General features: G+C 60.6%; 38 protein-coding genes and 1 pseudogene. 17 read left to right on the forward strand and 22 right to left on the reverse strand.

Annotation, left to right across the window (positions count from 1 at the left end):
- On the reverse strand, nt 1–191 hold a 191-nt coding region (locus QZ522_RS04070), incomplete at its 3' end, for a helix-turn-helix domain-containing protein (RefSeq protein WP_294607830.1).
- Between the two features lie 120 nt (nt 192–311).
- Here QZ522_RS04070 and QZ522_RS04075 point away from each other — a divergent pair.
- From QZ522_RS04075 to QZ522_RS04095, 5 genes are all read left to right on the forward strand, one after another.
- Nucleotides 312–1,217 carry a shikimate dehydrogenase gene (locus QZ522_RS04075; protein WP_294607832.1) on the forward strand — a complete coding sequence of 302 codons (906 nt, stop codon included), beginning with the start codon at nt 312–314 and terminating at the stop codon, nt 1,215–1,217.
- Nucleotides 1,218–1,273: 56 nt separating this feature from the next.
- The gene (gene dctP, locus QZ522_RS04080) at nt 1,274–2,266 is read left to right on the forward strand and encodes a TRAP transporter substrate-binding protein DctP (protein ID WP_294607833.1); all 993 of its coding nucleotides are present in this window, start codon (nt 1,274–1,276) and stop codon (nt 2,264–2,266) included.
- A 61-nt stretch (nt 2,267–2,327) separates the two neighbouring features.
- The gene (locus QZ522_RS04085; RefSeq protein ID WP_294607835.1) at nt 2,328–2,852 is read left to right on the forward strand and encodes a TRAP transporter small permease subunit; all 525 of its coding nucleotides are present in this window, start codon (nt 2,328–2,330) and stop codon (nt 2,850–2,852) included.
- On the forward strand, nt 2,849–4,144 hold the full coding sequence (locus tag QZ522_RS04090) for a TRAP transporter large permease (RefSeq protein ID WP_294607838.1): 1,296 nt from the start codon (nt 2,849–2,851) through the stop codon (nt 4,142–4,144). Before QZ522_RS04085 ends, QZ522_RS04090 begins: the two co-directional genes overlap by 4 nt.
- Nucleotides 4,145–4,159: 15 nt before the next feature.
- Nucleotides 4,160–4,600 carry a type II 3-dehydroquinate dehydratase gene (locus QZ522_RS04095; RefSeq protein ID WP_294607840.1) on the forward strand — a complete coding sequence of 147 codons (441 nt, stop codon included), beginning with the start codon at nt 4,160–4,162 and terminating at the stop codon, nt 4,598–4,600.
- A gap of 126 nt (nt 4,601–4,726) precedes the next feature.
- Here the strand turns inward: QZ522_RS04095 and QZ522_RS04100 are convergent, their stop codons facing one another.
- Complete coding sequence (locus tag QZ522_RS04100; protein WP_294607841.1) at nt 4,727–5,629, reverse strand: LysR family transcriptional regulator; 903 nt, start codon at nt 5,627–5,629, stop codon at nt 4,727–4,729.
- A 156-nt stretch (nt 5,630–5,785) separates the two neighbouring features.
- Here QZ522_RS04100 and xdhA point away from each other — a divergent pair, with 156 nt between their 5' ends.
- The 5 genes from xdhA (at nt 5,786) to guaD (ending at nt 13,473) form a co-directional block, all read left to right on the forward strand.
- Entirely contained in the window at nt 5,786–7,249 is a 1,464-nt protein-coding gene (gene xdhA / locus QZ522_RS04105) for a xanthine dehydrogenase small subunit (protein ID WP_294607843.1), read from the forward strand.
- A gap of 16 nt (nt 7,250–7,265) precedes the next feature.
- Nucleotides 7,266–9,584, forward strand: coding sequence for a xanthine dehydrogenase molybdopterin binding subunit (gene xdhB, locus QZ522_RS04110; RefSeq protein ID WP_294607846.1), 2,319 nt, complete (start codon nt 7,266–7,268; stop codon nt 9,582–9,584).
- A 3-nt stretch (nt 9,585–9,587) separates the two neighbouring features.
- The gene (gene xdhC / locus QZ522_RS04115) at nt 9,588–10,469 is read left to right on the forward strand and encodes a xanthine dehydrogenase accessory protein XdhC (protein ID WP_294607848.1); all 882 of its coding nucleotides are present in this window, start codon (nt 9,588–9,590) and stop codon (nt 10,467–10,469) included.
- 41 nt (nt 10,470–10,510) lie between these two features.
- Complete coding sequence (locus tag QZ522_RS04120; protein WP_294607850.1) at nt 10,511–12,112, forward strand: xanthine/uracil/vitamin C permease; 1,602 nt, start codon at nt 10,511–10,513, stop codon at nt 12,110–12,112.
- Nucleotides 12,113–12,174: 62 nt separating this feature from the next.
- The gene (gene guaD / locus QZ522_RS04125) at nt 12,175–13,473 is read left to right on the forward strand and encodes a guanine deaminase (protein WP_294607853.1); all 1,299 of its coding nucleotides are present in this window, start codon (nt 12,175–12,177) and stop codon (nt 13,471–13,473) included.
- A 37-nt stretch (nt 13,474–13,510) separates the two neighbouring features.
- Here guaD and QZ522_RS04130 read toward each other — a convergent pair whose 3' ends face one another.
- The 9 genes from QZ522_RS04130 to QZ522_RS04170 all read right to left on the reverse strand — a co-directional run bounded on the left by QZ522_RS04130 (nt 13,511) and on the right by QZ522_RS04170 (nt 23,509).
- Nucleotides 13,511–14,671, reverse strand: a complete 1,161-nt coding sequence (locus tag QZ522_RS04130; protein ID WP_294607855.1) for an MFS transporter — start codon at nt 14,669–14,671, stop codon at nt 13,511–13,513.
- 55 nt (nt 14,672–14,726) lie between these two features.
- Nucleotides 14,727–15,779 (reverse strand): permease, encoded by a 1,053-nt coding sequence (locus QZ522_RS04135; RefSeq protein ID WP_294607858.1) that lies wholly within the window; start codon nt 15,777–15,779, stop codon nt 14,727–14,729.
- Nucleotides 15,780–15,834: 55 nt separating this feature from the next.
- Nucleotides 15,835–16,152, reverse strand: a complete 318-nt coding sequence (locus QZ522_RS04140; protein WP_294607860.1) for a metalloregulator ArsR/SmtB family transcription factor — start codon at nt 16,150–16,152, stop codon at nt 15,835–15,837.
- A 532-nt stretch (nt 16,153–16,684) separates the two neighbouring features.
- Nucleotides 16,685–17,596: an MBL fold metallo-hydrolase gene (locus QZ522_RS04145; protein ID WP_294607862.1), complete on the reverse strand. Its 912-nt coding sequence runs from the start codon at nt 17,594–17,596 to the stop codon at nt 16,685–16,687.
- On the reverse strand, nt 17,593–17,829 hold the full coding sequence (locus QZ522_RS04150; protein ID WP_294607865.1) for a thioredoxin family protein: 237 nt from the start codon (nt 17,827–17,829) through the stop codon (nt 17,593–17,595). The genes QZ522_RS04145 and QZ522_RS04150 overlap by 4 nt, the downstream gene beginning before the upstream one ends.
- Nucleotides 17,830–17,870: 41 nt before the next feature.
- A complete protein-coding gene (locus tag QZ522_RS04155) occupies nt 17,871–18,929 on the reverse strand; it encodes a permease (RefSeq protein ID WP_294607867.1) in 1,059 nt (352 codons plus the stop codon).
- The gene (locus tag QZ522_RS04160) at nt 18,926–19,213 is read right to left on the reverse strand and encodes a metalloregulator ArsR/SmtB family transcription factor (protein ID WP_294607870.1); all 288 of its coding nucleotides are present in this window, start codon (nt 19,211–19,213) and stop codon (nt 18,926–18,928) included. Before QZ522_RS04160 ends, QZ522_RS04155 begins: the two co-directional genes overlap by 4 nt.
- A gap of 67 nt (nt 19,214–19,280) precedes the next feature.
- On the reverse strand, nt 19,281–22,397 hold the full coding sequence (locus tag QZ522_RS04165) for an efflux RND transporter permease subunit (RefSeq protein ID WP_294607873.1): 3,117 nt from the start codon (nt 22,395–22,397) through the stop codon (nt 19,281–19,283).
- On the reverse strand, nt 22,394–23,509 hold the full coding sequence (locus QZ522_RS04170; protein WP_294607876.1) for an efflux RND transporter periplasmic adaptor subunit: 1,116 nt from the start codon (nt 23,507–23,509) through the stop codon (nt 22,394–22,396). Before QZ522_RS04170 ends, QZ522_RS04165 begins: the two co-directional genes overlap by 4 nt.
- A 264-nt stretch (nt 23,510–23,773) precedes the next feature.
- Here QZ522_RS04170 and QZ522_RS04175 point away from each other — a divergent pair, with 264 nt between their 5' ends.
- Entirely contained in the window at nt 23,774–24,403 is a 630-nt protein-coding gene (locus tag QZ522_RS04175; RefSeq protein WP_294607878.1) for a TetR/AcrR family transcriptional regulator, read from the forward strand.
- 158 nt (nt 24,404–24,561) lie between these two features.
- On the opposite strand, the gene dctP (QZ522_RS04180) is transcribed toward QZ522_RS04175, so the two are convergent.
- A complete protein-coding gene (gene dctP / locus QZ522_RS04180; protein WP_294607880.1) occupies nt 24,562–25,662 on the reverse strand; it encodes a TRAP transporter substrate-binding protein DctP in 1,101 nt (366 codons plus the stop codon).
- Between the two features lie 227 nt (nt 25,663–25,889).
- A complete protein-coding gene (locus QZ522_RS04185; RefSeq protein WP_294607883.1) occupies nt 25,890–27,386 on the reverse strand; it encodes an aldehyde dehydrogenase family protein in 1,497 nt (498 codons plus the stop codon).
- A gap of 197 nt (nt 27,387–27,583) precedes the next feature.
- Here QZ522_RS04185 and QZ522_RS04190 point away from each other — a divergent pair, with 197 nt between their 5' ends.
- Nucleotides 27,584–28,678: an isocitrate/isopropylmalate dehydrogenase family protein gene (locus tag QZ522_RS04190; protein ID WP_294607886.1), complete on the forward strand. Its 1,095-nt coding sequence runs from the start codon at nt 27,584–27,586 to the stop codon at nt 28,676–28,678.
- Nucleotides 28,675–29,505, forward strand: a complete 831-nt coding sequence (locus QZ522_RS04195; RefSeq protein ID WP_294607888.1) for a Rossmann-like and DUF2520 domain-containing protein — start codon at nt 28,675–28,677, stop codon at nt 29,503–29,505. Before QZ522_RS04190 ends, QZ522_RS04195 begins: the two co-directional genes overlap by 4 nt.
- Here QZ522_RS04195 and QZ522_RS04200 read toward each other — a convergent pair.
- Nucleotides 29,502–30,377, reverse strand: coding sequence for an NAD(P)-dependent oxidoreductase (locus tag QZ522_RS04200; protein ID WP_294607891.1), 876 nt, complete (start codon nt 30,375–30,377; stop codon nt 29,502–29,504). The two genes, QZ522_RS04195 and QZ522_RS04200, sit on opposite strands and share 4 nt — an antisense overlap.
- A 322-nt stretch (nt 30,378–30,699) precedes the next feature.
- Between QZ522_RS04200 and QZ522_RS04205 the strand changes: the two genes are divergently transcribed.
- The 3 genes from QZ522_RS04205 to QZ522_RS04215 all read left to right on the forward strand — a co-directional run bounded on the left by QZ522_RS04205 (nt 30,700) and on the right by QZ522_RS04215 (nt 34,198).
- Nucleotides 30,700–31,755 (forward strand): LysR family transcriptional regulator, encoded by a 1,056-nt coding sequence (locus tag QZ522_RS04205; protein WP_294607923.1) that lies wholly within the window; start codon nt 30,700–30,702, stop codon nt 31,753–31,755.
- A gap of 194 nt (nt 31,756–31,949) precedes the next feature.
- A complete protein-coding gene (locus QZ522_RS04210) occupies nt 31,950–32,492 on the forward strand; it encodes a TRAP transporter small permease subunit (RefSeq protein WP_294607894.1) in 543 nt (180 codons plus the stop codon).
- Nucleotides 32,489–34,198 carry a TRAP transporter large permease subunit gene (locus QZ522_RS04215; protein ID WP_294607896.1) on the forward strand — a complete coding sequence of 570 codons (1,710 nt, stop codon included), beginning with the start codon at nt 32,489–32,491 and terminating at the stop codon, nt 34,196–34,198. The genes QZ522_RS04210 and QZ522_RS04215 overlap by 4 nt, the downstream gene beginning before the upstream one ends.
- A gap of 59 nt (nt 34,199–34,257) precedes the next feature.
- Here QZ522_RS04215 and QZ522_RS04220 read toward each other — a convergent pair whose 3' ends face one another.
- The 8 genes and pseudogenes from QZ522_RS04220 to QZ522_RS04255 form a co-directional block, all read right to left on the reverse strand.
- Nucleotides 34,258–35,403, reverse strand: a complete 1,146-nt coding sequence (locus tag QZ522_RS04220) for an HPP family protein (protein WP_294607899.1) — start codon at nt 35,401–35,403, stop codon at nt 34,258–34,260.
- Between the two features lie 209 nt (nt 35,404–35,612).
- A complete protein-coding gene (locus tag QZ522_RS04225; RefSeq protein WP_294607902.1) occupies nt 35,613–37,001 on the reverse strand; it encodes a M20 family metallopeptidase in 1,389 nt (462 codons plus the stop codon).
- Nucleotides 36,998–38,584, reverse strand: a pseudogene (locus tag QZ522_RS04230) (gamma-glutamyltransferase). The gene QZ522_RS04225 and the pseudogene QZ522_RS04230 overlap by 4 nt, the downstream one beginning before the upstream one ends.
- Nucleotides 38,585–38,586: 2 nt before the next feature.
- Nucleotides 38,587–39,609: an ABC transporter ATP-binding protein gene (locus QZ522_RS04235; RefSeq protein WP_294607905.1), complete on the reverse strand. Its 1,023-nt coding sequence runs from the start codon at nt 39,607–39,609 to the stop codon at nt 38,587–38,589.
- Nucleotides 39,606–40,601: an ABC transporter ATP-binding protein gene (locus QZ522_RS04240; RefSeq protein WP_294607909.1), complete on the reverse strand. Its 996-nt coding sequence runs from the start codon at nt 40,599–40,601 to the stop codon at nt 39,606–39,608. Before QZ522_RS04240 ends, QZ522_RS04235 begins: the two co-directional genes overlap by 4 nt.
- Nucleotides 40,602–40,604: 3 nt before the next feature.
- Entirely contained in the window at nt 40,605–41,507 is a 903-nt protein-coding gene (locus QZ522_RS04245; protein WP_294607912.1) for an ABC transporter permease, read from the reverse strand.
- A 1-nt stretch (nt 41,508) separates the two neighbouring features.
- Nucleotides 41,509–42,426, reverse strand: a complete 918-nt coding sequence (locus tag QZ522_RS04250; protein WP_294607914.1) for an ABC transporter permease — start codon at nt 42,424–42,426, stop codon at nt 41,509–41,511.
- Between the two features lie 128 nt (nt 42,427–42,554).
- Nucleotides 42,555–44,072, reverse strand: a complete 1,518-nt coding sequence (locus tag QZ522_RS04255; RefSeq protein WP_294607917.1) for an ABC transporter substrate-binding protein — start codon at nt 44,070–44,072, stop codon at nt 42,555–42,557.
- 181 nt (nt 44,073–44,253) lie between these two features.
- On the opposite strand from QZ522_RS04255, the gene QZ522_RS04260 reads away from it, so the two are divergent.
- Entirely contained in the window at nt 44,254–45,048 is a 795-nt protein-coding gene (locus tag QZ522_RS04260) for an IclR family transcriptional regulator (RefSeq protein ID WP_294607920.1), read from the forward strand.
- Nucleotides 45,049–45,268: the final 220 nt, after the last annotated feature.

Raw genomic sequence — 45,268 nt, forward strand, 5'->3', positions numbered from 1 at the left:
CCGAGCTTGTCGCCGAAATAGTAATAGATCATGCGCTTGGATGTGCGGGTGCGGGCCGCGATTCTGTCTACCCTTGCGCCTGATAGTCCGTGTTCGGCGAATTCTGTCACGGCCACCGCAAGGATGTCCCGCTGCACTGCTTCAGGATCCTGTTTCCAGCTGCGTTTTTCCTCTTGGTTTTTTGTCGTCATGCGGCCTCCTTGGTTTCTTATAACACGGGATAATTAACCGGCCAGAACAATTGCCTTGACCAAATATACCAACTGGTTCATTTTGAACGGATCACGCGGAAGGGGGAGGTCTGCTGGCATATGGGTACCGTGCGCAGGCAGGATGGTCAGGCGACGACCCCGCGCAGGGGGCTGTTACGCTTGGGCCTTGTCGGGCGTGGCATCGCCCTGTCGCGCACGCCGGCAATGCATGAGTCCGAAGCATCGGCGCAGGGCTTGACCTGTCGCTACGACTTGTTGGACACGGATATGGAAGTATCTGCAACGCTGCACGACATCCTCGATCAGACAGAGGCGGAGGGTTTCGCCGGTCTCAATGTTACCTACCCCTACAAGCAGCAGGTCATGCCGTTGCTGCATGAGCTTTCGGACGCCGCCCGTCAGGTTGGCGCGGTCAACACGGTCGTCTTTCGCGACGGCAGGCGGTTTGGTCACAACACGGATTTTCGCGGATTTGCCGATAGCTTTGGTGCGGGCTTGCCCGATGCCGATCTTGGCGCCGTCCTTTTGATCGGCGCGGGCGGGGCGGGTGCCGCCGTCGGGCATGCATTGCGAGGCCTTGGCGCGGGGCGTATCCTGGTGCATGACACGCATATTGCTGCCGCCGAAGAACTGGCTGCAAGTCTCCGGGTCTCCGGCGGGCATGCCGAGGCGGTAGAGGATGTCTTGGCGGCGTCTGCCAAGGTTGCCGGACTGGTCAACGCCACTCCGGTTGGCATGGCCAAGCTGCCTGGGCTGCCGATCCCCGCCGCAGCGCTGGAAACGCGCCATTGGGTGGCCGATATCATCTATTTTCCCCTCGAAACCGAACTGTTGCGCCGCGCGCGCGCCATCGGCTGTCCTACGCTTGGCGGCGAGGGGATGGCCGTGTTGCAGGCGGTTCGCGCGTTTGAGTTGTTCACCGGCCGGCCTGCCAATGCCGGGCGGATGTGCGCCACCTTCCGCAGTTTCGACCCGGAGGAGGCGAAGGCACGCGGGGAAGCATAATATAAAATTTTCAAGATCCACTTTGAAGAACAGGTCAACCAAAAGGGAGGAAACCAATGACACACTTAACCCGCCGCACCGCAATTGCGGCTGCAATCGCCGCGACGACCGCACTCGCGTTACCGGGTGCATCGCTGGCACAAGACAAGCCGGTGCTGCGTTTCAGCTCGGTCGTTTCGGAAAACGATATTCGCGCCGAGGCCTTTGCCGAAATCGCCGCGGCCGTGTCGGATACGTTCGACTTTCAGGTTTTCAACGGTGCAACGTTGGTCAAGCAAGGGACCGAGATGACCTCGATCCAGCGCGGCAACCTTGAAATGGGGCTGATCGCGCCGCAGGCCATCGCGGAGCAGATCCCCGAATGGTCCATCGTGACCTCGGCCTATTTGTTCAGCGATGCCGCCCATCTGAAAGCCACGTTCGACAGCGAAGTCGGGGATCAGCTTAAACAGATGGCGGCAGATGCCGGCATTCACGTTCTCGCACCGGTCTATTTCGGTACCCGTCAGGTCAACCTTGCACCCGATAAGGAAATCATGACGCCGGAGGATCTTAGTGGTGTGACCTTGCGCATGCCGGGCGGAGAAGCCTGGCAGTTCCTTGGCGAAGCCATCGGGGCCAACCCGACCCCGCTGGCCTATGCAGAGGTATACACCGCATTGCAGACCGGGGCCATCGACGGTCAGGACAACCCGCTGCCGAACGACTACAACATGAAGTTCTACGAGGTGACGAGCCAGATCGTCCTGACCGGGCACCTGATCGGCTTTGACGTGATCGGGATAGGCAAGGAGCTGTGGGACAGTTTCTCGCCCGAACAGCAGCAAACGCTGCAATCGGCCGTCGATACGGCAATCGCAAAGAGCACGCAGCGCCACCTTGACCGTGAAGCGGAGCTTGTACAGTTCTTCAAGGATCAGGGCTTGAAGGTTTATGAGCCCGACCGGATCGCTTTCCGTGACCATGCCCAGAAGAAATATCTCGAATCGGACTTTGCCAAAAGCTGGCCTGAGGGCATGATCGAAGCAATCAACGCGCTGGCGAAGTAACTCGCCGATCAAACTGCCTCGGCGGGCCCTTCGGGGCTCGTCGACCCACCGGAAAGTAACGATGACCCCTGCATCCCGATTTGCCTCCAGGGCCCGGGCTTTGGCCGAAGCGGTTCCTGCCATACTCCTGGCGATGATGTTCGTATCCTTTATCATTCAGGTGTTCATGCGCTATGTCGTCGGAAGCCCTGTCGGGTGGACTGTCGAGGTCTGCGTCATGGCGTGGCTCTGGATTCTCTTGTGGGGACAATCCGTATCGGCCCGCGAAGAGGACGAGATTCGTTTTGACATTCTCTACGGCGCTGTCTCGCCGCAATGGCGCCGTCGGTTTCGGTTGACCTTTTCGGTGCTCCTGGTGGGCATCTATGCATGGTCTCTGCCCGCTCTGTGGGATTTCGTCACTTTCATGAAGATCCAGAAGACGACATACCTCGATATCCGCTTCAACTGGGTCTATTCCATTGCGATCCTGTTTTCGGTCGCCTCCATTCTGCGCTATCTCCGTATCTTCTGGGCATCAGCGCGTGGAAGCGGTGAACCGAAAGACGGGACGGATACCGTGACGCGCGCGGACTTCAACGCATGAGCTGGGAATTCTACCTCACAGTCGCGGCCATCATCCTGACCGCCCTGATCGGCCTGCCGATCGGGCATGCCATGCTGGCCTCTTCCGTGTTCTACCTGCTGTTGCAGGGACAGGACATGTCCATCGCCTTCGAGCAGATGCTGACCGGGCTCTACGGCTCTTACGTGCTGCTGGCGATTCCGCTTTTCATTTTTGCGGCCGACCTGATGAATGTCGGATCGCTCTCCGACCGCCTGCTGGATTTCTGCAAGGCACTGGTCGGCCGGTTCCGCGGCGGGCTAGGGCATGTCAACGTGGTCTCGTCGCTGATCTTTTCCGGCATGTCGGGCTCGGCTATCGCAGATGCGGTGGGGATGGGGCGGATCATCATCAACCTGATGACCAAGGACGGCAAGTATCCCGGCGCCTACGCCGGGGCGATTACCGCCGCTTCGGCGATCATCGGGCCGATCATACCTCCGTCGATTCCGATGGTCCTTTTCGCGCTGGTGTCGGACACCTCGATCGGCTTCCTGTTTCTCGCGGGGGTCGCACCGGGCCTGATCCTCGGCGTGCTTCTTATGGCGACGAATGCCTGGCAGGCCCGGGTGCACAATTATCCGGTCGAAGAGCCTGTGCCATTGCGCGAACTACCGCAGATCACCTTGAGGGCCATTCCCGCGCTCCTGATGCCGGTCATCCTGTTGGTGGGCATCTATGGCGGTATCACAACCCCGACCGAGGCGGCGGCGCTTGCCGCGCTTTATGCCTTTGTCGTCTCTACGGTCTTTTACCGTTCGGTCAGTCTGCGGGAGGCATATGACACTGTTCGCTTGTCCGCCAAGGCGACCGCGTCGGTGGGTTTCCTTATCGCCGGTGCGCTCGCGTTCAATTATGTCGTGACCATTGAACAGGTTCCGAATGTCATTCGTGCGGCCTTGTCGGGCGTGGAACTGTCGCGGATCGGTTTCCTGTTGTTGGTGAACGCGATGCTTCTGGTACTGGGATGCCTGCTTGAAGCGAATGCCATCCTTCTGGTGATCGTACCGATCTTCCTGCCCACCGCGGTCGCTTTGGGGGTGGACCCCGTGCATTTCGGAGTAATCGTAGTCGTCAACACGATGATTGGCCTGGCGACACCGCCCTATGGCTTGCTCCTTTTTGTTGTTACTTCGATTACGCGCGCGCCGATCCGGGACACGATCCGCCACCTGCTACCGTTCCTCGCGCTGATGATCGCGGGGCTTCTCATCATAACCCTCTTGCCTGACATCGTCCTGTGGTTGCCCCGCCTCTACGGGTACACGGGTTGATACCGGAGAATTCAAATGACCAATACCATCCTTGTCATCAACGGACCGAACCTTGATATGCTGGGCACCCGGCAACCAGAGGTTTACGGCTATGACACTCTGGCCGATGTAGAGGCGCTATGCCGCAGGATTGGCAAGGAAGAGGGCGTCGAAATCGACTTTCGCCAAAGTGACAGCGAGGCGGAAATCATGGGCTGGATCAAACAGGCCCGCGGCACCGCTGCCGGCCTGCTGATCAATCCGGCCGGGTTCACATCGACATCAATTGCGATCCTCGACAGCTTGCTGATCTATGAGGGCCCGATCATCGAGGTGCATATCTCGCCGCTGTTCCGGCGAGACGAGTTTCGCCACCTTTCCTATGTCTCCAAGGCCGCGACGGCCAAGATCGAGGGGTTTGGAATTCGCGGTTATGACTTTGCCATTCGCAAACTGGCCGAGTTGGCGCGGGGCTAGACCTTAGCCGTACCGTCCGGTTGCCAGCAAAGGCGCGCGAAACGTTCAAAGATCGAGGCCGTAGAGCGCGGGTTGGGGAGCCATGCAGTGGACTCCAAAGGGGGTTTATCTTGAGACGCCCTGAATTCAGACAAAGAAGCGTTTGCTGTTGCGCACTATGTGGTCGACGAACAATCGCACCTTTGGGTCCTGGAGCTTTTTGTGCGGATATAGACAGCCGAAGATCGTAGGCATCGGAGGGCTGTGCGGGAGCACTTCAACAAGGCTCCCCGTTTCCAGATGTTTGCGTACATCAAATCGCGGTTTATTCACAATGCCCCGCCCGGCCAGCGCCCAATCCGTCAGGACATCGCCGTCGTCGGCGTCATACCTGCCCCGAACCTCCAGTTTCCTGGGGCCCATATCGGTCTGAACGGTCCAGAAATATTCAGGAGATCCCGGAAATCGCAACAACAGGCAATTGTGCCTGGCGTCCAGCAAGTCATCCGGCGTAGTTGGCGTACCACAGCGCGACAGGTACTCGGGGGAGGCACAGAGGACCCGCTCGCAATCCGCGATTTTCCGTAGCTTCATAGTGGAGTCACCGGGGTCTCCGACAAAAAAGGCGATGTCCAGCCCGTCGGCCATGATGTCAACCTTGCGGTCCGACAGGCGCATCCGAATCTCGGTATCCGGATAGGTTTCGGAATATTCCGGCACCAAAGGCGCCACGATTCGGCGTCCAACCCCAAGAGGGGCCGTGATACGCAGGACGCCGCGCGGTGCCTCGGAAAAACTCGCGACTCGGGCTTCGGCATTGTCCAGTGCCTGCAATACGGCTCTTGCCTCATCGTAGAATACCGTGCCGACCTCGGTCGGGGTCATGGAGCGTGTCGTTCGGTTGAAAAGACGCACGCCTAGATGTTTCTCTAGCTCTTTCAAGCGTTTGCTTGCGACTGCGGGCGTCAGTCTCAGGTCGCGGCCACCCGAAGTAATGCTGCCAAGCTCCATCACGCGGACAAAGATACGCAAGCTTTCGATGTTGGGCATTTGTCGCCCCCCTTTGCCCGAAGTATGCAAAACGACCGATTCATTTTCAACGTTTTGTTGAAAGAATTTTCTGTTTGCAGCGATTTTTCGACGGAATACTTGTGTCTATGGTCGTTTCCAACATCACAGGCCGGACCTGGCGATTGGGAGGCAACCATGACCTATCGACGTGACATTCGTTTTGTTCTCAACGGCACCAACGTGTCGGTGCCCACCGTTGCGGCCAGTCAGACACTTTTGGATTTTCTGCGGCTTGAACGCCGCCTGACCGGTACGAAGGAAGGCTGCGCAGAGGGCGATTGCGGGGCGTGCACCGTTCTGGTTGGGCGTCTTGGCGAGGCGGGGCTTGTGTATGAGCCGGTCAATGCCTGCATCCGGTTTCTGGCTTCGGTCAACGGCTGCCACGTGGTCACGGTTGAACATCTCTCCGGCCCGAACGGGCGGCTGCATCCGGTACAGGAGGCGATGGTTGACTATAATGGCAGCCAATGCGGTTTCTGCACACCCGGCTTTGTCATGTCGCTCTATGCGCTTTGGATGCAGACACCCGAACCCACCGTGGGCGAGGTTGAAACGGCGTTGCAGGGGAACCTGTGCCGTTGCACCGGCTACGAACCAATCGTCAAGGCGGCGGTTGCCGTGTCCCGTTATGGCACGCCTGCGTCGGATTACCTGAACACGGAGCGTGAAACGATGGCAACGCGCCTGAAGGCGCTTCAGGACAATCAGCGCATCGTGTCCGGCCCTGATGACAACCTGAGCATCGTCCCCGCCGACCTGGATGATCTGGCAGAGTGCCTGCTGACCTACCCGAACGCGACCATCGTGGCGGGGGCAACCGATGTGGGTCTTTGGGTGACGAAATTTCTGCGCAACATCGGACCGGCGATCTTCACCGGTCATTTGAACGAGATGAAAACAGTTGAACGACAGGGCTCTCTCCTCAAGATCGGGGCCGGCGCGAGCTATTCCGATTGCCAATCCCTCCTGTCAAAGCACCTGCCGCACCTGATCCCGTACTGGGGCCGCATAGCGGGGTGGCAGGTGCGGAATATGGGCACCGTGGGTGGCAATATCGCCAACGGGTCCCCCATCGGGGACACACCCCCGGCGCTTATCGCGCTTGGGGCCGAGATCACACTCCGGCACGGAAACGCGCGACGCAGCCTGCCATTGCAGGCGTTTTTCATCGACTACGGCAAGCAGGATCTCGCGCCGGGCGAGTTTGTCGAGAGCATTCAGGTGCCCTTGCCCGGCCCTGATGATCTGGACGCCGCCTACAAGATCTCAAAACGGCGGGACGAGGATATCTCTTCGGTGGCCGTTGGTATCCATATGACGGTGACGGATGATGTGATCCGCAAGGCCCGCATTGCCTTTGGCGGCATGGCGGCGACACCAAGGCGCGCTATGGCGGCCGAAGCGGCGCTCAACGGCCAGCGTTGGACAAAAGAGAATTTTGAGGCCGCCGCAGAGGCATTGGCAAGCGATTTCTTACCGCTCACGGATTGGCGCGCGTCGTCCGAGTACCGGATGCTCGCCGCCCAGAACCTGTTGCGCCGCTTTTACCTGGAGCAGGACGCGCAGACAGACTTTCCCGCCCAACTCGCCATCGCTTAAGACAAGGAGCCGAGAGATGAAGGACGCCGTTTCCATCACCGGGGCTGCCCATATGGACCGCATCCACGACAGTGCCGCCAAGCACGTCACCGGCACGGCCGACTATACCGACGATATCGCCATGCCCGAAGGCACGTTGCATGCCTATCTGGGTGTTTCCGATGTCGCCCATGCGAAACTTTTGGGTATCGACTATACCGATGTTCTGGCAACGCCCGGCGTCGTTGGCGTTCTCACCGCGGATGACGTGCCGGGCGTCAACGACATCAGCCCGACCGGTCTGAACGATGAACCGGTTTTCCCGACCGAGTCGATCCAGTTTCATGGTCAGCCGCTCTTTGCAGTGATCGCCGAGACCCGCGACATTGCGCGGCGCGCCGCCGAACTGGCGAGGATCGACTATGAGATCCAGCCCCACGCGCTTGATCCCATCGCTGCCCAAGAGGCCGGGTACGGCTATGTGACCGCGCCGCTAAAGCTGGAGCGGGGCGATGTTGACCCGGTACTGGACGCCGCCACCAATCGGATCAAGGGGCGAATGGCGGTGGGCGGGCAGGATCACATGTACCTTGAAGGGCATATCGCCTTTGCCATTCCGGGTGAGGACGATGATGTCATCGTGCACTGTTCCACCCAGCATCCGTCTGAGGCGCAGCACATGGTTGCCCATGTCCTGGGCGTGCCCTCGAATGCGGTTGTCGTGAACGTGCGCCGTATGGGCGGCGGCTTTGGTGGCAAGGAAAGCCAGATGAACCTCTTTTGCGCCGTCGCCGCGATGGCCGCGAAGAAGTGGAACCGCGCCGTGAAAATCCGCCCCGACCGCGATCAGGATATGACCGCAACGGGCAAACGCCATGATTTCGTGATTGAGTATGACGTCGCCTTTGACGACGCTGGCCGCATTCAGGCGGTGGATAGCAGCTTTGCCGCTCGATGCGGGTTTTCCGCGGACCTCTCCGGCCCGGTCACGGACCGCGCGCTGTTTCACGCCGATAATGCGTATTTCTACCCGAATGTGCGGCTCAACAGCCATCCAATGAAGACCAACACTGTTTCGAACACCGCGTTCCGTGGCTTTGGGGGGCCGCAGGGGGTGATCGCCGCCGAGCGCATGATTGAAGAGATTGCCTATGCCACCGGTCAGGACCCGTTGGACATCCGCAAGGCGAACTTCTATGGCGAAGAAGGTCGAAACCTGACGCCCTATCACCAGGAAGTCGAGGACAACATTCTGGATCGGCTGGTCGGGGAACTGGAAGAAACGTCTGAATACCGTCAGCGCCGCAAGGATATCATCGCTTTCAATGAAACGTCGCCGGTTCTGAAAAAGGGCATCGCGCTGACGCCTGTCAAATTCGGCATCTCCTTCACCGCGACCTGGTACAATCAGGCCGGTGCGCTTGTTCACGTCTATAACGACGGCTCAATCCACCTGAACCACGGCGGCACCGAAATGGGGCAGGGGCTCAATACCAAGGTGGCGCAGGTCGTTGCCGAGGCGTTGCAGGTTGATTTTGAGCGCATCAAGATCACCAAGACCACCACCGAGAAAGTGCCTAACACCTCGGCAACCGCAGCGTCGAGCGGCACCGACCTGAACGGCATGGCGGCGCTGAATGCTGTAGAGCAGATCAAGGCGCGGCTGATCGAATTTGCGGCGACGACCTGGGATGTGGCCCCGGAAGAGGTCAGCTTTCGCGCCAATCAGGTACATATTGGCAAAGAGGCGTTTTCTTTTGACGCGTTTATCAAACAGGCTTACCTCGCACGCGTGCAGCTTTCCGCAGCAGGTTTCTACAAGACGCCGAAAATCCACTGGAACCGCGCCAAGGGTCAGGGCCGTCCGTTCTATTATTATGCCTACGGCGCGGCGTGCTCTGAAGTGACCATCGACACGTTGACCGGCGAGTACCGCCTGGAGCGTACTGACATCCTGCATGACGTGGGCCGGTCGCTGAACCCGATCCTCGACAAAGGTCAGGTCGAAGGTGCCTTCATTCAGGGCATGGGCTGGCTCACCACCGAGGAATTGTGGTGGGACGATGCCGGACGTCTGCGTACTCACGCGCCGTCGACCTACAAGATCCCGCTCGCGTCCGACCGGCCGCGCGTGTTCAACGTGAACCTTGCCGACTGGTCCGAGAACCGCGAACTGAGCATCAAACGCTCCAAGGCAGTAGGCGAACCGCCCTTCATGCTGGGCATCTCGGTGCTGGAGGCGCTGTCGATGGCTGTGGCCTCTATCGCCGACTATCGCAAATGCCCGCGCCTTGATGCGCCGGCCACTCCCGAGCGTATTCTGATGGCCGTTGCCCGGCTGCGGGCCGAGGGGTGAATCATGTCGCTCAGCACCGCCTCTCTGAATGACTTTTTCGTAGCGCATCCTTCGGTCGTCCGCATTGTGCTGACCCGCGTGCGCGGCTCCTCCCCTCGCAACGAAGGGACCGAGATGTTTGTAACGTCCCGGTCGCTCTGGGGAACTCTCGGTGGCGGCCAACTTGAATATCTTGCGATTGATACCGCACGGAAAATGTTGCGTGACGGGGCATTGCAGCGCGACGTGGACGTACCGCTTGGCCCCGAGATAGGCCAATGCTGTGGCGGGCGTGTTGAAATGCGTCTGAAGCGCATGCGCGGCTCTGACAAGCGCGCCGCAGTGAACCGGGCCCTGAAGGCCGACGCGGCATTGCCCCATGTCTATGTCATGGGGGCCGGTCATGTGGGGCGGGCTCTTGCCAAACTGTTTCAGCATCTGCCGGTGAAGTGCATCCTGATTGACACGCGACCCGAGGAAATCGCCCTGAACACCGCTGCTGTCGAGACCCGCGTTAGTGTTCTGCCCGAAGCGGATATCTGGAATGCCCCCGCAGGCAGTGCCTTTATCGTGCTGACCCATGACCACGCGCTTGATTTCCTGCTGACCTCGGCCGCGCTGGAGCGGGAGGACGCCGTTTACGTCGGCATGATCGGATCGGCCACGAAGCGCGCGAAATTCAGGAACTGGACGCATAAACACTGTGATGGCCAGACCATCGAACATTTGAATTGCCCCATCGGGGCAAGCGGTAGCCGCGACAAGCGGCCCAGCGTCATTGCGGCCTTTGTGGCTGCTGAGGTGATCGCTGAACTGACCTCTGAAACTGCCGCATTCGCCCCTGCCGGGGCATCTGAAATGCCCCGCGCGGGCATATATCCGGGTCGGGAAGGGAAGCTGGTCTGATCGGCCAGAGGAGATCCGATCCATCACAGGAGGAGACCGTCATGGACGGGAGGACATACGACTACAAGCTGTTTACGCGCAGCGATTTCAACGCCTTTTGGGCACTTTTTACCGACAACCTCGTGAACCTGCTAATCCTGTCAGGGGTCTGCCAGTTCGTGTTCCAGATGCCAACCGACATCGTCTTTGACCGGATCGTGCCCGGCGCAGCCATCGCAATTCTAGCCGGTGTTGCAGTCTATACCTATCTGGCGAAATGGGCGGCCAACAAGCAGGGCAAGGACGTGACCGCCCTGCCTTACGGCATCTCGACACCTGTGATGTTTGTCTATCTCTTCGGCGTGATCGGGCCTATCTACTGGGCGACAAACGATCCGCTGCTGGCTTGGCAAGTGGGCATAGGTGCGGGCTTTGTCGGCGGCATCGTCGCGGCACTTGGGGCCATCGTTGGTCCGTTTCTCAAGGGTATCACACCGCGCGCGGGCATGTTGGGCACGCTTTGCGGCATTGCTCTTGTGTTCATCGGGTCGGTGCCTTTGGCCGAGATTTTTGAACATCCGCTGATCGGATTCACATCGCTGTTGTTCATCCTTTGGGGTCTGATTGGACGTTTCCGCCTGCCGGGCAATGTGCCTGCGGGCCTTGTCGCGATTGCTGCCGGAACAGTGATTGCCATTTTTCTGGGGGAATCCAGGATTGACGTAAGCGGCATCGGATTCTACCCGCCCGTTCCATATGTCGGTGATCTGATTGCCGGTATTCACTATCTCATCGCCAACCCGGAGCTTTTCCTGGTGCTGATCCCGGTGCAGATATACAATTTCATCGAAACGATGAACAATGTGGAGTCCGCCGAAGCGGCGGGCGACCATTACCCGGTGGGCCTGTGCCAGGTCACGGATGGCGCGGGCACGATGCTGGGCGCGCTTTTTGGCTCGCCTTTTCCGACCACCGTCTATATCGGCCATCCTGCCTATAAGCGCCTTGATGCGCATGCAGGATACATCGTCGGTGTTGCGGCCGTCATCGCCGTCGCAGCGTTCTTCGGCTTCCTGTCGTTTCTGGCTGGGCTAATCCCAATTGCCGCCGCAGCGCCCGTACTGGTGTTCGTGTCCGTCAGTCTGATTACCAACACTGCATGGGCGGTAAAGCCGATGCATATGGCTGCCGTTTCCTTTGCCATCCTGCCGCATATCTCGGCTTTCCTGATGGTGAAATGGGGGTCGTTGATGAACGCATTGCGCAATTTGGATGTCGAAGGCCTTCCCCCCTTGGGTGACGACGGCCTGACCGCAGCCCTGTTGATGGAAGGCGCGCATTACGAAGGTCATCTGGCCCTTAGCCAGGGTGCGATCATCACCGGTCTGATCTGGGGGGCCATCGTGGCAGACGTGATCGACGGGCGTTTCAAGATGGCGGGGGGGTTTGCCGTTGCAGCGGCTGTCATGTCCTCAGTCGGGATCATCCACTCCTACACTTTGCAAATGCCGCAGTTTGACGGAATCACCGTCGGTTATCTGATCGTCGGCGCGTTCCTGTACCTCTATCCGATGTTCGCACTGAAAGAGGACCTGGAGCATCGTATCATCGTTCCGGATGAGCCGGACTTGATCGACGACGACACGCCCGCGCAACAGGCCTGACCCAATCAAGGGGCGGCCTGCGGGCCGCCTCTGTTCACTCACCCGCAGAAATTGAGACAACCATGACCGACAGATTGCTACGCGGCCGCCTTTTGACCTTTCATCGCGAACCGCAGAGCGGCGACGATAGTGATGCCTATACCTATCTCGAAGACGCGGGCCTCTTGATCCGGAACGGGATCATCGAGGATACGGGACCGTTTGAGACAATCCGGGCGAAGGCCCGCGACGTTGTCGTCAAGGATCACCGGCCGCATCTGATGCTGGCGGGCTTTATCGACACCCATATCCATTTTCCGCAGGTGCAGGTGATCGCCTCCTGGGGCTCGCAGCTTCTGGATTGGCTGAACAACTACACCTTTCCCGAAGAAACCCGCTTTGCCTCGCAAGAGCACAGCCAACGCATGGCGGAAGCGTTCTTCGATCAACTGATTGCCCATGGCACGACCAGTGCGGTGGCGTTCTGTTCGGTTCACAAGACCTCTGCGGATGCGTTCTTTTCGGAAGCGACCCGCCGCAACATGCGCATGCTGGGCGGCAAGGTCCTGATGGACCGAAACGCGCCGAGTGACCTGCGTGACACCGTGCAATCGGGGTATGACGACACCAAGGCACTGATCGTTGACTGGCACGGCAAAGGTCGGAATGGTTATGTGATCTCTCCGCGCTTTGCCATCACCTCGACGCCAGAGCAGATGGAGATGGCAAAGACCCTCGCCGCAGAGCATCCGGGATGTCATATCCAGACGCATTTATCTGAAAACAAGGACGAAATCGCTTTTACCAAAGAGCTTTACGCGCAAGCGCGCGACTACCTTGATGTATACCAAAGCTACGGTCTGCTTGGCGACAAGACGTTACTTGGACACGCCATCCACCTGGAACCGCGCGAAATCGACGCGCTGGTGGAAACCGGGGCGCATCCCGTGTTTTGCCCAACGTCCAACCTCTTTCTGGGAAGCGGGCTTTTCGATCATGGCGGGCTGAGTGCGCGCGGTATCATGAACGGGATTGCAACGGATGTGGGGGCCGGCACCAGCTATTGCATGCTGCAGACGCTGAACGAGGGTTACAAGGTCCTTCAGCTTCAGGGGCAGTCGCTGCATCCGCTGCAAGCCTTCCACTGGGCCACACGGGGCAACGCATGTGTCCTGGGCCTTGAACACAAGATCGGCACGCTTGCGCCGGGGACCGAGGCGGATATCATCATCCTCAATTCCGCTGCCACCGACGCCATGGCCTTGCGCATGGAACGCGCCGAAAGCCTGTCGGAAGAGTTGTTCATTCTGCAGATCATGGGCGACGACCGCGCGATTGACGAGGTCTATGTGAATGGCGTCGCGCAGAAGGCAAAGGCATGACGGCGTCACCCGTGCGCCTGAATGGAAACTTCGCAGTCTAGTTGCGCCTGAGGATCAAGAGCGCGAGCGTTGCTGCGAGTCCAAATCCCGTTGTCAGCCAGATCGCTGACACCCCCCATGCCGTCAGCGCCGCGCCAAAGACGAGCGGTGCCGCTGCCTGCAGGATGCGGGCCGGGGCGTTGAGCCAGCCGATGCGCCGCCCGTAGCCGGCAGTGCCGAACATCGCCAGCGGCAGCGTTCCCCTGGCGATGGTAAGGATACCGTTCCCCGCCCCGTGGAGGAAGGCGAATGCGTAGGATGCGGGCGCCCCGACGGTCACCAGTGCCACGGCGGCGACGGGATGCGCCGCCACGGCCACGCGTGTCGAGACAAGCGGGTGGAACCGGCGCAGCACACCGAACTCAAGCACCCGTGCCGCGACCTGCGCCGGGCCGATGAGTGCACCGGCTGCGATCGCCACGGCTGTGCTGGCCCCGGCAGCCTGCAGCAGACCGGGCAGATGCGCGGCCATCGCTGTCGAGTTGAACGAGGTGACCGCGAAGACGAAGGCGAGCAACCCGAGGGTCAGGCGTGATGGTGGCGGCCCGTCTTTCAGTGGTGCGCTTGGCGTGGCTGCGGTCTCAGTGCCGGTCGGCAACCATGCGTTCAGCGGCAGGGCGACGAAAAGGTGGATCAGCGCCCAGCCGAGGCAGGCCTCTCGCCAGCCCCAAGTCGCCAGCATCAGCCCGGACAATGGCCAGCCCACGGTGCTGGCAAAGCCGGCGATCAGGGTGATGCCGGTGATGGGACCGCGGGCGTCTTTGCCGTAGATACCGGCAAGCGTGGCAAACCCGGCCTCATAGAGCCCGATCCCCATGCCGAGCCCGATCACCGCCCAGCCCGCGAACATCACCACCGGCGACAGGGCCACTGCCAGCAGAGCCAGCCCCGCCGCAAATACGAAGTTGGACGCTATCAGCACGCCCCGGCCGCCAAAGTCGTCGATCCGCACCCCGGCCCATGGTCCGACCATGGCCGAAACCACCATAGCCATGGAAAATGCACCGAAGACCCAGACCGGCGACAGGCCGAGGTCTGCGGCCATCGGCACCGCCAGAACCGCCGGGATGTAGTAGCTGGAAGCCCAGCTGACGGTGAGGGAAGATCCGAGGGCGGCGACGATCAGGCCGCGCCGCGCGGAAGTTAGTCTTGGGATCATGGTGGCGCTTCGATCAGGAAAAGAAAGGCGAGACAAAATACCTCGCCGTTGTCGTTCAAGCCACTCCGGTCCAGAGCTGGAACAGCACGCCCGACGCAAAGGCGCCGGTCAGGGACAGGCCGATGTAGAGTGCAAAGACCTGTGGCCGCGCCAATGCCCAGACCGCCATCGCCGCCGGGATCGAGGTAACGCCACCGGCGACGAGGAAGGCCATGCCGGCGCCGGGCGCCATGCCCTGTTCGATCAGCCCGCCGACCAGTGGCAGCGCCGCATAACCATTCAGGTAGGCGGGAACCCCGACCACCGTTGCCGTCACGATAGGTAGAAGCCCCTCACCGCCGAGAGCGGCGGTCACGGTTTCCGCCGGGATCCAAGCCAGCATCAGGCTCTCGAGGATGAAGGCGAGCGTCAGCCATTTGGCGAGGAACAGCGTGGTGCTCAGCGCGGTCTTTCCGAACTTGGCCCGGCGGCCCGCATCGGCCCAGAATCGCCAGACGACGGGCTTTGGCGCACGGACCCTGGTGCCGCCGCAACCCCCGTCGCCGATCCCCTCGCGCAGCGGATCGGCAAAAGCGCCACCTTTCATCATCAGGTGCACCACCGTGCCGCCGAACACGCCTAGCCCGATGGCCGCAACGGTCTTGGCAACTGCGAATTCGAGGTCGAGCACACCCGCCGTCAGCACGAACATCGACGGGTCCATGATCGGTGACGCCAGCCAGAACGCCATCACCGCCGAAAGCGGCACGCCCATCGCCAGAAGCGCGGCGATCAGCGGGATCACTCCACAGGAGCAGAAGGGCGAGATACCCCCCGCCAAGGCGCCCAGCCCGATCATCAGGAGCGGCGCGCCGGTGAAGGCGCGGGCGATGAGGTTGTCGGCACCCGTCGCCCCGGCCCAGGCGGCGATGGCGATGGACAGGATCAGAAACGGCGCCGTGCCAATGAGTGCGCTACCCGCGAAGAGCACGCTCTCTGCGGCCTGGGACGTATCGAACACCGCCAGCGCCGCAAGGATCAGCGCCGAGGCAAGCCAGACACGCTGATCCTGCCACAGATGACGCAGCACGGACCGGAGGCCCGGCGTCGGGAGGGTTGTATCAGTCATCACCAAATCTCCGGAATTGCAGTTGTTTTAGGGCAAGAAAAAGGGCGCACGCGTATCATGCAGCGTCCTCCGACGGGCGCACCGCGACACCGGTGCAGCACTCGGAGGTCAGGAAACCGACGAGCCTGTGCATCGCCGGAAAATCGACCCGGTTGAACACTTCGCGGCCCTGCCTGTCCTGAAGCACAAGCCCGGCATCGACCAGTGTCGACAGATGATGAGCGAGCGTCGACGGCGCGAGGCCCAGATGCTCACCGATATCGCTGACCCGCAGCCCGTCGTCCCCGGCCTTCACCAGCAGACGAAAGATCGACAGACGAGCGTCATGTCCAAGGGCGGCAAGGGCGCGAGCGTTGGGGCTGGTCGTGGTCATGATGTCAAAATAACTATAATTCTAGTTTTGTAAATGATTCATTTCGGCGGATGTAGACTCACAGCCGAATTAATATTTCGCGGATATGATGCCTCTATCACCAAGTTACGCTCGTTCAGGGTCGTCATGGTAATCCAAGCTTCAGAACGGGAGGAGAGCAAGGCTTCAATATTCGTCGCAGAGGCTTCGTCTGCAAATGCAGTTTCTGTGACCAAAACCGACACCACGAACGCAACAGAAAACGAAATCCGCAATCTCGGCACCAATGAACGCCCTTTAAGGCGACACCTCATGGCTGAGTGTGGTGATGGCTGTTCCCACGGTCAACCCGTTACCAGATGTCCCCCGCGAACAAGGATCACTTTCTGGCATCGCCGGTGCCACTGTCCCCTTTATTCCAATTCTGTATCATTACTCAGGGCACAGTGATCGTGGGCGTGATCATGCGGCATGGATCAGCCCTTCCGCCGGATCGCCTCGGCCAGCGTGTTGGCGATGGTGCCGTATTTGCGCAGGTTGCGATACTCCGGCATCATTCCCATTCCATCTGCTGGAAGGCGGTCTGCGCGTTGCGGCCGGCAAGACTGTCGAACTGCTTGAGATAGGAAAAGGCCGTCTGGTCGACCTGCGGCGCAGTCAGGATGTCGCCCCCCTCATCCAGCAGCGCCCCGATCTGCGCACGCAGGTTCATCAGATAGTCGTAAGTGTCGGCGCGGGCGTGCTCCATCGTCGTGGCCCCGCCATGGCCCGGCACGACATGCGCGGCACCGGTTGCCTCTACCGCGAGATAGGCGTCGGGCCAGTGGGTGATCGAACTCTGGTTGCCGACGCCAAGGATGCGCTCGACATAGACGATGTCGCCGGTGAATACCGTGTCGCGCGCTGGTACCCAGACGAAGCTGTCGCCGGGCGTGTGAGCGGGGGCCGGATGCACGATCTCGAAGCGCACCCCGCCGACCTCAAGCATATGGGCATCGGAGAAGGTCACGTCGGCAAAGCTGGGTTCGGTTCCCTCCAGGGCCATACCGATCAGCTGCGCCAATCCTGTCAGCTGCATCGAGGCGCGAGCCTGCTGGTCCTCGACCGCCGCATCGGGTGCGATCACCGTGGCGCCCTGGGCCTGCCAATAACCATTGCCGAGCCAGCGGTGATCCTGACCGCCCGTGTCGATGACATAGACCACCGGCTGATCGGTGACGGTGCGGATCGTGTCGTGTAGGGCCTTGGCACCCTGCCACGATCCGCCCGGATCCATCAGCACCGCCCCCTCAGGCGTTACGACCAGCCCGAAGGTCGCGTTGTTGGCGAGGTTTTCCGGACTGCGCTGTTCCAACGGGCCGACGATGGCCCAGACATCGTCCGTGACAGGCTGGACTTTGAGGACATCTGCGGCGGCGAGGGTGGGCGCAACAAGGATTGCGGCGGCAACGAAGGCGCGGATCATGCCTGGAGCCAGCCGTCGAGTTTCACCGCATCCGGCAGGCCGCCGGCATGGACAAGCTTGCCGTCCACCGAGATACCCGGCGTCGATATGACGCCCGCCATGGCGATGGATTTGGCGTCAGTGACCTTGACGACTTCGACCTCGACGCCCAACCGGGACGCCGAAACCTTTACCATGGTTTCGGTCGCGTCACAGCGTTTGCAGCCGGGGCCGTAGATCTTGACGGTTTTCATGGGCGTGTCCTTTCTAGGATTGTGTCGAACCGGAGGGTCGTTCAAAGCAAGAAGTTGAAGAGAAAGCCGGTGGCGAGAATGCCCGCCGATACGACCGCGATGAAGATCGCGATCAGGCGGAGTTTCAACACCTGCTTTAGAATGATCATTTCGGGCAAGCTCAGGGCGATCACCGACATCATGAACGCCAGCGTTGTGCCCAGAGCAGCGCCCTTGCCCAAGAGCACTTCGACGATCGGGATGACGCCCGCCGCGTTGGTGTAGACCGGCACGCCCACGATGATCGCCGCCGGGACCGACCACCAAGCCTCGCCGCCCATGATCCGCAGCATCATCGCCTCGGGGATATAGCCGTGGATCGCGGCGCCGATGCCGATGCCGACGAGCACCCAGATCCAGACCTTGCCAACGATCTCACGCACCTGTTCGACGCCGATCCTCAGCCGGTCGACTAGCGTCAGGCGGTCTTGCGGCAGGTCGCTTATGGGGCCCGCGTTCAACTCGCGCACCCAGTCCTGAAGATAGCGCTCCAGCCCCATCCGGCCGAGGATGAACCCAGCGAGGGTGGCAATCGTGAAGCCGAACACGAGATAGATCGTGGCGACCCGCCACCCCACGAGACCGTAAAGCAGGCCGAGGCCCACCGGCCCCACCATCGGACCCGCAATCAGGAATGAGAAGGTGACGCCGAGCGGAATGCCCGCCGAGACGAAGCCGATGAAAAGCGGCACCGACGAACAGGAACAGAACGGAGTAAGCGCCCCCAGGAGCGAGGCCAGCGGATAACCCCAGATTTCGCGCTTGCCCGCGAGGATCGCGCGGGTCTTTTCCGGGCTGAACCAGCTCCGCAAGACGCCGGTGACAAAGACGATGCCCGTCAGCAGTAACAGCACCTTCGGAACGTCATAGACGAAGAAGGCAATGGCCTCGCCGGTGTGGCTGTCGCGCGCCACGGGAAACAGCGCCGTCACCCATTCCGAGATCGGAATCAGCCGACCATAGAGCAGGTACAGGACCGCGCCGACGACGGGCACGCCAAGATACCAGAGCCAGTCGGGCGCGCCACGACGCGGTACGGGATCATGTGTTTCGACGGTCATGCGACCTTCCTTTCGAGATTGAATTCTGCGGTCAGCACAGCGTGGACAACATCCGCGAATTCTTGTGCAAGGTCGGGGTTCCGGCGATAGCGCACCCATTGCGCGTCGCGCCGGTCGAGCACGAGGCCAGCCTTGCGCAGCACCTTCATGTGCCGCGACATCCGGCTCTGGCTTGTGTCGAGCCTCGCCATCAATTCGCAGACGCAATGCTCACCGCCATCCCAGAGAAGGGCGAGGGCGGCGCGGCGGGTCGGGTCACAAAGGGCGGTCAGTACTTCCTGCATGGATAAGTGAGTATGCGTTCGAGCGCATATGCGCCTTGATCCATATCAACCGACCCTGCGCAGCGTTCTATTCCGCGGCCAACCGCTTACCCTCTATCTGCTCGTCATCAGGCGCTTCGGATTTCCGGCCTGCATCCGCAAAGGGCGTGATCCGAAACCATGCGGCATATAGCGCCGGGAGGAACAGCAGGATCAAGACGGTTCCGGTCGCTGTGCCTCCTATCAGAGTATATGCCATCGAGCCCCAGAAAACGGAGTGGGTGAGCGGGATGAAGGCCAGTACTGCTGCGAGCGCGGTAAGGATGACGGGCCTTGTGCGCTGTACCGTGGCCTCGATGACGGCGTTGTAGTCGTCGAGTCCGGCCGCACGGTTTTCCTTGATTTGCTCGGTCAAGATCAGAGTGTTGCGCATCAGGATGCCCGCAAGCCCGATCAGGCCCAGGATGGCGTTGAAACCAAAGGGCTGGTTGAAGACAAGAAGCATCGGCACCGCACCGACAAGACCAAGGGGCGCCGTCAGCAACACCATGACCATCGTAGAGAAGGAGCGAACCTGAAGCATGATGATGATCAGCGTGGCCGCTATCATGGTCGGAAAGACCTTTACCAGTGCGGCATTGGCCTCGGCGGATTCCTCGATCGACCCTCCCATCTCGATGCGGTAGCCAAGCGGGAGGGAAGTGATCAGCGGCTGAAGGGCCTTCATGACGTCCTTGGACACCTCGGGCGGCTGAGCCGCCTCGTTAATTTCCGAACGGACCGTAACGACAGGTATGCGATCGCGGCGCTTTAGGATGGGCTCTTCCAGTTGGATTTCTGCATCCCCGATCTGCTCAAGCGGTATCTGCCGACCGTTGCGCGTGACCAGCGAAAAATCTGTCAGCCGCTCCGGGTTCAGCCTTTCGCCGCCGGCGCTGCGCGCGACGACCGGCACATTGCGGATATCCTCGCGCACCTCGGTGACGGGTATGCCGGAGAGGAGGAACTGGAGCTGCTGGCCCACCTCGGCTGGCGAAAGACCGATGAGGTTCAGCCGGTTCTGATCCGGGACGAAGCGAAGCACCGGCGTGCGATTTCCCCAGTCACGGTTCGCTTCGCGCACATCGGGGACGGTCCGCATGATGTCGAGCGCTTTTTGCGAAATGGCATAAAGCTGCGCCGGATCGGGGCCCATGATCCGGAACTCGACCGGGAAGGCCGAAGGGGGACCGAAGACGAACTGGGTGGCGCGCACGTAAGCCTCGGGCGCCAGTCCCTCCGCTACGGCCGCGCGGAGCCGGAGTTGCAGGGCGTCGCGCGCCTCGGCATCGGGCGTCAGCACCACGATCTTGGCAAAGGCGGGGTCGGGCAGTTCCGGCGCCAGCGCCAGGTAGAAGCGCGGCGCGCCCTGACCAATATAGCTGGTGACGATACCGGCTTCGGGCTGTTTTTCGAGCCAGCGCTCGATCTTCTCGACGGCCTCACTGGTCGTTTCGATGCTGCTGCCTTCCGGCAGGCGGATCTCTACCAGGACCTCCGGACGATCCGAGGTCGGGAAGAACTGTTGCTTGACGCCGCCCATGCCGACGGCGGACACAGCGAACGCGATGCCGATGATGGCACAGGTCAGGAATTTGTGGCGCACGGCGAAGCCGATAAGCCGCCGCAGGCGCCGGTAGTTCGGCGTAGCGTAGATCGCGTCATGGCCGCCCTCGACGGGTTTGATGGCAGGCAGCATCTTCACCCCGAGATAGGGGGTGAAGATTACGGCCACGACCCAGGAAACGATCAGGGCGAAGCCGACCACCCAGAAGATGTTGCCCGCATATTCGCCAGCCGTCGAGGACGCAAAGCCGACCGGCAGGAAACCGGCAATCGTCACCAGCGTGCCCGACAGCATCGGGGCTGCCGTGTGGCTCCAGGCGTAGGCTGCGGCCTTGATGCGGTCCATTCCCTCTTCCATCTTCACCACCATCACTTCGATGGCGATGATGGCGTCGTCGACAAGCAGGCCGAGCGCCAAAATGAGGGCCCCGAGCGTGATACGGTCAAAGAACTGCCCGGTCTCGAGCATGATGATGAACACTGCGGCCAGCGTCAGCGGGACCGCCGCCGCCACCACGATGCCGACGCGCCAGCCCATGCTGATGAGGCTCACCAGCAGAACGACGCCAAGCGCCATCGCGAATTTCAGCATGAATTCGTCAATGGCCGATCTGATGTTGACGGCCTGATCTGTCACCTTGTCGAGTGTCATCCCGAGTGGCAGTGCCTGGGCTATGGCTGCCGTGCGGGTCTCCAGCGCAGCGCCGAGGGAGAGCCCGTTCCAGCCGTCCTTCATCACCGCCGCAAGCATGATTGCAGGGTCGCCCTGATGTCGGATGAGATAGGTCGGTGGATCCTCGTAACCGCGATGAACATCCGCGATGTCGGAAAGCGTTAGCGTCCGCCCGCCTGTGGCTATGGGCGTGTCGGCGATCATCCGGACGCTGTCATAGGCACCGTCGATCCGGATAAAGACCTGCGGACCCCGCGTATTGATGGAGCCCGCAGGGGTGAGGCTGTTCTGTCGCTGCAAGGCGGCGATGACATCCGGGACCGAGACGCCGAGGGTCGCCAGCTTGGTGTGGGAAAACTCGACGAAGATCTGCTCGGGACGTTCCCCGAGAATGTTGACCTTCTTGACACCGGGCACGTGCAGGAGGTCCTGCCGGATCACCTCTGCCTGTCTGGCCAGCTCGCGCATCGGCAGGCCCTTGGCCTTGAGCGCATAGAGGGCAAAGCTCACATCCGCATATTCGTCATTGATGAACGGACCCAGGACGCCGGGTGGCAGGCGGGCGGCTTCGTCCCCGAGCTTCTTGCGCGCCTGATAGAATTGCTCCTGCACCGCCGGTGGCGGCGTGCTGTCCAGCAATGATAGCGTCATCAGCATCAGGCCCGGACGTGTGGTTGTGTCCACTCGGTCGTAACAGTCCAGTTCCTGAAGCCGCTTCTCGAGCGGCTCTGCCACAAGGTCCTGCATCTCGCGTGCCGTGGCGCCCGGCCACACCGCCGTGACCGTCAGGTTCTTGATGGTGAAGCTTGGGTCTTCCGCCCGTCCGAGCTTGAGAAACGCAAAGGTCCCGGCGGCCACGATCACGCAGATGAAGAACAGGGTGACGGCCCGTTCGCGAACGGCGATTGCCGAAAGGTTAAGGCTCATCGGACGCTCCCATTGCCGGGGCTGACCCTGATGCGCGCACCTTCTTCCAGCAGATGGGCCCCGAGTGACACGACGGGTTCGCCCGGATTGAGACCCGAGACCACAGCGGTTTCGCTGCTCAGCCTGACCAGTGTGACCGGCCAGAAATGAACGGTGGAAGTGGCAGTATCGACAAGCCAGACGCCGGTTTTTGTGCCGTCATCAAGAACGGCGCCGATCGGCACCTGTACTTCCGGATCACTCAGGCCGGTTGTCAGCCGCAAGGTCACGGTCGCGCCAAGCGGCGCCGAGGCGGCCGCGCCATCAAGCACATAGCGCGCTTCATAGGTGCGGGTCTGAGGGTCGGCGGCATCTGAAAGCTGTCGGAGATTTGCTTCGTAGATATTGTCGCCGTCGCCATAGATACTGGCCCTTGCGGGGCTGCCAATGCTCGGGCGCACAGTCTCGGGAAGCGTCACCACGGCTTCACGCGGGCCGGCCCGCGCGATCCGCACCACCGGCTGGCCAGCAGAAACGACTTGCCCCGGCTCTCCAAGGGTTTCGACCACAGTTCCATCCGTATCGGCGATCAGGACGGCATAGGTCGTTTCATTCTTCGCGAGCCGGGCGTCGGCTTCGGCCATGGCAAGCTGCGCGCGCGCCGTATCCAGGGCCGCCTTGACCTGTTCGTGACGCTGCTCGGAAATCCACCCGTTATCGAGCAATTTGGCATGTCTGCGTTCATCCGGTTCCAGCTGGCTGACCGTTGCGCGCGCGGCCTCGACCGCCTTCTGCTTTGCCGCAAGCGCAAGATGAAGATCGGTATCGTCGATCCGCAGCAACGGCTGACCCGATTTGACGTCCTGGCCCGCATCTACAAGCCGTTCCGTGATCATTCCGGGAACGCGGAAGCCGAGATTGCTTTCCACCCTCGCGGCGATGAAGCCTGTGAAGCCACGCTCACGGGACTCCACCGGATTCGCAACTGCCAGCTTGACGACCGGAGCTTGCTGCCTTGGGTCACTTACATCCGGGGCCGTGTCCTTTCCCTCAACGGAAAGCATTGCGAGTGCCGCCGCCCCAGCCGCGGCAGTCAGGAAACAGCCTAACAGCAACATGCGTTTGATCTTCATGCCCGACCTCTTCGGAGTTGATTGCTTGCGAACAGGGTCGCCGTACAGACCGACAGCCCGAGGCGTGCCGCGCCGCTGCTGAGGTGAACGGCACTGATCTCATCCGGCAACCGACGGGGCCTTCGGAAACGGTGTGATCTTTTCGCGAGTGGAGAGGTGTAAGACATCATCCTACCCTAAAGTTAGCGTTGCTTACATATGTAAGAGTCGCTAACTTAGTCAACGGAAAAATTTGAGAACTCTTGCTGGGTCAACAGGAAACACTTGGAAAGTAACCCAAAATCATATCATCATGGCGATCTGCGCGAGGGGCTTCTGGAGGCGATCCGCAGTTTGATCGAGCGCGATGGTCCCGACAAATTTCGCATTGCCGAGGCGTGTCGAATCGCCGGTGTGTCAACCGCCGCGCCCTATAAGCACTTTTCCGACCGGGACGAGATGCTAAGGGGCGTCGCGCTGCGCGGTATGATGCGGCTGCGCGACGCGATGCGGGTGGCGGTCGAAGCTTATCCTCCTCGCGATCCGCGGCGCGTTGCCGGGTTGGGAAAGGCCTATGTGGATTTTGCCCGCAGCGAGCCCGGCATTTTCCGCCTGATGTTTGGCCTTGCCGAAAGCCATCACTCAGACGACGCGCTCCGGCGCGTAAGCGACGCGAGCGAGGCACTCGTCGAGCGGGTCGTAGCCGAACATATCGGCGCTGATCCGGGTTCGGACGACGTCCGCCTGCGGGCTTACGCACTGTGGTGCTTTGTGCATGGCCACTGCTTCCTGACCCTCGATGGCAAGGTCGATCCCCACAAGCCCGGTGTCGAAGATCGGCTGCTGGCACTGGTTGGCGATCGAATGCTCCCGGCGTGGGAGGGTGCCGACCGTAACCCCTCAGGCGCGGCCTAGGCGGCTTTGAATTCATTGAACGGGTCGTGATTTTCATGCGGACAGGGCAGGGGCCAAATCAGCCGGCTTCAACCCGCGTGCCTCTGACAGCGCTCCTCGCACGCAAAAAAAGGGCACGCCCAAACGGACGTGCCCCCTTATTGTCAAAGCCCGAAGTCCTAGCTTTTCGGCCAGTTGCCCTGCTGTGCCTGATAACCGACATAGTCATAGGCGAAGTCAGAAATGTTCGTGAAGGTTCGTGCCTTGTCCATGAAATCGAACATGTGATCGTGGATCTTCTTAAAGCTCGCGCTCTGTTCCGACATTTCCGCATAGAGCATGTGAGTCTGGCGATAGCTTTCGCGCAGAATTTCCTCTGGCATGGTGCGGACCTGTACGCCCTCGGCCAGCAGACGTTGCAAAGCCGCCGCGTTGCGTGTGTCGTAGCGGTGCATAAGCTGCGCGCCACTGGAACGAGAAGCGTGTTTCAGCGCGGCCTGGAAATGTTTGGGCAATGCGGCATGCGCATCAGCATTGATGAAATAGCTAAGTTCACCCGATGGCTCCCAGAAAGCGGGGGCGTAGTAGTATTTCGCGACCTTGTAGAAGCCCAGTTTCTCGTCGTCGGCGGGGCCAACAAACTCGATCGCGTCCAATACGCCGCGCTCCAGCGCAGGATACATATCCGCGCCAGCGATCTGCTGGGGAATGGCACCCATGCGGCTCATCACGGTGCCGCCAAGACCACCAATACGCATTTTCAGACCTTTCAGATCGTCCAGCGAATTGATTTCCTTGCGGTACCATCCGGCCATTTGGGTGCCGGTGTTGCCGGCGGGCATGTTGATCAGGTTGAAGTTTGCCAGAACCTCGTTGATCAGGTCGTTTCCGCCGCCTTCGTGCATCCACGCCTGATACTGACGGGCGTTGCCGGACCATGGCATAGCTGTCCCAAAGGCAAACGCAGGGTCTTTACCCATGTAGAAATACGATCCGGTGTGTCCCATTTCGACGGTGCCATCGCCCACGGAATCGGCAATGCCCAGTGGCGGAACCAATTCGCCTGCGGCGAAGACCTGAATTTCGAACTGGCCGTCGGTCAGCTCATAGACCGCCTTGGCCATTTCTTCACTGGACGCAAACAGCGTGTCCAGCGATTTGGGATAGCTTGACGCCAGACGCCAAGTCACGCTGGGGCTGGCCTGTGCGATGGCCGGCGCCGCCAATGTAGCCCCTGTTGCGGCGATTGCGCCGCTTCTCAGGAAATTTCTGCGATCCATGGATGTCTCCTCCTGTTCCATGTGAATACTGGTTGTAAAACGGTCTTTTGGCCGGTGGTTGTGTGCACTCTCCAACCCGGTGGGGCGTTCTACGGTCGACGCCGCAGTCTACGAGCGCGACCTTTGCCGGACAATGCAGGAATCCTGAACAGGTATGCACAACAAAGCGGCACCCTGCGGGCGGATGGCCCGCAACGTGCCGCTATGTCTACCTATTGAAACGCGGGTCAATCCGTTTGAAACCACACGGCCTTGGTGTCCAGATAGGCTTGCATATGCTCGATGCCGCCTTCCTTGCCATAGCCCGACATTTTCAGCCCTCCAAAGGGCACGGCGGGATCAATCGCGTGGTACATGTTGACCCAGACCGAACCGGCCTTGATGCGTTTGACCATTTTATGCGCAGTCGACAGATCGCGGGTAAAGACGCCGCCAGCCAGCCCATAAGGCGTGGCATTGGCGCGGGTAACGGCCTCGTCCAGCGTATCAAAGGGCATGGCGGAAATAACGGGGCCGAAAATCTCTTCGCGGGCGATGGTCATGCTGTCGTCAACACCGCCAAAGACAGTCGGGCGCAGGAAGTTGCCCCCCTGATAGGCGGTTCCCGTGGGGCGATCACCGCCTGTAATCAGCTGCGCGCCTTCCTCCTGACCAGAGGTGATATAACCCTCGACCTTGCAGGTCTGGCGGTCATTGATCAGGGGGCCAAGTTCGGTGTCGGGGTCAAGCCCGTGACCGATTTTCAGCGTTTGCGCGTATTCGGACAGGCCATGAATGAACTCGTCATGGATTTCGCGCGCTACGAACAGCCGCGATCCGGCGATACAGATCTGGCCGGAGTGCGCATAGACCGCCATGGCCGCCACGGGGATTGCCTTGGCGATGTCGGCGTCCTTGCAGATAATCATGGGGGATTTCCCGCCCAGTTCCAGCGTGATTCGCTTGAGCGTATCAACACCGGCACGTGCAATGGTCTGGCCCGTCGCGGTCGAGCCGGTAAAGACAACCTTGTTCACATCCGGATGTGACGCCAGCCGCGCGCCAGCCTCTGAGCCGATACCTGTCACCACGTTGACAACGCCGTCGGGCAGGCCTGCCTCTTGCATCAGCTGGGCAAGGCGCAGGGGCACCAGAGGCGCATCTTCGGAGGGTTTCAGCACCACAGTACAGCCGGTCGCCAGAGCCGGGGCAATCTTCCAGACCGAGGCGGCGGTAGGGGCGTTCCAGGGGATGATCGCACCCACAACGCCCACGGGTTCGCGCGTCGTATAGGTTACCATCGACTGAGAAACCGAGTTTTCGATGTAATCGCCATGCAGGGCGGTGGCTTGTCCGGCATAAAACCGCAGCATCCCGATCACCCGGCGCTTGTTGCCCAACGTTCGCGAAATCGGCAGGCCCATGTCCAACGTGTCCGTGACACACAGCTCGTTCCAATTCTTCTCGACCAGATCGGCGATGCGCAGCAACACTTCTTGCCGGTCGTAGGGGGTGAACTTTGACCACTCGCCTTCAAACGCGCGCCGGGCTGCGGCCACGGCAGTATCGACATCGACTGCCGAGGCGCGTGGAACGGTGGCGATGCCCCGTCCGCTTGCCGGATCGATGACGTTCAGAACCTCGCCCGATTGGGCCGGCACGTGTTTGCCGTCGATGAACATGGGGCAGAATTGGCCGCTATAAAGGGCGTCAGCCATTTTCCGGGGGTCAAAGGTCAAAGTCATGGGAACCTCTTTGCAACTTTGCGTTCTCCCTATCACCCCCGAACCCCGAGGTTAAACGCGGAAAAGCTGAAGGGGCGTTCAGAATATGCGGTTTTGAAAACCCGGCCCTGTGGGGGATTGTCCGGTCAAGCAGGCCGCAAGCGGGGTGCCGCGTCTCGATCAATGTATGCGCCCCCGACGATCGAAAGGGAAAAGACATGAAAGATCAATATGATATTGCTGTCGTACATGGTGACGGTATCGGGCCAGAGATTTGCATAGCCTCTCTGACCTTGCTGGATTCTGTCCTGCCCGGCGGTGTCCTGCGCTTTACGGAGCATCCTGCCGGCGCTGAACATTTTTTGAAAACTGGCGAAAGCCTGCCGCAGGCTACCTATGATGCCTGCGCCAAGGCCGACGCAGTGCTGCATGGTGCCGCCGGCATTCCCGGTGTCGTCGGCCCGGACGGGACAGAGGTGGGCGTTGATTTCACCCTCAAGCTGCGCTTTGGGCTGGACCTATATGCGAATATCCGCCCCATTCGCTTGTTTGACGGCGTCACCGGACCGCTGTGCTGCAAGGGTGCGGACAAGATAGATTATGTCATTCTGCGCGAAAACAGTGAGGGCCTATATGCCTCGCGCGGGGGTGGTACCTTGCTGCGCGAGGAGGTGGCGACAGATACGCTTGTCCAGACGCGCAAGGGGATCAGGCGGATCGTACACAAGGCGTTCCAACTGGCGCGCCTATCCAATGGTGCGCCTGCCGACGGTGTCCGGCGTGTCACCTGCTGTGACAAGGCCAACGTCTTGCGCAGCTATGCGTTTTTTCGCAGCGTCTTCGATGACGTGGCCAAGGAATACCCCGATATCGAGTGCGATTATGCAATCGTCGATGCCATGACCATGCATATGGTTCTGCGTCCGAACCACTATAACATCATCGTCACAGAAAATATGTTCGGTGACATCCTGTCCGATCTCGGGGCTGCTACTGTTGGCGGTCTGGGATTGGCGCCGTCTGCCGAGGTGGGTGACAATAACGGGCTCTTCCAGCCCTCGCACGGCTCTGCGCCCGATATCGCGGGGCAGGGGGTGGCCAATCCTTACGGAATGGTTTTATCGTCAGCGGCAATGCTGGACTGGCTGGCGCTGCGTTATGAGGACCAGCGGCTGTTGACCGCAGCGACACAGATAAAAGCGGCCTGCGCCATGGCGATGACCGAGGGATGCTTTACCCCCGACCTAGGTGGTGATCTGTCGACCACCGACGTGGTCGGTGCATTGATCGACAAAGTAAAGGCGATGGGGTGACGCAAAAACCAATTGTCAATCTGATCGGTGCGGGGAATGTGGGGCAGACATTGTGCCACCTGCTGGTGCGGGCGGGGCTTTGCGATGTTCAGGACATCACCAACCGCACCCCGGAGAAATCGTCCCTGGCGGCGGAATTTATCGGGGCCGGGCGGCCTGTGACCAGGTTGCAGGATATGCGCCCCGCCGATATCTGGCTGATTACGGTCTCTGACACCAGCGTCGCGGCTGTCGCTGCTGATCTGGCCGCTTGCGATCAATCGCCTGCCATCGCAGTGCATTGCAGCGGCTTTTTGTCCGCGACCGAAATGGCGCCGCTGGGGGCCAATGGCTGGCAGTTGGCCAGTGCGCATCCGGCAACGACATTCGCCAATCAGGCGGTGTCGGTCGCGCAATTCGCAGGCACATATTGCGGGCTAGAGGGCGACGAAACTGCCGTCGCGACGCTAGAGTTGCTGTTCACCGGCATCGGCGCGCGATGCTTTCCCGTCCGGACCGAAGCAAAGGCGCTGTACCACGCGGCCGCCGTCCTGTCGTGCAACCTGACGACCGTGCTGCAAGCCATCGCGCAAGAGGCCTGGGCCGAGGCCGGGGTGCCGCAGGACGCCATGCACGGGTTACACGCAGCGTTGCTAAAAAACACCAACGACACCATTCTGACGCTCGGCCCCGAGGCGGCGCTGACAGGCCCGGCGGCGCGCAACGACAGAGATGTCGTCACCCGCCAGCATGCCGTCGTGGCCGATTGGCACCCCGAAGCAGGGGGCGTCTATGAGGCGCTCAGCACTATGGCAACACGGCTCAAACAGACCGGCAAGACGCGTTAGGCACCCCTGCGGAAAATGCGCACCAATTCGGGCAGGTAGGCGTCGCCTTCACCGCTGTCAACGGCGTCTGACAGTGCCCGATGGATACCATCTGCGATCAAGTGCTGCGCGTCGGCATCGGCCGACATGGTGCGGTAATAGGTGAAATCTTTCAAAGCGTTGCTGATGGCAAATGGCAATGCGTCGCGGTCGCCCGTGGTGATGAAGGGCGCCAGACGATCGAGCGCAATGCTTGCGCCGCCGCCGCCGGCCAGAACATCCACGAAGGACTGCGGATCTATCCCTGCATCTGCGGATTGCGCCGCCGCTTCGGCCAGCAGAGACATGAACCCGACCGAGACATAGTTATGCAGTAGCTTCAGCCGGTGGCCTGCGCTGATCCCGCCCACATGCGTCACCGCCTCGGTGAAGGATGCCAGCACCGGGCGCACCCGTTCCAGCACGTCGGCATCGCCCCCGACCAGCAGGTTCAACTTGCCCTCATGGGCGAATTTGGCGGTTCGGGTCATTGGCGCATCTATGAAATTGCCACCCGCCGCCTTGACCGCTTTCGCCATCTTCACGGTTGAGGCTGGCAGTGCGGTCGAACAATCGACGACCACCGTGCCCGGACGCAACCCGGCAATGACACCGTCCGGGCCGGTCAAAATCGTTTCGACCTGGGGCGAGCCGGTCACACAAAGGATCACCACATCAGAGGCCTGGGCCACCTTGGCCGATGTGTCCTTCGCTTTTGCGCCAAGGCCCAGCAACTCTTCAGTCGGCTGGTTTCCGGGGTGATCCAGAAAGCTCAGGGCAAAGCCCCCGCGGCGCAGCACGTTGCGCGCGATTCCATGACCCATCAGGCCAACACCGATTATACCTACGTTCATGTGGTGTCTCTTTCTTCAATAACGGCAGCAGGGCAAGGGGCCGCGCCGGTTCATACCTAACTGGAAAGGTGTTCGACCCCACAAGTCAAATGCTCGCACTGGATGCAACCCGGTTTTTCTGACGCAGTGTTCGACTTTTCTGAATTGGCTGGCGAGGGCGTGGGGCAATGAGCGCACATAAGAGCGATGATATGAACAAACCGGCGCAACAGGTCAGGTTGGTGCACCGCTCGGCAGGAAGATATTCGACGTCCTGAACGCTGGGGCAAAGCGATGAGAGGCGGGATTGCCGTCAATAACCTGACGATTCCCGGCGGTGAATATGCCGGGTTTATGGCAATTGTGGAACGGGTTAACAAGCCCGCAATCTAGGCCGCGCGTCCGATCCCAGCACACAAACCTGATCGCTAAAGCGTCTGCCATTTTCCCGGTTTCAGGAAGAACGCAAATTGCTTTGGGTCACATGTCGAATATCAATTTAAAACTTCTTCAGACGTTTTTGCTCGCCTCCGAACACGGCAGCTTTCGGCGTGCCGCGGAAGAAAGCAATCGCTCGGCTTCGGCTGTGAGCATGCAAATTCGCAATCTGGAAGAGCAGATCGGCATCAACCTGTTTCAGCGCACCCCGCAACGGGCGCTGCTGACCGCCGAAGGGCAAATTCTGTTTGAACAGATTCGCAAGTCGATGGCAGACGTTGAATCCAGCCTGGACCGGCTGACACATCTGGCCGAACAGCGCAAAGGCAAGATCCGCATCGCCTGTGCGCCGACCCTGGCCTCGGGCCGGTTGGGCGACATCCTGGCGACCTTCAAACAGCGCTATCCGCGTAGCGTGGTCCAGGTGACCGAAGTGCCCACCGCCGCCGCCCTGCTGTTGCTGGAGCAGCAAGAGGTCGAATTCTATATTGGCCCCGAGGTTCCGAACCTTTCTGATTTCTTCTTTGACAAGATCATCGACGATCCGCTGATTGCATGTGTCCCCAACGCGATGAATGACAATATCAAGCAGTTGACAGTGACACAGTTGCAAGACTTTCCGCTGATCCTGTTGAACAAGGCGACCGCCGTGCGAGCGCTGTTTGATCGGTTGGTGGCTGCGGAAAGCGCGCAGATCAAGGTTCAATACGAGGTGGTCAGCGCGCAAACCGCGCTTGCCTTTGCCAGTGCCGGTCTCGGCGTTTGTATCCTGCCAAGCATCGCGCTGGCGGCGGAAACCCTGAGCGGGTGCGGCATAATTCCGATAGACCATGCGCAGGCGCATCGGGCCGTGGGGATCATCACGCCGCGCGGGTATGTGCACCACAGTTTTTCGGAACAGTTGATGGCGCTGGTGCGAACCGATCTGGAGGCGATGCAAGAGGCATTAGCAGCACGATAGTAACGCAGGCGGGGCGGCAAGGGGTGGACGATTTGGCGAGGGCATGCGCATAGGCTGTCAGCGTCGCAAACATGCCGATAAGCGGGGGTTTGCTTCGTCGGCCAGGTTTTATAATGAACGATCATATGCCTGGGCGGCTTGGTCTGAGGTGTGCAACAACGGCGGGAATCCGGAAAACAGGGGGGGCAAAAGTGATGTCCTTGATATTGAAAATTTCACGCGCCATCGACGCCGTGACCGCGCTTTTTGGCCGCTACGTGTCGTGGTTCGTGTTGGCCGCAGTTCTGGTCAGCACGGCCAATGCCATTTCGCGCAAGGCCTTCAACGTCTCGTCCAATGCCTGGCTGGAGCTGCAATGGTATCTCTTTGGAGCGGTGTTCATGTTGACGGCGGCAGACGCGCTGCGCCGCAATGCCCATGTGCGCATTGATATCGTGACCAGCATGCTGAGCCAGAAAACCCGCGATGTGATCGACCTGATCTGCCACATCACGTTTCTGATGCCGTTCTGCATCCTGATGTCCTGGTTGAGTTGGACGTTTTTTCTGCGCGCCGCGTTGTCGGGTGAAACCTCGTCAAATTTTGGCGGGTTGGTGATCTGGCCGGCAAGGTTCCTGATTCTGCTGGGGTTCGTGTTGCTGCTGTTTCAGGCCGCGTCGGAAATCATCAAACGGATTGCAGTGCTGAGAGGCGTACCAATCCACACTCCAGGCGACGACGGGCTTGATCAGCTATGATTGATTTGATTGCACACAACCTTGCGCCCATCATGTTCTGCTCGGTGATGGCGATGCTGCTGCTGGGTTACCCCGTGGCTTTTACCCTTGCCGCAGGCGGTCTGGCCTTTTTCGTGATCGGCGTCGAACTTTCGCCCTACTCGAACGAGATAAACCTGTCTTGGCCCTTGCTGCAATCGCATCCCAGCCGTGTGTTCGGGATCATGTCGAACGAAACGCTACTGGCGATTCCGTTCTTTACCTTCATGGGGCTTGTGCTTGAACGATCCGGCATGGCCGAGGATCTGCTGGACACGGTCGGCCAGTTGTTTGGCCCCGTGCGCGGTGGGCTGGCGTTGGCGGTGGTGCTGGTGGGTTCGCTCTTGGCGGCGACAACCGGGATCGTTGCGGCGTCAGTCATGGCGATGGGGTTGATATCGCTGCCGATCATGCTGCGCTATGGTTATAGCCCCGCGATCGCGTCGGGCACGGTTGTGGCCTCGGGCACGCTGGCACAGATTGTGCCGCCGTCGCTGGTGCTGATCGTCATGGCTGATCAGCTGGGCCGCCCCGTGGACGACATGTATGTGGGCGCCTTTGTTCCTGCGATGATCACCATCGGTATCTATTGCGCGTTTGTGGTCTGGTTCAGTATTTTCCGCCCCGGCGTGATGCCGGCGCTGCCGTTGGAGGCGCGCAAGTTCAAGGGTGGTTTTGGTTCCTTGGCCGGGATCATCATTCTGTCGGTCGGCCTGGCCCTGGCCGCGCAACGCTGGGGTTTTACCAGTTTTGCTTCCGAAACGCGGCTGGTGGCATCGGTTTCGCTGGCGGCGCTGTTTGCACTGTGTGCGACACTGCTCAATCGCAAGCTGTCTCTGGGCCTGATGTCCTATCTGGCCGAGGAAGTGGTGATCGTGCTGATCCCGCCGCTGGCACTGATCTTCCTCGTTCTGGGCACCATCTTTCTGGGTATCGCCACCCCAACCGAGGGTGGCGCGATGGGGGCGACCGGGGCGCTGGTGCTGGCGTTCATCCGGCGGCGGCTTAGCTATGGGATGCTCAAATCCGCGCTGGATTCAACCGCACGTCTGGCGGCCTTTGTGATGTTCATCCTGATCGGCGCGCGGATTTTCGGCCTGACCTTCTATGGCATCAATGGCAACCTTTGGGTCGAAGAGCTGTTGTTGCAGTTGCCGGGGGGGCAGCTTGGGTTTCTGGTTTTTGTGACCCTGATCGTTTTCGTCCTTGGCTGTTTCCTCGATTTCTTCGAGATCGCCTTTATCGTGGTGCCGCTGTTGGTACCGGTAGCCGCTCAATTGGGCATCGACCTGATCTGGTTCGGGGTCATTCTGGGTATCAATCTTCAGACATCCTTCCTTACCCCGCCTTTCGGGTTCTCGTTGTTTTACTTCCGCTCGGTCGCGCCGCATGAGGATTGGACCGATCCCGTCACCAAGCGCCGGATGAAGGCGGTTCGCACTATCGAAATCTATAAAGGCGCGCTGCCGTTCATTGGTTTGCAGGCTCTGGTTCTGGCCATCGTCATCTCCTTTCCTGGGCTTGTGACCCATTACAAGGATGTAGCACCGCCAATCCCGGGCGGAATCCAGCAGAACCTGCCCGGTTTGCCGGGGATGAGTGGGGGGGCGTTACCCGGCCTGCCGGGATCGCCCAGCGGGGGTCTGGCCCCGTTGCAACTCGCGCCTCTGGGGACATCGCAGGACTAACAGGGCCATCCGCCCAGGGTCACGCCGGTGCTGTCCACAAATCGCAATGCCGCTGCTGGCTAGGGGCTGCGTGCAGCACTCCGTGCCAGTGCCGCAATAAGGTCTGTCCGGGTGACGATGCCGACGATCCTTCCCAATTCGATGATGGGAACGGCATCGGTATCGCCGTCCGCCATCATGGGCAGCAGCGCGCCGATAGGGGTGTCGGTCGTCGCGCGAGGTACCGCCACGCTCATGATATCGCCCGCTGTCATTGGCTTGGCTCGATCCCGGTCCAGCAACCGTCGAAGCGCCGCGCCGTAGCCGCGATCAAGGCGCAGCGCGTCAGCGCGTGCCTGACCTATGAGATGCATCTGGAAGATGACCCCCAGGAAAGTCTTGTTGGCCGCCACGACGGGAAGCGATGTAAAACGATGCCGCCGGAATAAGTCAGCAATATCGCCCAGTGCGGTCTCAGAGCGCACCGTCACGAGATTTCGGGACATGATGTCCTGTGCCGTCAGCGGCCCGGAGATATGGGTGGCGGCCTGAAGCTCGGCCGCACCAATCAAGCGGGCCAGGTCTTCCGCGCCAAGGTTAAAGGACTGGCTATAACGTTCCAGGATAGCTGTCAGTTCTTTTTCCGACAGCCCAAGACGCTCGACTGGGTTGCGGTCCAGTGTGCCATGCTTGCTCGGATCATCGAAGTGCCGGAACGGATAGTGGCGGCCGGTCAGTCGCGCGTAAACGGTCGCCAGAAGCACGAGGATCGTTGTCCCCAAGGCAATCGGCGTCAGGGCGAACCAGAAACCGAGATGCGCAATAGCGTCAGGAGACATGGCGGCCGTCATCGCGACCGCTCCCGCAGGAGGATGCACGGCCCGGCACAGGATGGTCGCCGTGATCGTGAGACCCACAGCCAAGGCAATCCGCAAGGCAGGGTCCGGAACGGTCAGGCACACAGCAACTCCGACGATGGCCGCGACCGTATTGCCGACAACAGCTGACCAAGGCTGTGCCAGCGGGCTGTTCGGTACCGCGAACAAGAGAACCGAAGACGCGCCAAATGGAGCGACGAGATACAAGCCCAGTTCCGTGTCAACCTGTGGCGACAGGAGAAACAGCCCCGTCAGTCCCAGTCCGGCCACGGCGCCAAGTCCCGCACGCATGGCCTCTGCGCCGGAGACGCGCGATACTGCTGGGCCAAGCGATTTCAGAATTTGCAACGTTGCGCCTCCTATCTGGATTTTGCGCAAAATTTCATCAGCTTGCAAAAAGATCAACCTGCCGATTTTAAGAAGGACACAACATCCATAAGCAGGCCGATTGCGAGAATAAACGTCCGCAATAGCTTGCTATGGGTCCGTTGAAATTCTGGCGAAAGTCACGCGGTCCGCTTGTTTGTGATCGTGGGGTGAGATCGCGTCGCGGGGCGCTACCCTGCGGGCGTGTTCCCCTCGCCAATATCCCAGAACAGGCCTGCCATAAGGCAAAGCGCGTCGCGGCAGACCGGTTTGAGCACATGTTCGTCGGGCGCATGTTGCGAACAGCCGCGATAGGAATGCGGGACCCAGACCGTCGGCAGGCCCAGAATATCGGTGAAACAGTCATTGGGCAGCGAGCCGGCCAGATTGGGAAGGATATGCGGTGCCTGTCCCGACGTCTGTTCAAGCGAGTGGGCGACGAATTTGACCCAAGGATGACCGGGATCAAGCCGCGTGGCCCGGAAAAAGCCGCGTTCATGCGGTTCAATGCTCACTGCGTCAAAACCATGCGCGTCAAGGTGACGGCGCAGCGCGGGCAGGATGTCTTCGGGCGTTGTGCCGACCACATAGCGCAATTGACAGGTGGCGCGGGCATGGGCGGAAATCGCATTGACCGGGGCCTCGGGGACGCCGCTTTTCATGGCGAGGATGGCAAAGCTGTTCCAGCCATAGGCGCGCTCGGCCGGGGTCAGGGTTTCTTCGCCCCAATCGGGGTTGATGGCCGGACCATCGCCACCGTCGATCGGCAGGTCACGCAGTGCGGCGCGGACGTCATCGGTCAGGCTGTCGGGACGCCATTCGGGGATCCTGATCTGGCCACGTGCATCGGTGATGGTCGAGAGCGCCTGTGCCAGGATCATCGCCGGATCAGCAAGCAGGCCGCCCCAGTTGCCCGAGTGATGCGCACCCTCGCGAAGGTCGACGACAAGGTCAAAGGTGACCCCGCCGCGCGAGCCCATGAACATGGTCGGCGTTTCGGGCTGAAGGCGCGGTCCATCAGAGGCAATAAGCACATCGGCGGTCAGTTTGTCTTTGTGCGCGGCGAAAAACTCAGCAAGCCCCGGAGAGCCGGTTTCTTCGCCGGTCTCGATAACGATGCGGCAGTTGAAGCCAAGCGCCCCACGGGTTTGCAGCACCGCATCGAGGGCGGCGATATTGATCAGGTGCTGGCCCTTGTTGTCGGCGGTGCCCCGACCGTAAAGGCGGTCGCCTTCTTCAACGATCCTGAACGGGTGCAGGCCTTCGCGCCATTGATCGGTCTGTGCGCGGATCACGTCGCCATGGCCATAGCTCAGGATTGTCGGGAGGTCGTCACCCTCGTGCCGCTCGGCGATCAGGAAGGGACCGGCATTGGCGACGGGATTGGGATAGGTTTCACAGGTAAAGCCCATGGCAGTGAGGCGGGGCGTCATGGCATCCGCCAGATAGCGACCAAGTTCGGGGGCCTGATCGGGGTTTTGGCTTTCGGTCTCGTAGCTGACCAGATAGGCAAGCTCTGTCTGGAAACGTTTATCGTCGAAATAGGCGGAAATAGTGTCTATTGCTGTGCGTCGCGTCATTGGTTTGTCTGGCCTGTCTGTTCGCTGATGGCATCGCCCCAGGGCGACATGATTTCGGTGCAGCCTGAGTTGACCTTGCCCCGGCGCATTACCCCGGCGGGGCAGGCGAAGGCATAGGGGAAGGGGCTGCGCCGTGTGGCGTGAACCGGGTGATCGGCCCGCAGGCGCGCAAGCACGTCGGGCAACAGGGTGTCATCGGCCACGATGGTTTCACCACCCGAAACATCAATTCGCGGATGGTGGAAGGTTTCAGCGATATCCATCCCGAAATCGGCAACGAATGAGGCCATTTGGGCCATCGCAGAGACGATTTTCCGCCCGCCTGAGGCCCCAAAGCCAAAACGGGTATCGCCGGTCTCACCCAGGATCGGGCAGACGTTCATCAGGCAGGCCTTGTCGGGCCCAAGAGAGTTGGGGCGCCCCTGAACGGGGTCGAACCACATGATGCCGTTGTTCATCAGGAAGCCGGTCGAGGGCGACACCACGCGAGAGCCGAAGATCGACAGAAGGGTCTGGGTTTGCGAGACCATGTTGCCAGAACGATCCACCACAGCGAAATGTGTGGTGCAGCCGGGGGCCTTTTCGGTCTCGCCGGTGTCTCCCATCGCTCCCAGCCGCGCGGCATAGGCGGATTTGAGGCCATCGGCATAGGCCGCAAAGGCCTCGGGGCCGGGGCTGTCGCCCAAGGGCCGGGTTTCCATCAGGGCAAGGGCCTGTTGGAAAGTCGGACCCGCGGTCAGGCCGGGGGGGACATGAAAGCGGGTGTTGCGATAGTCAAAGCTGAGCGGGTCAAGCATCCGGGCGTGATAGGCTTTCAGGTCGTCGACCGTGAGGCACCCGCCCTTGGCTTGAATGTCACCGGCCATCGCGGCGCCGAGATCGCCGTCATAGAAGGTGCGGGCGCCGTAGCGGGCAATCTGGTCAAGGCTGTCGGCCATGCGGCTCTGATCCAGCCTTTTTTCGGCCAGGGCGGTCCAGCCGCTGATGGTGGGCCATTGGCCGTCTTCAAGGAAAAGCGCCGCCGCATCGGGGTCCTGGGCAAGGGCGCGGGTGCTCGATGCGATGATGAGGGCGGCATACCAGTCGACCAGCAGCCCCTGTTTGGCGAAGGCGACCGCAGGGGCCAGAAGATCGGCCCAGGGCAAGCGGCCAAAGCGATCGTGCATCTGTCCCATGCCATCGACCAGACCGGGGACGGCGATGGCGGTGGCACCCTGGACGTTGCGATCCTCGACCACCTCTTCCCAGGGAAAGAGATCACCGGCGATGCCCTTGCCGGTCAGCGGATAATTGGCGGGATCAAGCGAGGCAGGCGAGCGCATGCCGTAGTTGAGGGTTTACGCCGTGCCACTATCGGCACGCCAGAGCATGAGGGCGCCACCGCCCGCCGGGCCGCTCATCCAGGGTTCGAGCACGCCGATGGCGAAGGATACGGCGACGGCGGCATCGACCGCATCGCCCCCGGCGGCCAGAATATCGGCCCCGGCCTGGGCAGCAAGTCGATGCTGGGCGGCGACCACGCCGAATTCGGTTTCAATAACGGTCTTGCGGGTGACCATTGTGCGCGACAGGTTGTCGGACATCGTTAACCTTCCTTGGCGATATACATCGGCCCGTCCGGGTCATGCAGGTGACATTCGACATGGCCCAGGGGCGTGGGCAGGGCGCGTGGGGCCGTGGTTTTGCAGAACTCGGTGGCCTTGGGACAACGCGGATGGAAATGACAGCCCGAGGGCGGATCAATCGGGTTGGGATAGGCCATGCCAAGCTGTGTATCAGGCACGCCAAGCCCCGGTTCCGGCGTCAGGACGGATTTCAAAAGCGCTTGCGTATAGGGGTGGCGGGCGTGGTCGAACAATCCGCCAACCTCGGCCTCTTCGACGATGCGGCCAAGATACATCACCGCAACGCGGGTCGCGAGATGCTCGACCACCGCCAGATCATGGCTGATGAACAGGTAGGTCAGGCCAAATTCGCGGCGCAGATCGCCCAGAAGGTTGAGGATCTGACTTTGTACGGAAACGTCGAGCGCCGAGGTGGGTTCGTCGCAGATCACGATCTCGGGTTTCATGATCAGGGCGCGGGCGATGGCGACACGCTGGCGCTGGCCGCCCGACATCTGGCTTGGGAAGGTGTTCATCACGCGGGCCGGAAGGCCGACGATATCGAGGATCTTGCGGACTTCTTTTTGCCAGCTGGCATGGTCGCCGATGCGATGCACCCGAAGTGGAAGCGACACGATGTCAAAGATGCTTTTGCGCGGGTTCAGTGACGAATAGGGGTCTTGAAAGATCGGCTGAATGCGGCGCGCGAGGGTCATGCGATCCTGGGCGCCGATTTCCTGGCCATCGACCAGAACCTGACCCGCCGTTGGGCTTTCAAGCCCGAGCAGGATCTTGGCGAGGGTGGATTTGCCACAGCCGGATTCACCGACGAGGCCAAGCACCTCGCCACGCGGCAGAGAGAGCGACACATCGTTGACCGCTGTCAAAGGGCGGGGCGTGCCGAACAGGCCCTGTTTCACGCGGTAGGTCTTGGTCACGCCGCGCAGTTCCAAAACGGGTGCGGCGGTTTCGGCTTGGGGCGCTTTGGCCGTGGCGGTGGTCATGCGGTGGCCTCCTCTGCGTGGCGTTTGCCGTCTGGGTGGACACAGCGAAAGGCGTGCCCCTCGGCCGTATGGCGCGGAATGTCGCCGCGACAGGCGGGCGTGGCATGCGGACAGCGGGTGCGAAAGGCACAGCCAGCCACATCGCCGATCAACGAGGGCACGATGCCGGGAATGGTGCCAAGGGTGCTTCCGCGTTCGGTCTTGCCGGGCAGCGGAATACAACGCAAAAGCCCGCGGGTGTAGGGATGCGAGGGCGAGTTGAATACCTCGGTTGCCGAGCCGGTTTCGACCAGCTCGCCGGCATACATCACCGCCACCTTGTCGGCGACGCGCGCCACCACGCCAAGATCATGGGTGATCAGGATCATCGCCATGTTCATCTCGCGCCCGAGATCATAGAGCAGGCGCAGGATCTGGGCCTGAATGGTGACGTCAAGCGCGGTGGTGGGCTCATCGGCGATGATAAGTTCCGGCTCGCACATCAGGGCCATGGCGATCATCACCCGCTGGCGCAGGCCACCCGAAAGCTGGTGCGGATATTGCGAGAGGCGGCTTGCGGCGGCGGTGATGCCGACCTTTTCCAAAAGCTCGATGGCGCGGGCGCGGGCGGCCTCTTTTCCGACGGGTTTATGCAGTAACAGAGCCTCTGTCAGTTGATCGCCGATGGTATAGGCGGGATTGAGAGAGGTCATCGGTTCCTGAAAGATCATCGCCATGCGCCCGCCGCGAAGGGATCGCATGGTGCGGGCATTGGCGCGGGTCAGGTCGGTTCCGTCAAAGCTCATCTCGTCGGCCGAGCGCTTGATGGTTTTGCCCAAAAGGCCCATCAGCGCCAGCGAGGTAAGCGATTTGCCCGATCCGCTTTCGCCGACGATGCAAAGGGTTTCGCCACGCTTGAGGTCGAAATCAATGCCGCGCACGGCATGGAGCGTGCCACCGCCAACGGGGATATCAAGGGTCAGGTTGCGGACGCTTAGAAGAGGTTTTTCCATTGCTCAGCTCCGGTTTTCGGGGGCGGTGACATCGCGAAGCCCGTCACCCATAAGGTTGATTGCCAGCACCAGCACAAAGAGGACCGCACCGGGAATAAGGACCATCCAGGGCTCAAACAGCATCATGTTCTTGCCTTCCGAGACCATCAGGCCCCAGCTTGGCGTGGGCGGCTGTACCCCGAGGCCGAGGAACGAGAGGGCCGCCTCGAGCAGGATGGCATGGGCCATTTCCAGGGTGACCACGACGATCAGGTTATTGGCGATATTGGGCATGATTTCCGACAGGATCACCCGAGGGGTCGAGGCGCCTATGGCACGGGCGGCGGCAACGTATTCGCGGCCGCGCACCTGAAGCGTCGAGGCACGCATGACCACGGCGAAGCGATCCCAGAGCAGGAAGCCAAGCACCATGATCACCACCTGAAGCGAGCCGCCGAGGATTGCCACCACCGCGAGCGCGACAAGCACCACCGGCATGGCAAGGCGCACGTTGATCAGGAAGGTCACCACCATATCGACACGCCCGCCGAAATAGCCCGCCGCAACGCCCATGGCAGTGCCGATCACGCCGGAAATCAGGGCGGCGATCAGGCCTATCATCAAGGAAACCCGTGCGCCATAGATCAGCCGAGAGAGATAGTCGCGACCCAAGTGGTCTGTGCCAAGCGGGTGGTCCCACGATCCGCCGAGAAAGACGGGGGGGTTCATCCGGGTCATCAGGCTTTGGGCATAGGGATCATGCGGGGCAAGCAGCGGCGCGAAGATTGCGACCAGTAGCAGCAGGCCAACCACGATGGAGCCGATCAAAAGGCCCTGGTGGCCAAAGACGCGCTTGCGCAGCATCTGGCCCGGTGTGGGGCCGGTAATCTCTTGCAGGAGGGGGTCAGTCATGTCGGTCTGGGTCATCTCAGCTGCTCCGCATGCGGGGATCAAGCCAGGCGTTCAGCACATCGGCGAGAAAGGTGAAGACGATGTAGAACATCGAAAAGACAAGGATCAGGGCCTGAACTGTGGGCAGGTCATTGCGCGCAATGCTTTCCCAGGCGAGGTAACCGGCGCCATGCAGCGCGAAGATCGATTCAACCACGATTGAGCCACCGAGCATGAAACCCATCTGCACCGCCGCCAGCGAGACCACCGGGATGATCGCGTTGCGCAGGGCATGGCGGAAGAGGACACGCATTTCGGGCGCACCTTTGGCGCGGGCGGTGCGGATATAGTCGGAGGACAGCACATCAAGCATGCCTGCCCGCGTCAGGCGCATGATCGCGGGCATGGCGTAATAGCCAAGGACGATCGTCGGCATGATGAAATGCACCGGGGTCGAGGCGCCCGAGGGCGGCAGCCAGCCGAGCTTGATTGCGAAGAGCACGATCAGGATCAGGCCGAACCAGAAGCTGGGCATCGCTTGCCCTGCAACCGACAGGAACAGCGCCACCCGGTCGATGATCGAGTTGGGGCGGATAGCGGCGGCGACGCCAAGCGGCACGGCGGTGAGCAGGGCAAAGGTGATGCCGCAAACCCCGAGGGTCATGGTCACGCTGAGGCGTTCGGCGATCAGAGAGGCGACCGGAAGACGGAAATAATAGCTTTCGCCGAAATCGCCGCGCAGGGCGGAAAACAGCCATTCGCCGTATTGTACCAGCATCGGGCGGTCAAAGCCGTAAAGCTTGCGCAGGGCCTCAATATCTTCGCCGCTGGCGGTTTCACCGGCAAGGGCAACTGCGGGATCACCGGCCATGAACAGCAGGCTGAAGCTTATGAAAGAGACGGTAAAGGCCACCAGAATGGCAAGGCCCAGACGTTTCAGGATGAAATTGAGCACGGCGGCAGCCCCTTTTGTTGGCGCGGGCAGGAATGTGCACGGGCAGCGTGATTTGGTGCCATGACGGCACCCGGATCAAGGCGAGTGAGGATGCGGGGGCAGGAAGGCCGCCCCCGCACAGACCGGGATCAGTTCCAGGTCATCGTGGTAAAGCGCAGCACCTCGTCGGCCGTGGGCGTGTACTCTACCTCTTTCGTGGACACATAGTTTGTGTTGTACGAGAACATCGGCGCCCAAAAGGCCTGATCGGTGATCCGGGCGATGGCCTTGCCGTAATGCTCGATCCGGGTCGCGTCGTCGGTCGCGCTATCGGCGATGGTAAGGTCTGCAAGCACCTGGTCGTCGCGTGCGTCGTCAAGCGAGCCGTGCTTGAAGAACTGGCTGACCATGGCCGACGCATCGTTGATCGAGAAGCTGCCCCAGGTGAGGAAGGCCAGCGGCACGTCGCCGGTCATGTTGAGTTCGCGCAGGGCCGAATACTGCAGGTATTTGAAATCGGCCTTGATGCCCACGGCGTTGAGATAGCTCAGGATCGCCTCGGCATATTCGCGGTTGCGATAGGCGTAGAACTCGGTTGTGAAGCCATCGGGATATCCCGCTTCGGCCAGCAGGGCCTTGGCTTTTTCCGGGTCGTATTCATACTCGGTCGCAGTGTCCTGAACACAGCCGAACTGGCTTGGGAAGCAGGGGGTCCAGACCACTTTGGATTTGCCCTTGAGCAGCGCACCCACCAGCTCTTCGCGGTTGATGGCGTGGTTCACGGCACGACGCACGCGCAGATCGGTGAAGGGCGTATCGCCCGAACGACCGGCGGCATCCATCGAGAGATAGCCAACCCGCATGGTCGATTCGTTGCTCACGGTGAATTGGTCCATCTGGGCCAGTTTCTCGGCCTGATCGGCGGGCACCTGCCAGATCAGATCAAGCGACCCGCTGAACAGTTCGGCCATCTGGGTGTTCACATCCGGGATGGTGCGGATATCGACGTTGGTGATGCTGGCCTTGCCCTTGGGGCTATCGTGATAGCCGTCGTTCTTTTCCAGCACGAAATGCTGGCCGGGGACCACCGAAACCACCTTGTAGGGGCCAGTGCCGACGGGCTTGAGGCCCATGCCGCTCGGGCCGACTTCGGCGTAATATTCGTTAGGGTACATCGAGACCGGACCCGAGAGGAATTCGATCGCGGCGGGGAAGGCCTCTTTAAGGTTAATGCGCACGGTGTAATCGTCGATCTTCTCGGCGGATTTCATCCAGTTCACGTTGCGCTGTGTCTTGACGCCGTTTTCTTCCTTGGAAACGAAATTGACGGTATACACCACGTCATCGGCGTTGAAGACCTCGCCGTTGTGAAAGGTCACGCCCTCGCGCAGTTTGAATTCGAGCGTCAGATCGTCGATCCATTCCCAGGAGGTGGCAAGGTTGCCGGAGTATTCGTTGGTGATCGGATCGCGGTAAATCAGGCCATCCCAGATCGCGCGCTGAAGGACCACGCCTTCGCGCGAGGAATTGAAATAGCTGTCAACATTTTCAAGCTCTTTGGTAAAGCCCACGCGCAACGTGTCATTCGCCTTTTCCGCCCATGCGGCACCGCTTGCCGCGATGAGGGCGACACTGGCGATGGTGGTTTTGAACCAGGATTTTGTCATCGGTTTCTCCCTTGTTGGTCTTGCATTGATCCGCGCGATTATGGCCCCGCGCATTTTCTTGGCCAGTTTATCGTGTATTACATAATAATACTTGATGTTGCCATATGATCCATTAAGATCACGTCAGGGCCATCCGTCAACCCCCCGCATGGGCGAGGTCCCGGGATTTTGTGAGAGGCGCATGAAAACAAAGCAGAATACGCTTTACGTCGGGTCGCTTGCCAAGGGGCTGCGGCTTTTGCGGGCATTCGACGAAAGCCATAGCGAGCTTTCCCTGTCGGAACTGGCCGCGCGAACCGGCCTTGATAAAAGCGCCACGCAGCGTCTTGCCAATACGCTTCATATCGAGGGGATGCTGGACAAGGATTCCGGCACACGACGGTTTCGTCCCTCGCATGCCTGGCTTGAAATGGCCTATGCCTATTACTGGTCCGATCCGCTTGTCGGCCAGGCGATGCCCAAGCTCATCAACCTTAGTCAGGAGTTGGCGGAAACTGTCAACCTTGCGGAAATGTCGGGCGATCACATCATTTACGTGAGCCGCCTGCCGTGCAAGCGGACGTATTTTGCCGCGACCGTGATCGGGCGGCGCTTGCCGGCGCTTTCGACATCCGCAGGGCGCGTTATTCTTGCAACCTATCCCGAGGAAGAGCGGCGCGCAGCGGTGGATGGCTGGCCGATTCGGGTCTTTACCCCGAATACCACGCTGGACCGTGAAAATATCCGCGCCAGTGTCGAGAACGCGGTGCATGATGGCTATGCCATATCGCAAGGCCAGATGATCCTGAACGAGATGGCCGTCGCGACGCCGATCATCGGTCCCGACGGTCGCGCCTTTGCGGCGGTGCAATGCTCTGTTTCTGCGCATACCTGGACCAGGGAAAAGATCGTGGCAGAGATTTTGCCCAAGCTTCAGGACGCCGCCAACGCGATTTCGCCCTCATTCCAGTCGCAGCGCGCTTTAGACGGGCGATAAGCGCAGCAACGGTAAGTTTTCTGTGACGTCACGGCGTTTACAGTGTGAAATTGCGCGCGCCCTGCATATATTCAATAACTGTAATATAGCCCCGTTCCATGGACCGGGGTGCGTAAGGCGAAGGGAAAGAGACTATGACAGGCGTTGAAACGGCGTTTACGCCGCTTTTGTCACTGGTGGGTGGCGTTCTTATCGGGGCGTCGGCGGTTTTGCTTATGTT

The organism is uncultured Roseovarius sp. (assembly GCF_913054395.1).
Taxonomy (GTDB): domain Bacteria; phylum Pseudomonadota; class Alphaproteobacteria; order Rhodobacterales; family Rhodobacteraceae; genus Roseovarius.

Excerpts from the sequence above, each read along its gene's own strand:
- QZ522_RS04075 (WP_294607832.1), top strand. The coding sequence starts at position 312 with ATGGGTACCGTGCGCAGGCAGGATGGTCAGGCGACGACCCCGCGCAGG.
- dctP (WP_294607833.1), top strand. The coding sequence starts at position 1,274 with ATGACACACTTAACCCGCCGCACCGCAATTGCGGCTGCAATCGCCGCG.
- QZ522_RS04085 (WP_294607835.1), top strand. The coding sequence starts at position 2,328 with ATGACCCCTGCATCCCGATTTGCCTCCAGGGCCCGGGCTTTGGCCGAA.
- QZ522_RS04090 (WP_294607838.1), top strand. The coding sequence starts at position 2,849 with ATGAGCTGGGAATTCTACCTCACAGTCGCGGCCATCATCCTGACCGCC.
- QZ522_RS04095 (WP_294607840.1), top strand. The coding sequence starts at position 4,160 with ATGACCAATACCATCCTTGTCATCAACGGACCGAACCTTGATATGCTG.
- QZ522_RS04100 (WP_294607841.1), bottom strand. The coding sequence starts at position 5,629 with ATGCCCAACATCGAAAGCTTGCGTATCTTTGTCCGCGTGATGGAGCTT.
- xdhA (WP_294607843.1), top strand. The coding sequence starts at position 5,786 with ATGACCTATCGACGTGACATTCGTTTTGTTCTCAACGGCACCAACGTG.
- xdhB (WP_294607846.1), top strand. The coding sequence starts at position 7,266 with ATGAAGGACGCCGTTTCCATCACCGGGGCTGCCCATATGGACCGCATC.
- xdhC (WP_294607848.1), top strand. The coding sequence starts at position 9,588 with ATGTCGCTCAGCACCGCCTCTCTGAATGACTTTTTCGTAGCGCATCCT.
- QZ522_RS04120 (WP_294607850.1), top strand. The coding sequence starts at position 10,511 with ATGGACGGGAGGACATACGACTACAAGCTGTTTACGCGCAGCGATTTC.
- guaD (WP_294607853.1), top strand. The coding sequence starts at position 12,175 with ATGACCGACAGATTGCTACGCGGCCGCCTTTTGACCTTTCATCGCGAA.
- QZ522_RS04130 (WP_294607855.1), bottom strand. The coding sequence starts at position 14,671 with ATGATCCCAAGACTAACTTCCGCGCGGCGCGGCCTGATCGTCGCCGCC.
- QZ522_RS04135 (WP_294607858.1), bottom strand. The coding sequence starts at position 15,779 with ATGACTGATACAACCCTCCCGACGCCGGGCCTCCGGTCCGTGCTGCGT.
- QZ522_RS04140 (WP_294607860.1), bottom strand. The coding sequence starts at position 16,152 with ATGACCACGACCAGCCCCAACGCTCGCGCCCTTGCCGCCCTTGGACAT.
- QZ522_RS04145 (WP_294607862.1), bottom strand. The coding sequence starts at position 17,596 with ATGATCCGCGCCTTCGTTGCCGCCGCAATCCTTGTTGCGCCCACCCTC.
- QZ522_RS04150 (WP_294607865.1), bottom strand. The coding sequence starts at position 17,829 with ATGAAAACCGTCAAGATCTACGGCCCCGGCTGCAAACGCTGTGACGCG.
- QZ522_RS04155 (WP_294607867.1), bottom strand. The coding sequence starts at position 18,929 with ATGACCGTCGAAACACATGATCCCGTACCGCGTCGTGGCGCGCCCGAC.
- QZ522_RS04160 (WP_294607870.1), bottom strand. The coding sequence starts at position 19,213 with ATGCAGGAAGTACTGACCGCCCTTTGTGACCCGACCCGCCGCGCCGCC.
- QZ522_RS04165 (WP_294607873.1), bottom strand. The coding sequence starts at position 22,397 with ATGAGCCTTAACCTTTCGGCAATCGCCGTTCGCGAACGGGCCGTCACC.
- QZ522_RS04170 (WP_294607876.1), bottom strand. The coding sequence starts at position 23,509 with ATGAAGATCAAACGCATGTTGCTGTTAGGCTGTTTCCTGACTGCCGCG.
- dctP (WP_294607880.1), bottom strand. The coding sequence starts at position 25,662 with ATGGATCGCAGAAATTTCCTGAGAAGCGGCGCAATCGCCGCAACAGGG.
- QZ522_RS04185 (WP_294607883.1), bottom strand. The coding sequence starts at position 27,386 with ATGACTTTGACCTTTGACCCCCGGAAAATGGCTGACGCCCTTTATAGC.
- QZ522_RS04190 (WP_294607886.1), top strand. The coding sequence starts at position 27,584 with ATGAAAGATCAATATGATATTGCTGTCGTACATGGTGACGGTATCGGG.
- QZ522_RS04200 (WP_294607891.1), bottom strand. The coding sequence starts at position 30,377 with ATGAACGTAGGTATAATCGGTGTTGGCCTGATGGGTCATGGAATCGCG.
- QZ522_RS04205 (WP_294607923.1), top strand. The coding sequence starts at position 30,700 with ATGCCGGGTTTATGGCAATTGTGGAACGGGTTAACAAGCCCGCAATCT.
- QZ522_RS04210 (WP_294607894.1), top strand. The coding sequence starts at position 31,950 with ATGTCCTTGATATTGAAAATTTCACGCGCCATCGACGCCGTGACCGCG.
- QZ522_RS04215 (WP_294607896.1), top strand. The coding sequence starts at position 32,489 with ATGATTGATTTGATTGCACACAACCTTGCGCCCATCATGTTCTGCTCG.
- QZ522_RS04225 (WP_294607902.1), bottom strand. The coding sequence starts at position 37,001 with ATGACGCGACGCACAGCAATAGACACTATTTCCGCCTATTTCGACGAT.
- QZ522_RS04235 (WP_294607905.1), bottom strand. The coding sequence starts at position 39,609 with ATGACCACCGCCACGGCCAAAGCGCCCCAAGCCGAAACCGCCGCACCC.
- QZ522_RS04240 (WP_294607909.1), bottom strand. The coding sequence starts at position 40,601 with ATGGAAAAACCTCTTCTAAGCGTCCGCAACCTGACCCTTGATATCCCC.
- QZ522_RS04245 (WP_294607912.1), bottom strand. The coding sequence starts at position 41,507 with ATGACCCAGACCGACATGACTGACCCCCTCCTGCAAGAGATTACCGGC.
- QZ522_RS04255 (WP_294607917.1), bottom strand. The coding sequence starts at position 44,072 with ATGACAAAATCCTGGTTCAAAACCACCATCGCCAGTGTCGCCCTCATC.
- QZ522_RS04260 (WP_294607920.1), top strand. The coding sequence starts at position 44,254 with ATGAAAACAAAGCAGAATACGCTTTACGTCGGGTCGCTTGCCAAGGGG.